At 69.8% G+C, this 57,671-nt stretch carries 46 protein-coding genes and 1 riboswitch (1 of these 47 only partly in view); of the genes, 17 read left to right on the top strand and 29 right to left on the bottom strand.

All coding sequences use genetic code 11. From position 1 onward, the window contains the following. A protein-coding gene (locus ACFM35_RS09115; RefSeq protein WP_378841198.1) for a phosphoenolpyruvate carboxykinase (GTP) crosses the window boundary here: on the top strand, positions 1-772 show its final stretch. The gene continues 1,133 nt to the left of window position 1, outside the view; 772 of the gene's 1,905 nt are visible here — the last part of the coding sequence; its start codon lies beyond the left edge, outside the window; the stop codon is at positions 770-772. Positions 773-952: 180 nt separating this feature from the next. On the opposite strand, the gene ACFM35_RS09110 is transcribed toward ACFM35_RS09115, so the two are convergent. Continuing rightward, positions 953-2,875 carry an ABC transporter ATP-binding protein gene (locus tag ACFM35_RS09110; RefSeq protein ID WP_378841196.1) on the bottom strand — a complete coding sequence of 641 codons (1,923 nt, stop codon included), beginning with the start codon at positions 2,873-2,875 and terminating at the stop codon, positions 953-955. A 65-nt stretch (positions 2,876-2,940) separates the two neighbouring features. Next, on the bottom strand, positions 2,941-3,156 hold the full coding sequence (locus ACFM35_RS09105) for an AsnC family protein (RefSeq protein ID WP_378841194.1): 216 nt from the start codon (positions 3,154-3,156) through the stop codon (positions 2,941-2,943). 247 nt (positions 3,157-3,403) lie between these two features. Here ACFM35_RS09105 and ACFM35_RS09100 point away from each other — a divergent pair, with 247 nt between their 5' ends. The 4 genes from ACFM35_RS09100 to ACFM35_RS09085 are packed head-to-tail and all read left to right on the top strand — an operon-like array spanning position 3,404 to position 13,574. Beyond that, the gene (locus ACFM35_RS09100) at positions 3,404-3,862 is read left to right on the top strand and encodes a hypothetical protein (protein ID WP_378841191.1); all 459 of its coding nucleotides are present in this window, start codon (positions 3,404-3,406) and stop codon (positions 3,860-3,862) included. Then, complete coding sequence (locus ACFM35_RS09095; protein ID WP_378841189.1) at positions 3,859-6,666, top strand: vWA domain-containing protein; 2,808 nt, start codon at positions 3,859-3,861, stop codon at positions 6,664-6,666. Before ACFM35_RS09100 ends, ACFM35_RS09095 begins: the two co-directional genes overlap by 4 nt. Positions 6,667-6,703: 37 nt before the next feature. After that, a complete protein-coding gene (locus ACFM35_RS09090) occupies positions 6,704-10,114 on the top strand; it encodes a tubulin-like doman-containing protein (protein ID WP_378841186.1) in 3,411 nt (1,136 codons plus the stop codon). Between the two features lies 1 nt (position 10,115). Further along, the gene (locus ACFM35_RS09085; protein WP_378841184.1) at positions 10,116-13,574 is read left to right on the top strand and encodes a hypothetical protein; all 3,459 of its coding nucleotides are present in this window, start codon (positions 10,116-10,118) and stop codon (positions 13,572-13,574) included. Positions 13,575-13,592: 18 nt separating this feature from the next. Here ACFM35_RS09085 and ACFM35_RS09080 read toward each other — a convergent pair whose 3' ends face one another. Genes ACFM35_RS09080 through ribD form a run of 5 tightly spaced genes read right to left on the bottom strand, consistent with a single transcriptional unit; the run spans position 13,593 to position 18,529 of the window. Beyond that, the gene (locus ACFM35_RS09080; RefSeq protein WP_378841181.1) at positions 13,593-15,071 is read right to left on the bottom strand and encodes an MFS transporter; all 1,479 of its coding nucleotides are present in this window, start codon (positions 15,069-15,071) and stop codon (positions 13,593-13,595) included. Between the two features lie 44 nt (positions 15,072-15,115). Then, on the bottom strand, positions 15,116-15,589 hold the full coding sequence (gene ribH / locus ACFM35_RS09075; RefSeq protein WP_378841178.1) for a 6,7-dimethyl-8-ribityllumazine synthase: 474 nt from the start codon (positions 15,587-15,589) through the stop codon (positions 15,116-15,118). After that, positions 15,586-16,863 carry a GTP cyclohydrolase II gene (gene ribA / locus ACFM35_RS09070; protein ID WP_378841175.1) on the bottom strand — a complete coding sequence of 426 codons (1,278 nt, stop codon included), beginning with the start codon at positions 16,861-16,863 and terminating at the stop codon, positions 15,586-15,588. The genes ribH and ribA overlap by 4 nt, the downstream gene beginning before the upstream one ends. Continuing rightward, positions 16,860-17,504 carry a riboflavin synthase gene (locus ACFM35_RS09065; RefSeq protein WP_378841172.1) on the bottom strand — a complete coding sequence of 215 codons (645 nt, stop codon included), beginning with the start codon at positions 17,502-17,504 and terminating at the stop codon, positions 16,860-16,862. Before ACFM35_RS09065 ends, ribA begins: the two co-directional genes overlap by 4 nt. Then, positions 17,504-18,529, bottom strand: a complete 1,026-nt coding sequence (ribD, locus tag ACFM35_RS09060) for a bifunctional diaminohydroxyphosphoribosylaminopyrimidine deaminase/5-amino-6-(5-phosphoribosylamino)uracil reductase RibD (protein WP_378841170.1) — start codon at positions 18,527-18,529, stop codon at positions 17,504-17,506. The genes ACFM35_RS09065 and ribD overlap by 1 nt, the downstream gene beginning before the upstream one ends. Positions 18,530-18,588: 59 nt before the next feature. Further along, a riboswitch (FMN riboswitch) is annotated at positions 18,589-18,748 on the bottom strand. A 135-nt stretch (positions 18,749-18,883) separates the two neighbouring features. Here ribD and ACFM35_RS09055 point away from each other — a divergent pair. Together ACFM35_RS09055 and glpK are read left to right on the top strand one after the other, a co-directional pair. Continuing rightward, positions 18,884-20,662: a glycerol-3-phosphate dehydrogenase/oxidase gene (locus ACFM35_RS09055; RefSeq protein WP_378841167.1), complete on the top strand. Its 1,779-nt coding sequence runs from the start codon at positions 18,884-18,886 to the stop codon at positions 20,660-20,662. A 49-nt stretch (positions 20,663-20,711) separates the two neighbouring features. Next, on the top strand, positions 20,712-22,250 hold the full coding sequence (gene glpK / locus ACFM35_RS09050; RefSeq protein WP_378841164.1) for a glycerol kinase GlpK: 1,539 nt from the start codon (positions 20,712-20,714) through the stop codon (positions 22,248-22,250). Positions 22,251-22,300: 50 nt separating this feature from the next. Here the strand turns inward: glpK and ACFM35_RS09045 are convergent, their stop codons facing one another. From ACFM35_RS09045 to sdhC, 10 genes are all read right to left on the bottom strand, one after another. Further along, positions 22,301-23,179: an Fpg/Nei family DNA glycosylase gene (locus ACFM35_RS09045; protein WP_378841161.1), complete on the bottom strand. Its 879-nt coding sequence runs from the start codon at positions 23,177-23,179 to the stop codon at positions 22,301-22,303. Between the two features lie 100 nt (positions 23,180-23,279). Continuing rightward, on the bottom strand, positions 23,280-23,846 hold the full coding sequence (locus ACFM35_RS09040; RefSeq protein ID WP_378841158.1) for a GNAT family N-acetyltransferase: 567 nt from the start codon (positions 23,844-23,846) through the stop codon (positions 23,280-23,282). 74 nt (positions 23,847-23,920) lie between these two features. Continuing rightward, a complete protein-coding gene (trpS, locus tag ACFM35_RS09035) occupies positions 23,921-24,925 on the bottom strand; it encodes a tryptophan--tRNA ligase (RefSeq protein WP_378841156.1) in 1,005 nt (334 codons plus the stop codon). Between the two features lie 93 nt (positions 24,926-25,018). Beyond that, on the bottom strand, positions 25,019-25,870 hold the full coding sequence (locus tag ACFM35_RS09030) for an exodeoxyribonuclease III (protein WP_378841154.1): 852 nt from the start codon (positions 25,868-25,870) through the stop codon (positions 25,019-25,021). Positions 25,871-25,913: 43 nt separating this feature from the next. Then, a complete protein-coding gene (locus ACFM35_RS09025) occupies positions 25,914-27,176 on the bottom strand; it encodes a YihY/virulence factor BrkB family protein (RefSeq protein ID WP_378841151.1) in 1,263 nt (420 codons plus the stop codon). Positions 27,177-27,185: 9 nt separating this feature from the next. Then, positions 27,186-28,388, bottom strand: a complete 1,203-nt coding sequence (locus ACFM35_RS09020) for an MFS transporter (protein WP_378841149.1) — start codon at positions 28,386-28,388, stop codon at positions 27,186-27,188. A 72-nt stretch (positions 28,389-28,460) separates the two neighbouring features. Beyond that, the gene (locus ACFM35_RS09015; protein ID WP_378841146.1) at positions 28,461-29,246 is read right to left on the bottom strand and encodes a succinate dehydrogenase iron-sulfur subunit; all 786 of its coding nucleotides are present in this window, start codon (positions 29,244-29,246) and stop codon (positions 28,461-28,463) included. 2 nt (positions 29,247-29,248) lie between these two features. Continuing rightward, on the bottom strand, positions 29,249-31,054 hold the full coding sequence (sdhA, locus tag ACFM35_RS09010; RefSeq protein ID WP_378841144.1) for a succinate dehydrogenase flavoprotein subunit: 1,806 nt from the start codon (positions 31,052-31,054) through the stop codon (positions 29,249-29,251). Between the two features lie 37 nt (positions 31,055-31,091). Continuing rightward, positions 31,092-31,538 (bottom strand): succinate dehydrogenase hydrophobic membrane anchor subunit, encoded by a 447-nt coding sequence (locus tag ACFM35_RS09005; protein WP_378841142.1) that lies wholly within the window; start codon positions 31,536-31,538, stop codon positions 31,092-31,094. Continuing rightward, complete coding sequence (gene sdhC / locus ACFM35_RS09000) at positions 31,538-31,972, bottom strand: succinate dehydrogenase, cytochrome b556 subunit (RefSeq protein ID WP_378841139.1); 435 nt, start codon at positions 31,970-31,972, stop codon at positions 31,538-31,540. The genes ACFM35_RS09005 and sdhC overlap by 1 nt, the downstream gene beginning before the upstream one ends. A 231-nt stretch (positions 31,973-32,203) precedes the next feature. Between sdhC and ACFM35_RS08995 the strand changes: the two genes are divergently transcribed. The 8 genes from ACFM35_RS08995 to ACFM35_RS08960 all read left to right on the top strand — a co-directional run bounded on the left by ACFM35_RS08995 (position 32,204) and on the right by ACFM35_RS08960 (position 41,768). Continuing rightward, a complete protein-coding gene (locus ACFM35_RS08995) occupies positions 32,204-33,319 on the top strand; it encodes a mannose-1-phosphate guanylyltransferase (protein WP_378841137.1) in 1,116 nt (371 codons plus the stop codon). Between the two features lie 149 nt (positions 33,320-33,468). Next, the gene (locus ACFM35_RS08990; RefSeq protein WP_378841134.1) at positions 33,469-34,581 is read left to right on the top strand and encodes a BMP family lipoprotein; all 1,113 of its coding nucleotides are present in this window, start codon (positions 33,469-33,471) and stop codon (positions 34,579-34,581) included. Positions 34,582-34,694: 113 nt separating this feature from the next. Continuing rightward, on the top strand, positions 34,695-36,215 hold the full coding sequence (locus ACFM35_RS08985; RefSeq protein WP_378841131.1) for an ABC transporter ATP-binding protein: 1,521 nt from the start codon (positions 34,695-34,697) through the stop codon (positions 36,213-36,215). After that, positions 36,212-37,537: an ABC transporter permease gene (locus ACFM35_RS08980; RefSeq protein WP_378841129.1), complete on the top strand. Its 1,326-nt coding sequence runs from the start codon at positions 36,212-36,214 to the stop codon at positions 37,535-37,537. The genes ACFM35_RS08985 and ACFM35_RS08980 overlap by 4 nt, the downstream gene beginning before the upstream one ends. Beyond that, entirely contained in the window at positions 37,534-38,814 is a 1,281-nt protein-coding gene (locus ACFM35_RS08975) for an ABC transporter permease (protein ID WP_378841127.1), read from the top strand. The genes ACFM35_RS08980 and ACFM35_RS08975 overlap by 4 nt, the downstream gene beginning before the upstream one ends. Positions 38,815-38,884: 70 nt before the next feature. Continuing rightward, the gene (locus tag ACFM35_RS08970; RefSeq protein ID WP_378841124.1) at positions 38,885-39,286 is read left to right on the top strand and encodes a cytidine deaminase; all 402 of its coding nucleotides are present in this window, start codon (positions 38,885-38,887) and stop codon (positions 39,284-39,286) included. Then, positions 39,283-40,596, top strand: coding sequence for a thymidine phosphorylase (locus ACFM35_RS08965; RefSeq protein ID WP_378841122.1), 1,314 nt, complete (start codon positions 39,283-39,285; stop codon positions 40,594-40,596). Before ACFM35_RS08970 ends, ACFM35_RS08965 begins: the two co-directional genes overlap by 4 nt. 56 nt (positions 40,597-40,652) lie before the next feature. Continuing rightward, on the top strand, positions 40,653-41,768 hold the full coding sequence (locus ACFM35_RS08960; RefSeq protein WP_378841120.1) for an adenosine deaminase: 1,116 nt from the start codon (positions 40,653-40,655) through the stop codon (positions 41,766-41,768). 115 nt (positions 41,769-41,883) lie between these two features. On the opposite strand, the gene ACFM35_RS08955 is transcribed toward ACFM35_RS08960, so the two are convergent. The 7 genes from ACFM35_RS08955 to ACFM35_RS08925 form a co-directional block, all read right to left on the bottom strand. Next, positions 41,884-42,663: an alpha/beta hydrolase gene (locus ACFM35_RS08955; protein WP_378841117.1), complete on the bottom strand. Its 780-nt coding sequence runs from the start codon at positions 42,661-42,663 to the stop codon at positions 41,884-41,886. A 1-nt stretch (position 42,664) separates the two neighbouring features. Next, a complete protein-coding gene (locus ACFM35_RS08950; protein ID WP_378841115.1) occupies positions 42,665-43,819 on the bottom strand; it encodes a mannitol-1-phosphate 5-dehydrogenase in 1,155 nt (384 codons plus the stop codon). Next, positions 43,819-44,256 carry a PTS mannitol transporter subunit IIA gene (locus ACFM35_RS08945; protein ID WP_378841113.1) on the bottom strand — a complete coding sequence of 146 codons (438 nt, stop codon included), beginning with the start codon at positions 44,254-44,256 and terminating at the stop codon, positions 43,819-43,821. Before ACFM35_RS08945 ends, ACFM35_RS08950 begins: the two co-directional genes overlap by 1 nt. Before the next feature lie 98 nt (positions 44,257-44,354). After that, positions 44,355-45,911, bottom strand: coding sequence for a PTS mannitol transporter subunit IIBC (locus ACFM35_RS08940; RefSeq protein ID WP_378841110.1), 1,557 nt, complete (start codon positions 45,909-45,911; stop codon positions 44,355-44,357). Positions 45,912-45,930: 19 nt separating this feature from the next. Further along, positions 45,931-47,613 (bottom strand): phosphoenolpyruvate--protein phosphotransferase, encoded by a 1,683-nt coding sequence (gene ptsP, locus ACFM35_RS08935; protein WP_378841107.1) that lies wholly within the window; start codon positions 47,611-47,613, stop codon positions 45,931-45,933. Between the two features lie 25 nt (positions 47,614-47,638). Then, positions 47,639-47,914 carry an HPr family phosphocarrier protein gene (locus tag ACFM35_RS08930; RefSeq protein WP_378841104.1) on the bottom strand — a complete coding sequence of 92 codons (276 nt, stop codon included), beginning with the start codon at positions 47,912-47,914 and terminating at the stop codon, positions 47,639-47,641. Between the two features lie 9 nt (positions 47,915-47,923). Then, positions 47,924-48,256 (bottom strand): PTS sugar transporter subunit IIB, encoded by a 333-nt coding sequence (locus ACFM35_RS08925; RefSeq protein ID WP_378841479.1) that lies wholly within the window; start codon positions 48,254-48,256, stop codon positions 47,924-47,926. Between the two features lie 169 nt (positions 48,257-48,425). On the opposite strand from ACFM35_RS08925, the gene ACFM35_RS08920 reads away from it, so the two are divergent. Next, positions 48,426-50,348, top strand: a complete 1,923-nt coding sequence (locus tag ACFM35_RS08920) for a BglG family transcription antiterminator (protein WP_378841102.1) — start codon at positions 48,426-48,428, stop codon at positions 50,346-50,348. 21 nt (positions 50,349-50,369) lie between these two features. Here the strand turns inward: ACFM35_RS08920 and ACFM35_RS08915 are convergent, their stop codons facing one another. The 3 genes from ACFM35_RS08915 to ACFM35_RS08905 are packed head-to-tail and all read right to left on the bottom strand — an operon-like array spanning position 50,370 to position 53,513. Continuing rightward, complete coding sequence (locus tag ACFM35_RS08915) at positions 50,370-50,954, bottom strand: GNAT family N-acetyltransferase (RefSeq protein ID WP_378841099.1); 585 nt, start codon at positions 50,952-50,954, stop codon at positions 50,370-50,372. Positions 50,955-50,982: 28 nt separating this feature from the next. After that, a complete protein-coding gene (locus tag ACFM35_RS08910; protein WP_378841097.1) occupies positions 50,983-52,683 on the bottom strand; it encodes a phospho-sugar mutase in 1,701 nt (566 codons plus the stop codon). Further along, a complete protein-coding gene (locus ACFM35_RS08905) occupies positions 52,680-53,513 on the bottom strand; it encodes a purine-nucleoside phosphorylase (protein ID WP_378841094.1) in 834 nt (277 codons plus the stop codon). The genes ACFM35_RS08910 and ACFM35_RS08905 overlap by 4 nt, the downstream gene beginning before the upstream one ends. Positions 53,514-53,633: 120 nt before the next feature. On the opposite strand from ACFM35_RS08905, the gene ACFM35_RS08900 reads away from it, so the two are divergent. Further along, positions 53,634-55,082 (top strand): NAD(P)H-quinone dehydrogenase, encoded by a 1,449-nt coding sequence (locus ACFM35_RS08900; RefSeq protein ID WP_378841092.1) that lies wholly within the window; start codon positions 53,634-53,636, stop codon positions 55,080-55,082. A 49-nt stretch (positions 55,083-55,131) separates the two neighbouring features. On the opposite strand, the gene ACFM35_RS08895 is transcribed toward ACFM35_RS08900, so the two are convergent. Together ACFM35_RS08895 and ACFM35_RS08890 are read right to left on the bottom strand one after the other, a co-directional pair. Next, positions 55,132-56,898, bottom strand: coding sequence for an acetyl/propionyl/methylcrotonyl-CoA carboxylase subunit alpha (locus tag ACFM35_RS08895; RefSeq protein ID WP_378841089.1), 1,767 nt, complete (start codon positions 56,896-56,898; stop codon positions 55,132-55,134). A 97-nt stretch (positions 56,899-56,995) separates the two neighbouring features. Further along, positions 56,996-57,634 (bottom strand): Maf family protein, encoded by a 639-nt coding sequence (locus tag ACFM35_RS08890; RefSeq protein WP_378841087.1) that lies wholly within the window; start codon positions 57,632-57,634, stop codon positions 56,996-56,998. Positions 57,635-57,671 lie beyond the last annotated feature (37 nt).

Genomic DNA, 57,671 nt, shown 5'->3' with positions numbered 1-57,671 from the left:
CTGGTGGGAGGGCCTCACCGACGAGGCTCCGCCGCGGCTCGTCGACTGGGAGGGCAACGACTGGACGCCGGACTCCGGTCGCCCGGCCGCCCACCCCAACTCCCGCTTCACCGTCGCCGCCGCGCAGTGCCCGCAGATCGCCTCCGACTGGGACACCCCCGAGGGCGTTCCCCTCGATGTCATCCTGTTCGGCGGTCGCCGAGCGACGAACGTCCCGCTCGTGGTCGAGGCCACCGACTGGGCGCACGGCGTCTTCATGGGCTCGAACATCTCGTCGGAGCGCACCGCGGCCGCCGAGGGCACGGTCGGGGAGCTCCGCCGCGACCCGTTCGCGATGCTTCCCTTCTGCGGCTACAACATGGCCGACTACTTCGGTCACTGGCTCAAGGTCGGCCAGAGCCTGCGCTTCGACCGCGCACCGCGCATCTTCCAGGTCAACTGGTTCCGGAAGGGTGCCGACGGGCGCTTCCTCTGGCCCGGCTTCGGTGACAACTCGCGCGTCATCGACTGGATCATCCGGCGCGTCGAGGGCCGGGTCGGCACGCAGGACAGCCCGATCGGCCGCCTGCCCCTGACCGGAGACCTCAACCTCGACGGCATCGACGTGCCGCAGGCCGACCTCGACGAGCTCTTCTCCGTCGACGCCGGCTCGTGGATGCGCGAAGCCGACCTCACCGAGGAGTTCTACGGCACGTTCGACGGCCGCATCCCTGCGGCCCTCCAGTCCGAGCTCGCCGCTCTGCGCTACCGGCTCAAGGTCGCCCGGGCCTGACGCTGGCGAACGACGGATGCCGCGACCTCTCGGTCGCGGCATCCGTCGTTCCACCGGCCGGAGCGTGCCCGGGCGCGTTCATGTGCAGGAAAGGTGGGACGGTTGCCGCCTCGGGTGGCCGCCGGGGCGACTCCAGCCCGACGGTTCCTGCGAACGGCAAGGCGCCGCGGCGGATCGCGGCTACACCAGCAGCTGGTGGCGTGCGAGATCGCGGTACAGCGGGGTCGACGCGACCAGCTCGCTGTGCGTGCCCTGGCCCACGACCCGGCCGTGATCGAGCACCACGATGAGGTCGCTGTCGACGACCGTCGAGAGTCGGTGGGCGATGACGATGAGCGTGCGCCCCGAGGCGACGGCATCGAGCGCGTCGCGCATCCGCTGCTCGTTCAGGCCGTCGAGCGACGACGTCGACTCGTCGAGGAGCAGGATCGGCGGGGCGGCCAGCAGCGCGCGGGCGATGGCGAGCCGCTGGCGCTCACCGCCGGAGAGCATCACGCCGCTCTCGCCGACGGGCGCGTCGATACCGAGCGGGTCGCGCTCGAGCACGTCGCCCAGGTTGACCGCGCGCAGCACCGCCTCGCATTCCGCATCGGATGCCCCGGGAGACGCCAGCCGCAGATTGTCGGCGATCGACCCCGCAAGGGTCGGCGCATCCTGCTCGACGTAGCCGAGCTGAGCGCGGAGCGCGGTGCGGTCGAGCGTGCGCACGTCTTCGCCGCCGACGAGGATCGCGCCGCCCGTCGGATCGTAGAACCGCTCGATCAGCGCGAGCGTCGTGCTCTTGCCGGCGCCGGAGGGTCCGACGAGGGCGACGCGCGCGCCACGCGGGACGCGGAACGACACTCCGTGCAGGACGCCGGCCGCGGCATCCGGCGCTGCCGCTGCGGCTCCCGCGGGCACGGCGTCCTCGACGACGGGGATCGAGGTCGTGGCGGGGTCGACGTGCGCGTTCTCGAGCACCTTGGCGGCCTCGGCCTCGGCGGCCGAGCGCGCCGCGATCACGTGGGCGGGGTAGGCGAAGTGGACGTCGACGAACTCGATGGCGGCGCCGGGATCGGCCCCGACGCGCGGCGCGGCGGCGGCCAGCCGCGAGTCCTCCTGCTCCTCGGTGGGGAGGTCGAGCACCTCCTGGATGCGACCGAGCGCTCCCAGTGCCTGGTTGACGGAGGTGATCGCACCGAACGTCGATCCGAGGGGTGCGATCAGCATGAAGAGGAACATGATGAACGTCACCAGGCTGGCGATCGTGATGGCTCCGGAGGCGACGCGGAAGCCGCCCACGCCGAGCACGACGAGCAGGGAGACCTGCAGGGCGATGCTCGCGACCGGAACCACGAGTGCCGACACCTTCGCGATGCGGACGCCCACGCCGTAGGCGTCGGTGGCGAGGCCCGTGACGCTGTCGATCTCGCGCTGCGTCGCCCCCGATGCGCGCACGGTGCGGATCGAGCCCACGGCGCGCTCGACGCCCGAGGCGAGCTCGCCGACCTTGACCTGCTGTTCGGCCGATGCCGTGCGGATCCGGCCGCTCAGAAGCACGACGCCGAGCAGGGAGATGCCGATCACGAGCACGATGAGTGCAAGCAGGATCGGGTCGATGATGGCCATCGCGATGAGCGCTCCGAGGAAGATCAGCACATTGCCGACGGCATCGGCGAGCCCCTGCGTGAGCACGGCGTAGAGCAGGGTGGTGTCGGTGCCCACGCGCGAGACGAGGTCGCCGGTGCGGCGTGCGTCGAACTCGCTGATCGGCAGACGGAGGATGCGGGCGATGAGCTTCCGGCGGCTCGAGTAGACCACGGCCGTGCCGGTGCGCTGCAGCAGGAAGTGCTGGTATCCCGAGATCACCGAGGCGACCACCACGAAACCGACGAGCAGCCAGACGAGTGAGCCGAGGGCTTCGCCGTTCTGCACGCGGGCGATCAGCTGTCCGACCAGCAAGGGCTGCGCCAGCGTCGCCCCCGCGCCCACGACGCTGAGGACGGCGATCACGACCAGCACGGGCTTGTGCTCGAAGATGAACGGCAGCAGCTGTCGGAAGGTCGCGCGGGGGCCCTCGGGCTGGGAGCGACGGCCGCGGCGGGCGGGGGCGGTGTTCGACATGCGGGTTACCTTTTCGTGCGTCGGGGGAACTTCGAACGTACGCCTTCTCCTCAGGGTCAGGCCGTCTAGCGTCGACCGTACTTCTTGTGTGCGGCCTGCCTGCTCACACCGAGGGCAGCGGCGATCGCCTGCCAGGAGTAGCCGAGGTTGCGGGCGCGACGCACCTGCACCTCCTCGGCGCGAGAGAGCTCGACGCGCACGCCCGCGAGGCGATGCAGCTCGGCGATCGGCTCTCCCTCGGCGGCCGCGCCGACGAGGGTGCGGATGTCATCACTGCTCACGGGTGTCCTTTCGCAGACCGGATGCCTCGTGCCGGGCCATCCGCTCGTCAACTGTAGTTGACACGACGCTTGAATGTCAACCGACGTTGACGTGATGCGGATCCGTGACCCTGTTCACACCGCCCACACAGGCTTATCGTGAGAGCGTCGAGGAAGTGTCGACGGCTGTGTCTGCACTCCCGGTGTGGCCCTCTGGGGAACCACGGCATTCTCAGCCCGGGCCGCAATCATCAAGGGGACGCGCCGCATGTCTGCACCGCCGTTGCCCTCGAGAGCCGGCGGTTCCGGCCCGTCGTCCGCCGCGTCCGCCGTTGCCCGGCCGGCCGCCGGCGCTTCTCCGCGCGCGAGCGTCCTCCCGCTGGTCGTCGGAGGTGCCGCCGTCGTGGCCAGCATCGTGCTCGCGATCATCGTCGCGACGTGTGCCAGCGCGACCGTCGTGATGCTGGGGCTGCCGCTTCCCCTCGTCGCCGCCGACCACTGGTCGCTGAGCCTCCTGGGGTACCTGCTCACTCCTGTGGCCGTGATCGCCTGCTACGGCTGGGACGCCGTCGGGCAGCGCCGGGGGCGCGCGCGCAACCGCAACTTCGTCCTCCGCCCCGGATACTCGCGCGCGCTCACGGGGGCGGCCGGACTCGGGGTCCTCCTCGGCGCGTGGCACGTGCTCAACCTGAGCGTGCCGCTGTCCGAGCTGCTGGGTTGGTCGTGAGGCGGCGTCTGGGAGCGGCCCTCGCGGCCGCGGTCGCGACAGTCCTCCTCCTCGGTACCGGGGCGCCGGCCGCATTCGCGGCGACGACCGCCGACCCCGCCGCGGTCGCGCGCGTGACGACGACGGCCGCGGCATCCGATTCGTCCCTGTCGGAATCCGGTGATGCGGCGATCGCCGACATCCGCACCTGCCTCGCCTCCCAGGACGTGTTGAACGTCTATTACCTGATCGACAACTCGCAGTCGCTACGCGTGCAGGACGACGGTGTGACGCCGGGCTCCGACCCCGACGTCCTGCGCGCGGCGATCCTCGCCAACAGCCTCGAGCAGCTCGGCTCCCTGGGTGAGGACACCGCCGTGAACTGGGCGGCGGGCTTCTTCAGCACCGACTTCTCGGCCGACATCGGCTGGCAGCAGTGGCAGGAGGGCAGTCCGGATCAGCTCGGCCAGGCGATCTCCTCGCGCACGCCGAACGGGTACACCAACTGGATCGAGGCGCTGGACGGCGCGCAGTCGCAGCTCGCAGTGCAGCAGCGGAGCGCTCCCGGCTGCCAGGTCGTGGTCTGGCTGACCGACGGTGCGTACGACGTGGGAGACGCCCAGGCGAACGCCGACGGACTGAATGCCCTGTGCGGAGCGCGGATCGACGCCGACGGCGACGCGCCCGAAGGCTTCGGCATCTTCAACACCTTCCGGCAGTCCGGCGTCGTCGTGCTCGGCGTGCTGCTCGCCGCCGACGAGGCGGCCTCCGACAAGGGTCAGGTGATGCGCCCCCTCGTGGAGGGCGCGGGCGAGGTCGACGGGTCGGCGGTCGGCTGCGGGCAGCAGCCGATGCCCAGCAGCTACGTGCACGGCGCATTCCTCGAGGCGGACAGCCCCTCGTCTCTCGCGCAGGTCTTCCTGCAGCTGAGCGCGCAGGTCGGCGGCGGCTACCCCGCCCCGTTCGACGCCGACGGACGCTTCTGGGTCGATGCGGGCGTCAGCCGGTTCCGGGTCGTCCTCGGCGAGGGCGCCTGGACACTCACCCCGCCGGCGGACTCCGGCCTGGATCCGGCATCCGACACGGCCCCGCAGTCGTGGGCGTCCATCGACGCGCGCGACGGCTCGAGCGTGATCGATGTGTCGACGACGGATGCCGCGGCCCGCGGCCAGTGGCAGCTCACCTCGGGTGACACCCGCTCGTTGTTCCTGTTCAGCGATCTCTCCATCCGCTTCGACGAGACCGGCTCCATCGAGCTCGACGCGAACGGACAGGCCGCCGCGGTCGTCACCGGCCGGGTGGTCTCGACCTCGGGTGATCCCGCCGACCTGACGGCATTCGGTCGGGCGGAGTTCCGCGCGTCGCTGCCGGGGGAGAGCGCGGAGGCGGTCACGCTCGACGGTGCGGAGCTCGACCTCGCGACGGGGTCCTTCACGATCCCGCTGCCGTCCGACATCAGCGCCTCGCAGCTGACGGTGACCGCGGCGATCGACCCCCTCGTGACGGCCGCGCATCAGCTGACCCTCGCGCCGGTGTCGGCTCAGCAGACGGTCACGACCGTCTTGCCGTCGAACTTCCCGCGCGTGGCGACCGTGCCGGTGCAGCTGGACCCGCTCGAAGGAGCCGACGGGCAGGCGCGAGGTGCGATCACGGTGCTCGGCCCCGCCGACGGCGGCGACGGCAGGGTGTGTGTGCGGGAGGACCCGTCGATCGTCAGCGATGCCGCGGACCGCGCCGGCAGCTGGGAATGGGACCTCGCCGCCGATCTGGACGGCGACGGTTGCATCGCAGTCCCGCAGGGGTCGGAGGGCGTGCGCATCTCGATCGCCGCCGCGAACCCCACCGCCGCCGACAGCACAGTGCAAGCCAGCATCCCCGTGACTTTCGTCTCGGGTGCCGGGGCCGAGCTCACCCAGGACGTCCCCGTCGTCTTCCCCTCGACCCGGCCGGTGAACGCCGCCGCGGTCGGACTGCTCGCGCTGGGGCTCTTGGTGCTCGGCATCCTCGTCCCGCTCGTGCTGCTCTGGCTGGTCAACTGGTACACGACGCGCCTGGAGCTCGAGCCCAACACGCAGCGGGCCGCGCTCGCCCTGCGGATCGGTGCGCGCGAGACGGTGTTCCCGACAGCGCCCGGGGACGCGACGGCGCTCGGCCAGCAGTTCGGCTACCAGCCCCCGAGGAGGAACGTCCGCACGATCGACGACCCCGCGTTGGGAACACTCCGCGCGCGGGTGCCGTGGTTCCCTCTGCGCGAGACCTGGTACGAGATCGTGCCGCCCGCGGGCGCAGCGGTGCTCTCCGCACGGACCGGGCGCCGGGCGGGCTCCGAGGGCGTGCGTCGCGCCGACGGCACCGTGCGCTTCCGGCAGCTGCCGCTCGACGCGTTCTCGGCGGTCGTCGTCCGCCACGACGAGCTCAGCCGCACCCGCCGAGGTGACGACGTCGACGGCACGGCGGTGTTCTTCCACCGCCCCGATCCGAGCGATCCATCCCAGTACCGCAGCCGGCTGGCCGAGATCGAGGTCGACGGGCAGGCCCTCCATGAGCGCGCCGATCGACAGCGCGGACAGATCCAGGATGCCGCGGCTCCGCGTCGGGCGGATGCACCCGCGTCGACGTCGAGCGCGCCGGGAACTACTGTTCCCGCGCCGTCGTCTCCCGCGCCGTCGCCGTCCGCGTCCGTGCCGGCGCCGAGCGCACCGACCCGGCCGGGTTCGTCCACGACGCCGCCGCGGCCCGCCCCGGTCCAGGGGACCGGCAGCGTCCCGCCCCCTCCGCCGCGCTCGGGCACGGTACCCCCACCACCCCCGCGCCCCGGGCGCTGAACAGACTCCTCCCCCTCCTGAACGAAAGCGAGATCCCATGCTCAGACCGTTTCTACTCATCGGTGTCGGCGGCTCCGGCGGCAAGACCCTCCGCGGCATCAAGTACCAGCTCGAGCTGAAGCTGCAGCAGGCCAACTGGCAGGGGGGTATCCCGGCCGCCTGGCAGTTCCTGCACTTCGACACCCCGACCGCCCAGGACGGCGTGGACTACGCGATCCCCTTCCTGCCGCCGCAGGAGTACCGCGGACTGGTGAGCTCGGGAGCGACGTACGACACCGTCTACCGCTCGATCGAGAGTGCGCACCACACGAACGCCAGCGTGTACGGCGACATCAAACGGCAGCTGCCCGATCCCCGCCTCGTCAAGGTCGACGTGACGAAGGGTGCCGGTCAGTACCGGGCGGTCGGACGTGCTGTCGCCCTGTCGGCGACGAAGGACATCGCCGCGGCAGCGCGTTCCGCGATCGGCCGCATGAACGATGCCGCTGCGCTCGCCGAGCTGCAGACCCTCGGTCGTCAGCTGCGCGCCCGTGACGAGGGCGGCGCGTCCAGCCCCACCGTCATCGTCATCTCGTCGGTCGCAGGGGGCTCGGGGGCGGGGCAGTTCCTGGACGTCATCGAGGTCGTCAAGTCGACCGCCAAGCAGCATCCGTGGTCGAACCAGTTCTTCAGCATCCTCTACGCACCCGACGTCTTCGACCAGTTGAACGTCACCGCCGGTATGCCCGGCAACGCGCTCGCCTCCATCGCCGAGACGATGAACGGATTCTGGACCGAGGCCCCGTCGGATTCGACCCTCGAACTGCTCAAGCATCAGGGCATCGCACCCTCGTACGGCGGCGCCATGGACCGGGTCGGTCCCGCGTACCCGTTCATCGTCGGACGCAGCAACTCGAAGGTCACCTTCGCCGACCAGAGCGAGGTCTACAACGCCGTCGCGACGAGCCTCACGGCGTGGATCACCGACGACCGGGTCCAGGACGACATCACCGCCTACGCGTCCGGCAACTGGCAGGCCCGCGTGGGGGCGAACGTCCTGCGCGACGAGTCCGGCCTGATGAGCGCCGTGCACCATTCGCCGCCCTTCTCGTCGCTCGGCTTCGGACGTGTCACGCTCGGGCGCGAGAAGTTCCTCGAGTACTCCGCGGAGCGCCTGGCGCGCTCCTCGCTGGACCGCATGCTGTACGCCCACACCGAGGACGACAAGCTCTTCACCAAGCGCACCGAGCAGGAGTGGATCGCCGTCAAGGCCGACGAGGCGTTCCAGCGGTTCATCCGCGATCTGCGCCTCAACGAAGACACCGACGACCACAACGACGTCACGACCGAGCTTCGCGCGAAGGAGAACCTGGAGCAGCTCACTCTCGAGCTCGCCCACGCCGTGCAGCAGCGCCTCAGCGACCCGAACCTGCTCGACAAGAACGGCGGGCTGGATGTCTCGACCTGGAGCACGCGACTGCTGAACGAGTACTCGATCCGCAACGGCGAGCTGCTGCGGCGCGACGAGCGTGCGCGTCAGCTGATCCTCGACGACTGGATCGACGCCGCGCCCTCCCGCATCCTGCACACGGTCGCCCGGTATGTCGCCGCGAGCGGATTGCCGGTCGTGGTCGAACTCCTCGCACGCGTCGAGCGCGTTCTGAAGGGCGTCGCCGATCAGCTCGAGGCGGAGGCCCACAATCACGACCAGTGGGTCATGCAGCTGCCCTCGCTCGTGAGTCAGGAACTGCAGCTCGCCGCGAACCAGAACTCGATCCGTCCGGATCAGGATGCTGTCGCCGGAGCCGTCGAGCGCCTCACGCAGGCCCTCGAATGGGCGTCCGAAGCGCGTCTGCGTGCGAGCGCGAGCACGCTGCTCAAGGAGCTGCGCGGAGAGTTCCTCGCGCCCCTGCGCGAGCACCTCGAAGGGTCGTTCGCCGAACTCACCCAGCGGGTCAACAGCCGCCGCACGCCCGACGATCGCGAGAACGATTTCCCGTTCTGGCCGACCCGCAACGACGACACCGTGCCGCGCAAGTACACCCCCGCGCCCAACGAGCGCCTGCTCGTCGAGCACACGCAGTACCCGCGCGAGTTCGAGAAGCTCGTGCGCAGCAGTCGCAGCGAGGCCGCGCGCTTCGACGACGCGATGATCGCCGTGATCGGCGACCTGATCGTCGGCGCCGAGCCGGGACGCGCGGGGGACGAGGCATCCGTCCCGTGGTCTCTGATCGACATCCGACGCGGCTGGAAGCCCGCCGTCACGGCCGACGCGGAAACGCGCCACCAGACGCAGTCGCCCCGGTTCACCGTCGCTGCGCAGCCGGAGGCCTACGTGGAGCGCGCGCGACTGTGGATGCGACGCGAGGGAACACCCTTCCACGCCTATGTCACCGAAGACCTGCTGAGCTTCTTCGACGAGCACGAACTCACGCCCGAGGTCTTCGGCCGCCGCCGCGACAAGTATCGCGAGCAGCTGCAGGCGGCGCTCGGCGCGAGCGAGCCGCTCGTCAAGCTCAACCCGACTCTGCTGCGTCTGGTGCACGACAAGGCCGTCAACGAGTCGACGAGTCTCGTCTTCAGCTCGATCCCCTTCAAGGAGGGCACCGAGATGTACGCGATCACGAAGAACCTCCTCGGATCGATGGGCTTCTGGGACGACGCGACCTCGCCCGCCTGGTTCCAGGACGCGCGGGTCGACGGCATCGAGGTATTCGCGATGTCGGGCTTCCCCTATCAGCCGATCGTGATGGATTCGGTGATGGAGCCGATCGCCCGCGGCTGGCTCGCGCAGTCGGGCACGCAGGACAGCCGTGAGGCGTTCTGGAAGTTCAAGAAGGCGCGGCTGCTCGGCGAGGCCATACCGGCCGATCCCGCGGTCGTCGCGACGATGCTGCGGGGTTGGTACGTCGCCAAGGCGCTCGGGCAGCTGAAGGTCGAGAGCGGCCACGGCGAGAAGGGTCCCAAGCTCGGGGTGTGGAACACCCTGCGGCGCGCGTATGCCTGGTTCCCGCATCCGCTCCTGCACCCGCGCAACGCGCAACCGCATGACTTCCCCGGCGTCGTGATGCAGTCGCTGACCATCGCGCTCGCGCTGTGCAACTCCGAGGAGAGCCTCGAGCCGCTCGCGGCCTATCGGGCGCTCAGTGCGCTCGGCGGCGATCGGGGGTCGATGTCCGACATCCTCACGGACTGGGTGCAGTCCGGAACGCTGCCGGAGGGCTCGCCCGAGCCCGACCCCGCGCGCGCCGGAAGTGCGGGAGACGAACTGGCCGACCGCCAGACCGCCCTGCGCGACTGGTTCACGAGCGAGCGCGCCGCGTTCGTCGAGAAGGTCGTCGAGCACGACCACTCCGAGTCGGTCTACGCCTACCCGGTGAGCTGGGAGATCCGCGAGCAGCTGCTGCGCGCACTCGACGACCTGACCTCGGCGGTGCTGGGCACGAGGGCTGCGGACACGGGGATCTGACGTGTCGGACAGGTTCTGGCCCGACTCGAAGGCGAGCATCATCCTGCTGCCCAGCGGCGAGCAAGGGGAGGCGCTGCTGGCGCTCGCCGGCGAGTGGACCAAGATGGGCCTGCTCAGCCACGCGCTCTGGGTGAAGCCCGAACGCGTCGGCTCGGCCGATGCCGGCCCTCCGCGCATCGAGGCGGTGGTCCTCGGAGTCGGTCGCGACCTCGAGATCAGCCGGGTCGACGTCGACCTGTTCGAAGCCCTCGCCCGCGAGCCGCTGACGGTCGTCCGCTTGGTCAAACTGCGTTCGGCGGTGCCCTCGCACGAGCAGGACCTCGCGCAGGACCTCGTCGCGGAACGTGTCCGCGACGCGGTGCGCAAGTCCATGCCGATGCCCAGCCCGCACGCGACACTCCGCGAGCAGCCCGTGCAGCTGAAGCATGCCGTGCTCATCTGCGCACCCACGGAGTTCGCTCTCGGCGAGCGGGTGGACTGGGCGTCCGGGGAGTACGGTGCGGTCATCGTCGCGGCCCCGGAAGATCGTTCGAGCCCCTGGTCGGGCGATGCCTTCGTCCGCGAGAACGAGCGGTTCGTCGGGTTCACCCTGATGCATCTGGCCAGCGTCGCGGGCCTTTGGAACGGCGTGAGTCAGGGCAGCTTCGAGCTGTTCGACCGCGAGGAGTCGGGACACCAGGCGATCTGGATCTCCCGCGTCTTCGTCAACGCGGTCCTCACCGAGTCCCTCGGGCGACTCACCGCCGCCCATGTGCTCGACGAGGCCATCCGTCCGGAGTCGCTGCTCGTCGATCCCAGCATCAGTCCGCCGCCCGAGGGCACGACGTTCATCCAGGACGCGCTCGTCAGCGGCTACGTCGACGAGATGGTGCGCGGCGCGATGACAGTCGATGACGGTGCCCTGGCCTTCCGCGAGCCGCCGATGTCGCCCGAGCCACCCAAGCGGCGCACCGGCATCTGGCGGCAGGTCGGGCGGTTCTTCGTGTTCTCGGGCGACAAGCTCGTGCGCATGCCCTACTGGAGCTGGCGCTGGTTGACCTCCCGCACGGCTCGTCAGCTCACGCGCGCGCTGCACACCGATGAAGGCGCTGAGGTGGTCGGCACGGACCTCGACGAGATCTTCGACGCACGCGACCTCGGTGTGCTTTCGGACGCCGGACGCCTGAAGGAGGACGAACGCAACGCACGAGCCTTGGCGCACGCCCCTGCCAGCCTCGCGCACGTGCGGACGACGCCGCGGCTGTGGGCACGCCTGCGCGAACTCGTTTTCGGAACGCTCGACGGCAGCGCGGATCTGTCCGACCTCGGATTCGCGCCCATCGAAGACAAGACCCCGATCTTCGGCCGGGTGTCCGACGTGCTCGCCCTGCCCGGCGAGCCGTGGGCTCCGCCGCGGGAGCTGCTGCCCGAGGTGTTCCCCGACAGCGTGGACTGGTACGCCCTCGCGCTCGCCGACCCCCGCGAGAAGCTCGAGGAGTGGGTGACGGATGCTGCGACCCGGCGGGATGCCACGCAGCGGGCGGTAGCCGGCCTGTCCGATCAGATCGCGCTGCTGCAGCGGCGCGTGTCGGTGACGTCACCGGTTCCGTGGGGGAGTCAGGCACCGGACCAGGACGGGATCGCCGAGCCGCCCCCGGCGCCCCCCACCCAGCCGCTTCCCCCGCCGTCGCCGCAGGCACAGGCGGATCCGCCGCAGCGGCCGGTCGATCCCACGCCCGCCACGGCGGCATGGGCGGCGTCGTCGAACGGGTCGATCACGCAGCCGGCGACCATGACCGCGGATCCGGCATCCGTCCCCCTTCCCCCGCCGTCGGCTGACACCCTGTCGCCGGGCGACCAGGCCCCACCGGCAGCAGTCGTCGCCGAGGCGGTCGACCGGGCCGGCCCGCCGGAGCAGGCGGCCGAGGAGCCCGCGCTGCGTTCGCGGGAGCGGCCGCGCACGCCGCCGCCGCCGATGCCGGCCGGCCGCCGGTCGTTCACCGAACTCATCTCGGAGGACGCCGCCCATCTCGCCGCCGCGCACGCGGAGCGCGAAGAGGCGCGCGCGGCGTTCGTGCGGGCCGACACCGAACAGGTCACGCGCGGTCAGCTCCTCGAAGACTTCGACCGATGGGCGGCCTCTCAGGACCGATCCTTCGTCTGGCGACTCCTCACCCGCCTGGCGGAGGAGAGGCGCTCGGCCGAGCGCCTGTCGAAGCGTCTCTCGGACGAGATCGATGCCATGCAGATCCCCGTACCGGGCGATCTCTTGCGGCTCCGCCGGCGCTTCCACCGGATGATGCTCGTGGGGTGGCTGATCGTCCTCGGCATCGGAGCGCTGCTGTGGCTGGGTTTCGCCGCCGTGGGACGCCAGGCCGAACGTGTGGCAGCCTTCGATCCCACCGGCTGGTACACCGCGCTGCGGATCGTCCTGCTGCTCCTCGTCCTGGCCGCGGTGCTGCTCACCTTCATCGCCCTCATCCGCTACCACGCGGGCTGGTCGCGTTTCCAGCGCAGGGTCGACGTGCAGCGGGCGAGGCTCGCCGAGCTGGGCGTGACCTCCCGACAGGCGAGGCAGGAGGCCACCCGCCTCGCCTCGCTGCATCGGCAGGCGGTCGACTGGATGGTGCTGCTGTCGCGCGCGATCCATCGGCCCTGGCACGTGCCCGCCTCGTGGCTCGAGCGTCAGCCGTACGACATGGAGCGGCGGACCATGCCGTTCGCCCTGCAGATCGCCACGGTGCGCGACGACGACCATGCCGCGACAGCGCGGCTGCGTGGCGTGATGACCGACCAGCTGGTCGTCAAGGGCTGGCGGCACGCCGCGTTCGCGTCGCTCGTGCGCGAGGTCGGTCTGGAACGCGGAGCCCAGGCCGGCGCCTTCGGTCTAGAGGCGCTCGACGAGGATCTGCCGCACTCCTCCAACCACACGCGCAAGATGCTGTTGGCGGCTCTCGACGACACCGCGGTGCTCACCCGTGTGGCGGGCCCGCGGCTCGAGGCGCTCGTGGGCACCGCGCAGCGCAGCGACCTGCACGGCGGTCGCCCGCGCGTCGTGCCCGTCGGCGACAACCCGCTGCGCTCGCTCCTCCGGGCGAGCGATCCGTTCGACCGGAGCGGCGACGACATCGGCTGGGACGAGTACCTCCTGGGCACGCTCGGCCGGCGGCGCGACCCCGTCACGCCGCTGAGCGCGACGGTCTTGGCTGACGTCGACCTCGCCGAGCGGCACCACGAGCGGGTGCGCAGCTATCTCGTGCTGCCGCAGCGCTTGGCCTCGACCCTCGAGTTCCGCCCGGGCGCGGAGGTCGACGTCGTCACCTTCCCCGAAAGCGGCACATCGCCGATCGACCTCTCGTGGCGCGTCGACATCGCGGGACCCGTCCCGCAGTCGGCGCTGCGCCTGATGAGCGTGCGCGGCGACGCCGGGACGGCGCCGGCAGCCGACGGCGGGTCCCCGGAGGCGGATACCGGGGTGTGACTCGTCGAGGGCTCCGGACTAGAGCGAGCCGGTGACTCCCACGCCGAGATCGGCCTCGTAGTCGACGTCCTTCGTCTCGGGGGCGAGGAAGACGGCGATCAGCGTGAGGACGCCCGAGCCGGCGAGGTACAGGCCGACCAGCCAGGGGTCGCCGCCGGCCGCAGCCCAGAGGGCGAGCGCGATCAGCGGAGCGAGAGCAGCACCGAGGATCGACGAGACGTTGTACGACACCGCCGAGCCGGTGTAGCGCACGTTCGTCGGGAACAGCTCGGGCAGCACCGCGCCCATGGGCCCGAAGGTCGTGCCCATCAGGGCGAAGCCGAAGATCAGGAACGCCTGGACGAGCGCGCCGGTGAATTTCGGGTCCGCCTGGGGGAGCAGGAACAGGTCGAACGCGAGACCGAACACGATGATGCCAATCGTCACGCCGATGAGCAGCTTCTTGCGGCCGATCGCGTCGGCGATGGGGCCGGACAGGAGGGTGAAGATGCCGAAGAAGACGACGCCGATGATCTGCATGAGCACGAAGTCGGTGTAGGCGAAACCGAGTCCGGGGTAGAACTGCGCCGCGAAGGCCGTGGCGTCGAACGGCTTGCCGGCGGCTTCGGCAGCAGCCTGGGCGGCCGCCGAGGCGGTGCCGAGGTCTGCCGCCTTCGTGCCGTACGACAGGGTGAAGCTCGTCATCAGGTAGAAGAGCACATACGTCGCGAGCATGATGAACGTGCCGAGGATGAGGTGCCACCAGTGGTGGCGGAAGACCGTGCCGACCGGGAACTTGCGGATGGCGCCGGTCTTCTCGGCCTTCGTGAAGGTCTCGGACTCGACGAGCTTCAGCCGGACCCAGAGCCCGATGATCACCATGACCGCCGAGAACAGGAACGGCACGCGCCAGCCCCACGCCAGGAACGCCTCGGACCGCTGGCCGGTGCCATCGGGGTGGGGCAGGGCGAAGTTGATCGTGAGGAACACCGCGTTGGCGATGATGAACCCGATCGGTGCTCCGAGCTGCGGGAACGTGCCGTACCACGCGCGCTTCCCCGCCGGCGCGTTCTCGGTGGCCACGAGCGCCGCACCCGACCATTCGCCGCCCAGCGCGAAGCCCTGCGCGAGACGCAGGACGAGCAGGAGGAACGCCGCCACCCAGCCGATCTGCTGGAAGGTGGGCAGGCAGCCGATCAGCACCGTCGCGATGCCCATCGTCAGCAGCGAGGCCACGAGCGTCGCCTTGCGGCCGAACTTGTCGCCGAAATGCCCGAAGACGAGCGCACCGATCGGACGGGCGACCATCGCCGCGCCGAACACGGCGAACGACGCGAGGAGCGAGGTGGTCTCGTTGCCGGTCGGGAAGAACAGGATCGGGAACACGAGCACCGCGGCGGTCGCGTACGCGTAGAAGTCGTAGAACTCGATCGTGGTGCCCACGAGACTCGCGGTGATCACGCGTGAGCGCGGATTCAGCGGTGCCGAGGCGGTGGACGGGGAAACAGGGGAAGACATAAGCGACGAGTCTACCCAGGGTTCTCCCAGGTTGGCGCGCGGCGTCAGTCGCGCAGCTGACGCAGGACGAGAGCAGTCCGGATCGCGGCGTCCGCGGCCTCGGCACCCTTGTCCTCCTTCGAGCCGGCGAGACCGGCGCGATCGAGGCCCTGCTGCTCGTCATCGAGGGTGAGCAGTCCGAAGCCCACCGGCTTGCCCGTGTCGAGCGCCACGCGCGTGAGACCGTCGGTCGCGGCCGACGAGACGTACTCGAAGTGCGGAGTGCCGCCGCGGATGATCACGCCCAGGGCGACGACGGCGTCGGCGCCGGCATCCAGGGCCGCCTTCGCCACCACCGGCAGCTCGAACGACCCGGGAACGCGCACCAGCTGCCACGTCGCGCCGGAGGCATCGAGCGTGCGCTCGGCGCCCGCGATGAGACCCTCGCTGATCGCGTCGTGCCACGTCCCCGCGACGACGACGATCCGAAGTCCCGTGGCGTCCGTTCCCCCGGTCAGGGGCGCTCCTCTGCCGCTCATGCGCCTGCTCCTTCGTGCATCTGCGAGAGCGCGTCGGCGAGATCGGCATCGGCGATGATGTGCCCCATGCGGTCGCGCTTCGTCTCGAGATACTGGTGGTTGTTGGGACCGACGCCGACCAGCAGCGGCACCTGCTCGACGACGTCGAGGCCGAGCTCACGCAGCTGGTTCACCTTGTCGGTGTTGTTCGTCAGCAGCCGGACGCGCTCGATACCCAGATCCGCGAGGATTCCGGCTGCCGCGGCGTAGTCGCGGGCGTCGGCGGGAAGGCCCAGGGCGAGGTTCGCGTCGACGGTGTCGAGTCCGCGCTCCTGCAGACTGTAGGCCCGCAGCTTGTTGATGAGGCCGATGCCGCGGCCCTCGTGGCCGCGCATGTAGATCACGACGCCCCCCTGTTCGTCGATGGCGTCGAGCGCGGCGTTGAGCTGCGGACCGCACTCGCACTTGAGCGAGCCGAAGGCCTCACCGGTGAGGCACTCCGAGTGAACGCGGACGAGCGGCGCGTCGTCGGTCAGCTCGCCCGAGACGACGGCCATGTGGTCGGTGCCCGTGACGCGGTCCTTGTAGGCGAGGAAGCGGAAGTCGCCGTGGGAGGTCGGCACATGCGCCTCGGCGCGCAGGCTCACGCGCCGGCGGTGCGGACCGGGCACGGCGCTGTCGCGCGGGTCGACCTCGTCGAGGTGGGCGATCAACTGTTCGATCGTGATGACGTGCACGCCGTCGCGCGCGCCGAGGTCGATCAGGCCGGGCAGGCGCATCATGCTGCCGTCCTCGGCGACGATCTCGGCGATGGCGCCCACCGGCTTGAGACCCGCGAGCTTCATGAGGTCGACGGCCGCTTCGGTGTGGCCCCCTCGTTCGCGCACGCCGCCGTCGACGGCGCGGAGCGGAAGGACGTGGCCGGGGCGGATGAGGCTCGACGGCGTGGACTCGGGGTCGGCGAGCACGTTCAGCGTGTGCGCGCGATCCGACGCGCTGATGCCCGTCGTCACCCGCGTGGCGGCGTCGACGCTCACGGTGTAGGCGGTGCCGCGCGCGTCCTCGTTCACCGCGACCATCGGCGGTAGGTCGAGACGGTCCGCCCAGTCGGCGGGCATGGGGGCGCAGATGAAGCCGCTCGACCAGCGGACGGTCCAGGCGATCCACTCGGGGGTGGCGAGCTCGGCCGAGATGATGACGTCGCCCTCGTTCTCGCGGTTCTCGTCGTCGGCGACGATGATCGGCCTGCCGGCGCGCAGCGCGTCCAGCGCCTGGGGGATGGTGGAAAGGCTCATCGAGAGCCTCCTTCTGTCGGGGCGCCGAGCGCCGAGGGGGTGAATGCGAGGAGGCGCCGCACGTGGCGGGCCAGGATGTCGGTCTCGAGGTTGACGCGGTCACCGGGGCGCCGCGCGCCGAGCGTCGTGGCGGCGAGCGTCTCGGGGATGAGGGACACCTCGAGCCATTGGGGTTCTGCGGATGGGTCGCTGACCGCGCTCACGGTGAGCGAGACCCCGTCGATCGCGATCGAGCCCTTGTCGACGACGAGGGGGGCGAGATCGGCGGGCACCGAGAAGCGCAGGACGCGCCACTGGTCGCCCGGGCGCACCTCGAGCACCTCCCCGGTGCCGTCGATGTGGCCCTGCACGATGTGTCCGCCGAGTCGTCCGTGGGCCGCCGTCGCGCGCTCGAGGTTGACGGGACGACCGACGTCGACGCCCGTGAGGGTCGACATGTCGAGCGTCTGACGCATCACGTCGGCGGTGAACCAGTCGTCCCCGCGGTCGACGACCGTCAGGCACACGCCGCTCACCGAGATCGAGTCGCCGTGCGCGGCATCCGCCACGGCGATCGGCGCGTGCACGGTGACACGCACCCCGTCGCCGGACTCCTCCACAGCGGTGACGGCGCCGACCTCTTCGACGATTCCGGTGAACATCAGCTTTCTCCTTCAGAAGGGCGTGCCACGACCAGCAGGTCGTCGCCGAGTCGGTCGATGGATGCCACACTCAGTCGCCGCGCGTCGGTGATCGTGTCGACGCCGATGTCGGCGAGCGCGAGATTGCGTCCGCCGATCAGGGCAGGCGCGATGTAGACGACCACCTCGTCCACGAGTCCCGCCCGGAGGAACGCGCTCGCCAGCGTGGGGCCGCCCTCGACGAACACGGTCTGGATCCCGCGATCGCGCAGATCCGACAGCACGTTCGGAAGGCTGTGCGTGTCGTAGAACAGGGGTGCTCTGGGGTGACGGCGCACCGCGGCATCCGCCGGTGTGGGCGTCCGCCCGATCACCACCGGCTGCGGCTGCGACGCCACGAGCGTGCCGTCGTCCGCGCGCGCGGTGAGAGAGGCGTCGTCCGCGAGGATCGTGCCGATCCCGGCGACGATCGCGTCGGCGGCCGCCCGACGCCGGTGCACATCGGCCCGTGCGGCGGGTCCGGTGATCCACTGGCTGGTCCCGTCGTCCGCCGCGGCACGACCGTCGAGGCTCTGCGCCCATTTCACGGTCACGTGCGGCCGGCGCAGTTCCGCCGTCCGCAGCCACGATGCGAGCAGCTGCTCGCCCTCGGCGCGGCGGAATCCCTGCTCGACGTCGACACCCGCGGCGGCGAGACGCTCCGCGCCTCCGCCCGCCTCGGGGCTGGGGTCGTCCACGGCGAAGATCACGCGGCTGATCCCGGCGGCGAGGAGGGCTTCCGAGCAGGGCCCCGTGCGTCCCTGGTGGTTGCAGGGCTCGAGGGTGACGACCGCGGTGAGACCTTCGCCGCCCTCCGGGCCGAGGTGGGACAGGGCATCGACCTCCGCGTGGGCGGTGCCGGCTCCGCGGTGCCAGCCCTCGGCCACGACCGTGCCGTCGGGGGCGAGGAGGACGGCTCCCACCTGGGGGTTCACGCCGCGCGGGCCGTTGAGCGCCAGCGCGAACGCACGCGTCATCGCGGAGTCCTCCGCGGCGCTGATGCCCATGCCATTCCCCGTTCCGGATCGGATCTCCGGGGATGGCTCACGCCGACGGCTCGTCACCGTCCGTGCGCCTCTCATCCGGACTGACGAGGGAGACCCTCGCATCACCGTCGGTTCCGGAATTCCACCGGATCGGCCGAGACCGCACCCTTCCGGATGCTTCTGCCTCGGTTCGCGGACTGTCACCGCCGGTTCGGATTCTCACCGACCCCGGAGCACTCTGTACTGCTCTGGAGTCTACTCAACGCCCCGCGCGGGATTTCATTCCATGACGGCTGGCAACTCCCCGCGAAGGCCCTCGCAGGCGCCCTTTCCCCCCTCCCCGCCGTTTAGCCTGGAGGGGGGAAAGGGGCGCGCATGTCACCGTCACCACGCCACACCACGTTCGACGATCTGGTCGCGCGACCGTGGGCCGATGTGCTCATCGTCGGCGGCGGCATCAACGGGCTCGCTGCGTTCCGAGACCTCGCTCTGCAGGGGGTCGACGTCATGCTCGTCGAGCGGTCGGACTTCGTCAGCGGCGCATCCGCGGCGTCGTCGCACATGATCCACGGCGGCGTGCGGTACCTCGAGAACGGCGAGTTCCGGCTGGTTCACGAGGCCGTCACCGAACGCAACGGGCTACTCCGGGTCGCGCCGCACTACGTCCGCCCCCTGCAGACGACGATTCCGATCTTCTCGACCTTCTCCGGGGTGCTGAGCGCGCCCCTGCGATTCCTCCGTCACGGCTCGAAGGGTCACCGCGAGCGCGGTGCGGCGCTCATCAAGATCGGGCTCGTGATCTACGACTCCTTCTCGCGCGGCGGCGGCCGCGTCCCCCGGCACGCGTTCCACGGACGCCGGCGATCGCTGGCCGCCCTCCCGCAGCTGAATCCCGCCATCAAGTACACGGCGACCTACTGGGATGCCTCGCTGCACGATCCGGAGCGGCTCGCGCTCGACGTCCTCCGCGACGGCCGGGCTGCGGGAGGCGACCGCGCGCGCGCGGCGAACTACACCGGGGCGGTGGATGTCAGGGACGGCCGGGTCGTGGTGCAGAGCACCGTGACGGGGGAAGAAGTGGCGGTCGCGGCATCCGTCGTCATCAACGCGTCCGGACCGTGGACCGACCTGACGAACGATGCGCTCGAAGATCCCACCGCGCTCATGGGGGGCACGAAGGGCTCGCACATCGTCCTCGATCACCCCGAACTGCTGGCTGCGACCGGCGGGCGCGAGCTCTTCTTCGAGCACAAGGACGGCCGTATCGTGCTCATCTACCCGCTCAAGGGTCGGGTGCTGGTGGGCACGACCGACCTCGAGCACGACATGTCCGATCCGATCGTCTGCACCGAGGCCGAGGTCGACTACTTCCTCGAACTCGTCGCGCACGTGCTGCCGTCGATCGAGGTCGATCGTTCGCAGATCGTCTACCGCTTCTCGGGGGTGCGCCCACTGCCCGGCCACGGCGACATCGCGGCCGGGTTCGTGTCGCGCGACTATCGCATCGAGACGGCGAAGCTGCGAGGCGGGGGAGTGACGGATGCCACGGTCCTCAGTCTCGTCGGCGGGAAATGGACCACGTTCCGCGCCTCCGCCGAACACCTGGCCGACCGCGCGCTCGAGCTCCTCGCCCGACCCCGGCTGCGCTCGACGAAGGGTCTCGCGATCGGCGGCGGCAAGGGATTCCCCGCCACCGAGCGCACCCGCCGGCAGTGGCTGGAGTCTCACCGGGGCACGCTGCCGCTCGATCGCGCCGCGATGCTCCTCGACCGCTACGGCACGGTCGCCGCCGAGGTCATCACGGCGATCCTGGAAGACCCCGACGACCGATTGCTCGCGGCCGCACCTGCCTACAGCTCGGGCGAGCTGCGGCACCTCGCGCGGACGGAGAGCGTCGTGCACCTCGACGACGTCCTGATGCGACGGACGAGCCTCGCGTTCCTCGGCGAGGCGACGGAATCGGCCGCGCGCGAGATCGCCGGAGTGCTGGCACCGGTTCTCGGCTGGGATGCCTCCGGCATCGACGGAGAGGTGCAGCGCGGCCTCGATCGCGTCCATGCCGCGGATCCGGCGTGGATCTCGGGGGCTCGGTCCGCGTCATCGTCGGACGTGCGGCCGGTGTCGTCGTACGGAGAGTCGAGCAGCGGCCGTTAGCCTGGAGCCGCGCCCGCCCCGTGCACGGGTGCGCGCAGAAGGAGGCATCGTGGCCGACCATGTTCTGGCGCTCGACCAGGGGACGACATCGACGAGGGCGATCGTCTTCGACTCCTCCGGATCCATCGTCAGCGTCGCGCAGCGTGAGCACGAGCAGATCTTCCCGCGTGCCGGCTGGGTCGAGCACGACCCCATCGAGATCTGGACGAACACGCAGTGGGTCATCTCGACCGCTCTGAAGGACGCCGCGCTGCGCGCCGGGGACATCGCCGGCCTCGGTATCACCAACCAGCGCGAGACGGTCATCGTGTGGGATCGCCGCACCGGCAAACCGGTCGGCAACGCCATCGTGTGGCAGGACACCCGCACGCAGCCGATGATCGACCGGCTGGCCGCAGACGGCGGCACCGACCGCTTCGCCGCGCAGACGGGGCTGCCGCTCGCAACCTACTTCTCCGCGTCGAAGATCGCGTGGATCCTCGATCACGTCCCCGGCGCGCGCGCCGACGCGGAGGCCGGACACCTTCTCTTCGGCACCCCCGACAGCTGGGTCATCTGGAATCTGACAGGCGACACGCGGCAGGGCATCCATGTCACGGACGTGACCAACGCCAGCCGCACCCTGCTGATGGACCTCGCCACCCTCGACTGGAACAACGAGCTCCTCGAGACCTTCGGCGTCCCCCGCTCGATGATGCCCGAGATCGTCTCGTCCTCGGGAGTGGTCACCGAGGTGCGCGAGCCCGCCGCAGCGCGGGGCATCCCGATCGCGGGCATCCTCGGAGACCAGCAGGCGGCCATGTTCGGTCAGGCCGCGTTCGACGTGGGCGAATCGAAGAACACCTACGGCACCGGCAATTTCCTCCTCGTGAACACGGGCACCGAGATCGTGCGCTCGACGAACGGACTCGTGACGACGGTCGCGTACCGGTGCGAGGACGAGCCGGCACGGTACGCGCTGGAGGGGTCGATCGCCGTGACCGGGTCGTTGGTGCAGTGGCTGCGCGACAACCTGGGCATCATCTCGTCCTCGCCCGAGGTGGAGCGCCTCGCCTCGACCGTGGCCGACAGCGGCGGCGCCTACTTCGTCCCCGCCTTCTCCGGCCTGTTCGCCCCGTACTGGCGCCCCGACGCGCGCGGAGCCCTGGTCGGTCTGACCCGCTACGTGAACAAGGCCCATATCGCCCGCGCGGCGCTGGAGGCTGCGGCGTTCCAATCGCGAGATGTGATCGATGCCGCCCTCATGGACACGGAGAAGGATCTGTTCGAGCTGCGGGTCGACGGCGGCGGGTCGCGCGATGCGCTCATGATGCAGTTCCAGGCGGACATCCTCGGCATCCCGGTCGTCCGCCCCGAGGTGATCGAGACCACCGCGCTCGGCGCCGCGTACGCGGCCGGGCTCGCGACCGGTGTCTGGAACGACCGGGACCACCTGCGGGCGCAATGGCGGGAGGGCGCGCGTTTCGAACCCTCGATGGACCCGGCCGAGCGGGAGCGCCGCGTGCGCATGTGGCGCAAGGCCGTGACGAAGTCGCTCGACTGGGTCGACGAAGACGCTCACATCCTGGCGGGCACGAACGACGTCTGATCCGCCGCCCGGTCGTCACGCGGGGAGCGCAGCGACGAGACGAGACGCGTCTACTTCAGAAGCCTGCTCAACCGGCGATCGGCGAGGGGCTTGCCACCCGTCTGGCACGTCGCGCAGTACTCCAGGCTGTTGTCGGCGAAGAAGACGCTGCGTACGGTGTCGCCGCAGACGGGGCAGATCTCCCCTCGACGTCCGTGCACCTGCATGCCGCGGCGTTTCGCGTCTTTCAGGTCGGCGGGAGGCTTGCCGGATGCCTCGGCCACAGCATCCGTCAGCGTCGCCGTCATCGCGGCGAAGAGCCGGTCGATCTCGGGGTCCGTGAGCTTGGCCGCCAGAGCGTACGGCGATGTCTTGGCGGCGTGCAGGATCTCGTCCGAGTACGCGTTCCCGACCCCGGCGATGATGGACTGGTCGCGGAGCACGCCTTTGATCTGCGTCCGCCGCCCCTCCAGGAGCGCCGCCAGCGTGTCACGGGTGAAGGTGGGATCGAGCGGGTCGGGGCCGAGCCGGGCGATGCCGGGAACGTCGGCGGGGTCACGGACGACGTAGACCGCGAGCGACTTCTTGGTCCCGGCCTCGGTGAGGTCGAAGCCCGAGCCGTCGCTGAGGGCCACCCGCAGGGCGATCGCCGTCTTGCCGGGGCGGATGACCGTGGCGGGGAGGGTGTCGTACCAGCGCAGCCATCCGGCCTTCGCCAGGTGGAACACGAGGTGGGGTGCCGCGTCGTCGCCGTCGTGGGTCGTGGCCAGGTCGATGAATTTGCCGTGCCGCTCGGCACCCGCGACGGCGGTGCCGACCAGGGCGGTGACCGGCGGGTCGTAGGTCTTCAGTGCGGCGATGTTCGCGACCGAGACGCGCGTGATCTCGAGGCCGGTCACGCGTCCGCGGAGGAAGTCGACGAGTCCCTGCACCTCGGGCATCTCGGGCATGCGCCCATCCTGCCACGCGGGTGGGTTGCCCGGGCGGCCCTCCGGACTCAGCACACGCCGCGCGTACCGGCAACCCCCCGCCCCGCCGCCGGCCGAAGCCTCAGTCCGGCAGCACCGGCCACGGCTGCGGCCTCCGATCGTCGCTCGAGAGCAGAGCAGCGGCCCAGCCGTCGTCGCGACCGTGGGAGTTCTTCAGCGCCTGCCGTCGCATTCCCTCGTAGCGGAAGCCCAGAGCGCGGGCGGCCCGGGCCGAGGCGATGTTGCCGACCGAGGCGTGCCACTCGATGCGGGTGAGCGCGAGACCGTCCTCGGAGAAGCCCCAGTCGAGCACGGTGCGCGACGCCTCGGTGAGATAGCCCTGACCGCGAGCCTGCCGCGCGACCCAATAGCCGAGCTCGCCGTCGCCTTTGGCGCTGAGACGGTACAGACCCACCATGCCGATCAGTTCGTCGTCACGCCGCATCGCCCATGTGAGGTGGTCGCCGGCCGCCCACTGCGCCGCCACGTCGACCACGAACTGCTCGGCGTGGACTCGCGTGTAGGGCGAGGGAACGGTGGTGTAGCGCTGGATGCCGGGGTCCTGGCAGGCGGCGAAGATCGCGTCGACGTCGCCTTTGGTGGGGATCGAGAGCTCGAGCCGGGCGCTGTGCAGGGTCACGGCATCCATCTCGCCACCCTATCGACGTGCGAACCGACCACGAGCGACCCGGTTGTGCACCCACTACGCCCCCGGTGGCCCACTCAGGCGCGGCGCAGCAGGCCGATCCTGTCGTAGACGTCGTTCAGGGTGGCGTTGGCGACGGATGCCGCGCGGTCGGCGTTCGCCGCCAGCACGCGGTCGAGCTCGGCCGGATCATCGAGCATCTCGAGCGTGCGGGCGCGCACGGGTTCAAACTCGGAGACCACGACCTCCGCGAGGCCTTTCTTGAAGTCGCCGTAGCCTCGCCCCGCGTACTCGTCCTCGATGGAGGGGATCTGACGCCCGCTGAGTGCGGCGTAGATCACCAGCATGTTCGACACACCGGGCTTGTTCTCGCGGTCGAACCGGACGGCACCCTCGCTGTCGGTGACGGCGCGCATGATCTTCTTGGCGTTGACGGCGGGCTCGTCGAGCATCCACAGCACACCCGCATCGGACTCGGCGGACTTCGACATCTTCGACGTCGGGTTCTGGAGGTCGTAGATGCGCGCGGTGTCGCGCTGGATCACGGGCACCGGCACCGTGAAGGTCTGACCGTACCGGGAGTTGAAGCGCTCCGCGAGGTCGCGCGTGAGTTCCACGTGCTGCTTCTGGTCGTCACCGACGGGCACCACGTCGGTCTGGTACAGCAGGATGTCGGCCGCCATCAGCACCGGATAGGTGAAGAGGCCCACCGAGGTCGCGTCGACGCCGTAGCGCTGCGACTTGTCCTTGAACTGCGTCATGCGGTTCGCCTCGCCGAAGCCGGTGAGGGTGGAGAGGATCCACGCGAGCTCGCTGTGCGCGGGCACGTGCGACTGCACGTACAGGGTGGAACGCGAAGGCTCGATGCCGGCGGCGATGTACTGCGCGGCCGTGCGCCGCGTCTTCGCCCGCAGCTCGGAGGGATCGTTCGGTTGCGTGAGGGCGTGCAGGTCGACGACCGAGAAGAACGCATCGTACGAGTCCTGCAGGTCTCGCCATTGCATGAGCGCCCCGATGTAGTTGCCGATCTGGAGCGAGTCGGCGGAGGGCTGCATGCCGGAGTACAAGCGGGGTTTGTTCACCCGTCGAGTCTAGTTCGCGGTCCCGCCGGCCCCCTCGACGGTCCTGTCCGGCCCGATCGAAGACCCGGGGGCGGATGCCGCGCCGAGCCCGGCTCAGAGACCGACCGTGTAGTCGACAACGACGGGGGCGTGGTCGCTCCACCGGGTGTCCCACGACGGGGCGCGCACGATCCGGTAGTCCGTGACGCGCTCGGCGAGCGTCGACGTGGCGAGGTGGTAGTCGATGCGCCACCCGGTGTCGGTGTCGAACGCCTTGCCGCGGCTCGACCACCACGAGTACGGACCGTCGACGTCGCCGTGGAAGCGTCGACCGACATCGACCCACCCGAGACCCGGGCCGACGGAGCCGTCGACGCCGGTGACCGAGGAGCCCGCCGGTCCGAGGAAGCGGTCGAAATAGGCGCGCTCGCGGGGGAGGAAGCCGGCCTTCTTCACGTTGCCCTTCCAGTTGCGGATGTCGAGCTCACGATGGCCGACGTTGAGGTCGCCGGTGATGAGGGCCAGCCGTCCGTCGGCCGCGAGCTGCGGCATCCGCTCCTCCATCGCATCGAGGAACGCGTACTTCTCCGCCTGCTTCGGGGTGCCGTCCTGCCCGGTGGGGACGTACGCGCTCACCACGGTGACGGTCTCACCCTCGGTCACGACGTCGGCTTCGATCCAGCGGCCCTTCGGCTGCAGATCGGGGCCCCCGACGAGGTCGGTGCGGAAGGCGTCCACCGGCTCGCGGGTCGCGATGGCGACACCCGAGCGACCCTTCGCCAGTGCTTCGTCGTTGACGAAGAACCAGCCCGGCAGGACGGCCGCCACGTCGGCGGCCGTGGCCCGCACCTCCTGCAGCGTCAGCACATCGACCCCCGCGGTCTCGAGCCATGCGTGCATGCCGTTGCGGGCTGCCGCGCGGATGCCGTTGACGTTGACGGAGGCGATGCGAAGGGGGCGTGGCACGAGGATCAGCCTAGACGCGGCCTCCGACACCCCGCGGCGCCGGTCACTCCATCAGCAGGCCCGGTCTGCGGGCCGGGGGAGGAGGGGCGGATGCCACGACGTGGGCGAGCTCGGCCTCTGCTGCGGCGACCGCTCGATCGGCGGACCACACGCGGTACCAGGGCGCGTTCTCGCGGGCTTCGCGTGCGGTGCGCAATCGCACGTTCGCGGCCACGAGGAGGGCGCGGTGCTCGGCCCGCCTGCGCTCGTCCTCCGTCTGGGGGAGCAGCGGCACGTTCATGTCGCTGGCGGCGACGGCGATCCAGGCGCTCGCCGTGAGGATGATCACCCCGATCACCCGGAACCACAGCAGCAGCCCGACGAAGATCGCGAAGGTCGCGAGCAGGGAGTTCGACGGGGTGTAGAGGAGCAGCCATCCCGCGCCGATCTGCAGCACCGTGACCGCGCCGCCCCCGATCATGGCGCCGGGAAGGATCCGACGCCAACCGAGGTGCGTTCCGGTGAGGAAGCGCACGAGCGAGGCGAGCGCCGCGGAGTACAGCGCGAACGAGACGACGATCGACGCCACGCGCGCTCCGAGCAGGTAGCCGAACGAGTCCGTCGGCCACGAGAAGAGGTCGAACACGAGGCTCAGTGCCCACGTGCCCGCCGAGCTGACGGCGGCTCCGACGACGAGCGCGACGCCGAACACGGCTGCGGCGAAGAGGTCGCGCGCCTTGAGGAGGAGGTAGGAGCGCCGATCCGGATCGATTCCGAAGATGTCGCGCACCGCGCGGCGCGCGAAGGTGATGAAGCCGATCGCCGTCCAGATCAGGGTCGCGAGGGCGATCAAGCCGGTCACGCCGAGCACGTTGGCGCTCTGCGTCGCGATCTCGGCCACCTGCTCCTCGGTGAACAGGCCGGTCGCGCTGATCAGGTCGGGGATGTACCCGTTGATGACGTCGATCATCGCGTTGATCGCCGCTTGGCTGGCGCCGAGCCAGAGCCCGGCCACCGCGAAGGCCACGTAGATCGCCGCGAACAGGGCGAACAGCGCCTGGTAGCTCACGCCGGCCGCGAGCAGGAACCCGTTGTGCTGCAGGAAGTGACGCCACACGCGGATGGGGAACCACGCGAGGGTCGCCTGGGTGACGCGGGTGGCGCGCGCGATCGGCTCGTCGAACCGTTCGCGGAGCGAGTCCTGCGTCATCTCCCACCGCTCGCGCAGAGTCTCTTCTTCGCGGGCCGCCTCGAGCGCCACGGAAACAGGATCGACGGCGGGGTCGGACTCTCCAGGCTCGCTCTGCCTCGGACCCCTCTGGTTCATGGATCCAGGTTATCGATCGGCGGATGCGCCCGCCGTCGTCGCCGCGACCGCGTCCTGCCGGCCCGCGGCGGCCCGGAATCTGCGTGCGAGCAAGAGCACCGGCAGGAGCAGCACGGCCGGGATCAGGAACGCGAGCGGGAGTCCCGGCACGTCGGCCAGCAGCCCGATCACCACGGCGCCGAGGACGGCGCCCGCGTAGTTGAAGAGGTTGACCCGCGCGATGATCTGGTCGCTGCGCAGCGGCGCGAGCTGGCCCGCCGATGTGAACGCGAGCGGAACCAGGGCGCCCACGGCGACCCCTGCGAGCGCGAAGCCGAGCACCGCAGCGGCCACGAACGGCAGCGCCGCGACCACGATCAGCCCCGCCAGCGAGATCACGGTCGAGCCCATCACGACCGGTCCCGCGCCCCACCGCCCCACGATCCTGTCGGTCGCGAGCCGCGTGAGGAGGATCGCCACCTGATAGGCGGCGTAGCCGAGCGGGGCGATGACGGCCGCGGCCACGAGGTCATCCTGCAGGTAGACCGTGCTCCATGTGCTCACCCCCGAGTCCAGCGTGAATGCGGCGAGGATGACGAAGCCGAACAGCCAGATGCCGCGGCGGGGGAGGGGCGTGCGGGCCGCGACGTGACGCTCCTCGCCGGCGCGGGAGCGGTCGAACCAGACGAGACCGCAGCCCGCGACGAACGCGGCCACGACGGTGACGACCACGAGGGCCGCCGACACGCCCCACCCGACGGTGGCGGCACCCGCCACGGCCAGCGCCCCGAAAATCGCGGCGGCGGTGTAGGCGGCGAAGAACCCGCCCATGAGGTCTCGGCCGTAGGCACGCTGCACCAGCACGCCCTGCATGGCCCCTGCGGCGTCGACGGCGCCCAGCCCGGATCCGTAGACGGCGAAGCCGGCGATGAACAGCCAGAGCGGAGCATCTGCGGCCACGATGGCGATGCCGCCGACCTCGAGGGCCAGTCCGGTCACGAGGGCGGCACGACTGCCGGCCCGGGTGGCGATGAGGTCGGCGAGCACCGAACCGGCGGCCGCTGTGACGCACACCAGCAGGACGATGAGTGCGATGGCGGTGTCGTCGATGCCCTGCCGGTCCTTGAAACCCGGCAGGGAGGTCACCACGACGGCGTAGCCGAACCCCTGCGCCGCATACGCCGCGGACACCGTCGCTCGGGAGCGACGCTTCAGCGACCCTGCGGTGTCCACGGTCGAACCATACCGGCCGAGGCCGGCGCCCACGAGCACATCTCGCTCGGGGGCAGGTTCAGGATGCTGCGCTCAGCGCCTCCCGCGGAGCACCGCCTGCTTGACCTCGGCGATGGCCTTCGTCACCTCGATGCCACGGGGGCACGCCTCCGTGCAGTTGAAGGTGGTGCGGCAGCGCCACACGCCTTCTTTGTCGTTGAGGATGTCGAGACGCACATCGGCGGCATCGTCGCGGGAATCGAAGATGAAGCGGTGCGCGTTGACGATGGCGGCAGGACCGAAGTACTGCCCATCGGTCCAGAACACGGGGCAGGACGACGTGCACGCGGCGCACAGGATGCACTTGGTGGTGTCATCGAAGATCTCGCGGTCCACGACCGACTGCACGCGCTCTTTGCCCTTCTCGGGCACCGAGTTCGCGATCAGGAACGGCTGCACGTCGCGGTAGGAGGCGAAGAATGGCTCCATGTCGACGATGAGGTCCTTTTCGAGCGGCAGGCCCTTGATGGCCTCGACGTAGATCGGCTTCGAGATGTCGAGGTCCTTGATCAGCGTCTTGCAGGCGAGTCGGTTGCGGCCGTTGATGCGCATGGCGTCGGAGCCGCAGATCCCGTGCGCGCACGAGCGACGGAACGACAGCGAGCCGTCGACCTCCCACTTGATCTTGTGCAGCCCGTCCAGGACGCGGTCGGTCGAGTACAGCTCCACGTCGTAATCGACCCAGCGCGGCTCAGCGTCCACCTCGGGGTCGAAGCGACGGATGATGAAGGTGACGAGGAACGCCTGAACGCCCGTGTCTTCCGGGGCGGCGGTGTCCGCGACATCCGCGTCGGTGGTCTCTACGAGAGTCGACACCATCTCTAGTACTTCCTCTCCATCGGCTGGTAGCGCGTGATGACCACGGGCTTCCAGTCCAAGTGAATGTGATCCTCGGGGTGCGAGGAGTGGGCGTCACCCGACAGGTACGCCATCGAGTGCTGCATGTAGTTCTCGTCGTCCCGCTTCGGGTAGTCGTCACGCATGTGACCGCCGCGGCTCTCCTTGCGGTTGCGGGCGGTGACGACGACGACCTCGGCGAGGTCGAGGAGGAATCCCAGTTCGACGGCTTCGAGCAGGTCGGTGTTGTACCGCTTGCCCTTGTCGTCGACGTGGATGTTCTGGAAGCGGTCGCGCAGATCCTGGATCACCGTCATGACCTCGCCGAGCGACTCGTCGGTGCGGAAGACCTGGGCCTTGCGGTCCATCTCGTCCTGCAGGGTCTTGCGCAGCACGGCGATCCGCTCCGTGCCGGGATTGTTGCGCAGGCTCTCCATGAGCTCGCGCACCTCTTTCGAGGGGTCTTCCGGCAGCGGCACGAACTCGGCGTCCTGCACGTAGGCGACCGCATTGCGGCCCGCGCGCTTGCCGAAGACGTTGATGTCGAGCAGCGAGTTGGTGCCGAGGCGGTTGGAGCCGTGCACCGACACGCAGGCGCACTCCCCGGCGGCGTAGAGACCCGGCACGACCGTGGTGTTGTCGCTCAGGACCTCGGCCTTGACGTTGGTGGGGATGCCGCCCATCGCGTAGTGCGCGGTGGGCATCACGGGCACGGGTTCGACGACCGGGTCGACGCCGAGATACGTGCGGGCGAACTCGGTGATGTCGGGGAGCTTCGTCTCCAGCACTTCCGCCCCGAGGTGGGTGCAGTCCAGCAGCACGTAGTCGCGGTGCGGGCCGGCGCCGCGACCTTCGGCCACCTCTTGGACCATGCAGCGGCTCACGATGTCACGGGGTGCGAGGTCCTTGATCGTCGGTGCGTACCGCTCCATGAACCGCTCGCCGCTGGCGTTGCGCAGGATCGCGCCTTCACCTCGGGCACCCTCGGTGAGGAGGATGCCGAGCCCTGCGAGGCCGGTCGGGTGGAACTGGAAGAACTCCATGTCCTCGAGCGGCAGGCCCTTGCGCCAGACGATGCCGACGCCGTCGCCGGTGAGCGTGTGCGCGTTCGAGGTGGTCTTGAAGATCTTGCCGAAGCCGCCGGTCGCGAAGATGACGGCCTTGGACTGGAAGACGTGCAGGTCGCCGGTGGACAGCTCGTAGGCGACGACGCCCGCCACCTGCGTCGTGCCGTCGTCCGCAACGACGGTGATGAGGTCGAGCACGTAGAACTCGTTGAAGAAGTTGATGCCCAGACGCACGCAGTTCTGGAACAGCGTCTGCAGGATCATGTGACCGGTGCGGTCAGCGGCGTAGCAGGCCCGGCGCACCGGGGTCTTGCCGTGGTCGGCGGTGTGGCCGCCGAACCGGCGCTGGTCGATCTTGCCCTCGGGCGTGCGGTTGAACGGCAGGCCCATGTTCTCGAGGTCGATGACCGCGTCGATAGCCTCCTTCGCCAGGATCTCGGCGGCATCCTGATCCACCAGGTAGTCGCCGCCCTTCACCGTGTCGAAGGTGTGCCATTCCCAGGAGTCCTCTTCGACGTTCGCCAGCGCGGCCGCCATACCGCCCTGCGCCGCCCCGGTGTGCGAGCGGGTCGGGTAGAGCTTGCTGATGACGGCGGTCTTGGCACCCGGTCCGGCTTCGATCGCCGCGCGCATACCGGCACCGCCGGCGCCCACGATGACGATGTCGAACTGGTGGTAGTGCACGCCGTCCTTGACGAAGGAGTCTGCGGTCTCTGTGCTCACGGGGATGCTTTCGTTTCTCTCTCGGTGCGCCGGGGGATCAGCCCTGGCACATGTCCCAGAGGCTGCTGTCGGGGGTGACGCCAATGCACGGGTCGAAGGTGAAGACGACGAGCGTGCCCAGCAGGATGAGGAAGGCGGCGGACAGCCCGACCGCCCAGACGAGCACGCGGCGCGTGCGCTCGGTCGTGACGTAGTCGTTGATGACCGTGCGCATGCCGTTCGCGCCGTGGATGAGCGCGAGCCAGAGCATGAGGACGTCCCACCACTGCCAGAACGGTGAGGCGTACTTTCCGACGACGAACGCGAAGTCGATCTGGTGGATGCCTTCGCCGACCATGAGGTTGACGAAGAGGTGACCGAAGATGAGCACCACGAGCACGACGCCCGAGACGCGCATGTAGATCCAGCCCCACTTCTCGAGATTGGTGCCCTTCTTGCGCGGGGCGGCGCTGCGGGGTGCGGCGATGGTGTCGGCGGAAGTCATCACTGGCCCCCTCCCATCGTCGAGAACACATTGATCAGGTGGCGCGGGGTGAATCCGATCATCGTCACTGCCCAGAGGCCGAGAACGACCCACCAGAGCTGGCGCTGGTAGCGCGCACCCTTCGACCAGAAGTCGACGACGATGATGCGCAGCCCGTTGTAGGCGTGATAGGCGATGGCCGCCACGAGCACGACCTCGCCCATCCCCATGATGGGGTTCTTGTACGTGCCGATGACCGCGTCGTACGCCTCGGGGGAGACCCGGATCAGAGCGGTGTCCAGCACGTGCACGAGGAGGAAGAAGAAGATGGCCACACCGGTGATGCGATGCAACACCCACGACCACATTCCTTCTCGGCCCCGGTAGAGCGTTCCGCGGGGGACCTTCGAAGTGGTCTCCGACACCGACGGTGTCACGCGTGTGTCTGCAGACACATCGTCCTCCCTGCTTTCGTCACCAGCCTGAGTGCGGCACGACCCTCGTGGAAGCGGCAACGCTGCGCCTTCATCCTATGGCGGCCCCTGTCGCCGAGCCCGGGGGGGAAGCCTAACTATCTTGATGTCAAGACATTAATGAGGGTTGCCTCACCTGCCCCCGGATGGCCGTGGGCGCCGGCACGGAGTCGCCGACAGGGGTGGCGCGCGCCGTCCCGGTATCCTCTGCTCATGGCCGAACCGATCGACGACTTCTACGCAGTGATCCCCGCGGGCGGTATCGGCAGCAGGCTCTGGCCACTCTCCCGTGCTGACGCGCCGAAGTTCCTTCACGACCTGACCGGCTCCGGCCAGACCCTTCTACGCGACACCTGGGATCGGCTCGAGCCGCTCGCCGGCGCCGACCGCATCGCTGTGGTCACCGGGCGGGCGCACCGCGCGGCCGTCGAGCGCGAGCTGCCCGGCATCCCCGACAAGAACGTGTTTCTGGAGTCCGAGCCGCGCGACTCCGCGGCCGCGATCGGGCTCGCCGCCGCGATCCTGTCGCGTCGGGAGCCCGACGTCGTGATCGGCTCGTTCGCCGCCGACCACGTGATCCGCGGCTCGCGTCTGTTCGACCACGCCGTGCGCCAGGCGGTGGCGGTCGCCCGCGACGGGTACATCTGCACGATCGGCATTCCTCCCGTCGAACCCTCCGTGGGGTTCGGCTACATCCAGAAGGGCGACGAGCTGATCGTCGAGGGCGCCCCCGAGGCCGCCTACGTGCGCCGCTTCGTCGAGAAGCCCGACCTCGAGACCGCGCGCGAGTACTACGCCGACCGGTCGTTCCTCTGGAACGCAGGGATGTTCATCGCCCGTGCCGACGTCCTTCTCGGCGAGATCGCCGAGAACCAGCCGCACCTCTATGCCGGGCTGATGGATCTCGCCGAGGCCTGGGACGACCGCGAGGCCCGCGGTCCGGTCGTCGATCGCGTCTGGCCGAGCATCACGAAGATCGCCATCGACTACGCCGTCGCGGAGCCCGCCGCCGAGAAGGGGCGCCTCGCCGTGATCCCCGGACACTTCGAATGGGATGACGTGGGCGACTTCGCCAGCCTCGCGAAGCTCAACTCCCACGGTCGCAAGAACGACCTGGCCATCCTCGGCGAGAACGCGCGCGTGCTCGTCGACGCCGCGAGCGGCATCGTCGTCAGTCAGACCGGTCGCGTGATCAGCGTCATCGGAGTGAAGGACATCGTGATCGTCGACACCGAGGACGCGCTGCTGGTGACCACGAGCGAACACGCGCAGCGTGTGAAAGGCGTCGTCGACGCCCTCAAGCTGACGGGCCGCGGCGACGTCCTCTGAGAGGTGAGGGCCGCATGCGACGGCTCTGTTGCGTCTTTGTAACCATTGGCCCACCGGGGGCGATCCGGTATGCAAGCGCGCCGTCATAGTGGGTAACTTCAAAATGTCGCCCGCGAAGTGCGCGGGCCACCTTTTTATGGAGGCCTGAGTTGACACTCTCTACCACCAAGAAGTTCGGCGGGGTCATCGCCACCGCCGGACTGCTCGTTGCGCTGGCCGGTTGCGGATCGGCGCCCGCGCCGGCGGCATCCTCGTCCGGTGACGCCGCGGGCGGCGCCGTCGACGGCTTCATCCCCTGCATGGTCTCGGACGCGGGCGGGTTCGACGACAAGTCGTTCAACCAGCTCGGCTTCGAAGGCATGACGTCGGCGGCAGAGACCCTCGGCGTCGAGCCCATCTCGGTGCAGTCCGACTCCGAAGCGGACTTCGCCCCGAACATCACGAGCCTCATCGACCAGAACTGCAAGCTGATCATCACCGTCGGCTTCGCCCTGGCGTCGGCGGCGGGCGAGGCGGCCACCGCCAACCCCGACCTCGAGTTCGTCTCGATCGATGACGTGGTCGACAACGACTTCGACGGCGAGACCGACGCGCCCAACATCAAGCCGATCGTGTTCGACACGTCGCAGGCCGCGTTCCTCGCGGGCTACGCCTCCGCGTCGTACTCGACCGACAAGTCGAAGAAGGTCGGCACGTTCGGCGGGCAGAACTTCCCGACGGTCTCGATCTTCATGGACGGCTTCAAGCAGGGCGTCGAGTACTGGAACGCGCAGAAGAGCGACACGGTCCAGGTTCTGGGCTGGGACGGCACGGACGGCGTCTTCACCGGGGCGTTCACGGCCAACCAGGACGCCATCAACGCCGCGCAGGGTCTCGTCGACCAGGGCGTCGACGTGCTGCTGCCGGTCGGTGGCCCGATCTACCAGAGCGCCGCGTCGGTCATCCGCGACTCCGGTCGTGACATCGCCCTCATCGGCGTCGACGCGGACGTGTTCGAGACCGACCCGAGTGTCGCGGACCTGCTGCTGACCTCGATTCGCAAGGGCATCGATGTGGGCGTCAGCGACGCCGTGCTCGCCGCCGGCCAGGGCGACTTCGACACCACCCCGTTCGTCGGCACGCTCGAGAACGAAGGCGTCGGCCTCGCACCGTTCCACGACTTCGAGTCGAAGGTCTCCCCTGACCTGCAGGGCGAGCTCGACACGATCACGGCGGGCATCATCGACGGATCGATCCCCGTCACGTCGTACCTCAACCAGTAGCACCGACCGATGGGGAGGCTGGGTGACCAGCCTCCCCATCGTCATGCATGCGGACGGCACTTCCGCCGGCTCGCACCCACCACCGGGCGTTCCGCTCACTAGGATCGAGGATCATGAAGCTCGAACTCCGCGGCATCACGAAGCGGTTCGGCAGCCTCGTCGCCAATGATCACATCGACCTCCTCGTCGAGCCGGGGGAGATCCACTGCCTCCTGGGCGAGAACGGCGCCGGCAAGTCGACGCTCATGAACGTCCTCTACGGGTTGTACCGCGCCGACGAAGGCGTGATCCTCCTCGACGACGTCGTCCAGAACTTCCAGGGCCCCGGTGACGCCATGCGCTCCGGCATCGGCATGGTGCACCAGCACTTCATGCTCATCCCCGTCTTCACCGTGGCCGAGAACGTCATGCTCGGCCACGAGTCGACCAAGGCGGGAGGCATCCTCGACCTGGATGCCGCGCGCACCCGTGTGCGCGAGATCTCGGCACGATTCGGATTCGACGTCGACCCGGACGCGCTGGTCGAAGACCTGCCCGTCGGAGTGCAGCAGCGCGTGGAGATCATCAAGGCGCTCTCGCGCGACGCCCGGGTGCTCGTCTTCGACGAGCCGACCGCCGTGCTCACGCCGCAGGAGACCGACGAGCTCATGGTCATCATGAGGCAGCTCAAGGACACCGGCACGTCGATCGTGTTCATCACGCACAAGCTGCGCGAAGTGCGTGAGGTCGCCGATCGCATCACCGTCATCCGGCTCGGCAAGGTCGTCGGCGAGGCGTCGCCCGGCGCCACCAACGCCGAGCTCGCCGAGCTCATGGTCGGTCGCTCGGTCGAACTGACCGTGCAGAAGGACGCCCCGAAGCTCGGGGATCGTGCCCTCGTCGTCGAGGGACTCACGGTGATCGACGCCAAGGACCAGGTCGTCGTCAACGACGTCAGCTTCGACGTGCGCGCGGGCGAAGTCGTCGCGATCGCGGGGGTGCAGGGAAACGGTCAGACCGAACTGACCGAGGCCCTCGTCGGTCTCGAGCAGCGCGTCAAGGGTTCCGTGCAGCTGAACGGCGAGGAGCTCGTCGGGGCGAGTGTGCGCCGCATCCTCGACGAGGGCGTCGGTTTCGTCCCGGAGGACCGCAACGAAGACGGACTGGTCGGGCCGATGTCGATCGCCGAGAACCTCGTGCTCGATCGCACGAACGGCGCGCCCTTCGTGCGCGGCGGCAGCCTGCGTCTCGGCTACATCGCCGAGTTCGCCCGTGAGAAGTTCACGGAGTTCGACGTGCGCGCGCCGGGTATCGATGCCCCCGTGGGCACGCTCTCCGGCGGCAACCAGCAGAAAGTCGTGCTGGCGCGCGAACTCAGCCGCGACCTGTCGCTGCTCGTCGCCGCCCAGCCGACCCGCGGTGTGGACGTGGGGTCGATCGAATTCATCCACAAGCGCATCATCCAGACGCGGGACGCCGGCATCCCGGTGATCGTGGTCTCCACGGAACTCGATGAGGTGACCGCTCTCGCCGACCGCATCATCGTCATGTACCGCGGGCGCATCATCGGCATCGTCCCGGGAGACACGCCTCGCGGTGTGCTCGGTCTGATGATGGCCGGCGAAACGCCGACAGACGAAGGGGTCGCCGCGTGAGTGAGAACCTGACCGGTGGGGCGGCGATCACGCCGATCGCCGGGCCGCCCGCCGCCGCCTCGGTGCCGGCGGCACCCGTGCCGGGCGCGCCCGAGAACTCGAAGTGGCACGACACCTTCCTGCGGATCACCCAGGGCAGCGCGCTGATCTCGGTGCTCGCGGTCGTGCTGGCCCTCCTGGTGGGCGGCATCATGATCGCCTTCACCGACGAGAACGTCCAGGCGTCGGCGGGATACTTCTTCGCCCGCCCCGGCGACACGATCGTCGCGATCTGGAACGCCGTCTCGGGGGCATACATCGCCCTCTTCCAGGGGTCGGTCTACAACTTCCGTGCGCCGAGCTTCGAGCGCGGCATCCGTCCCCTCACCGAGACGCTGACGTTCGCCACGCCGCTGATCGCTGCGGGCCTCGGCGTCTCGCTCGCGTTCCGCATCGGCATGTTCAACATCGGCGGCCGCGGACAGATGCTGATGGCATCGGCGGCGGCGGGCTGGGTGGCCTTCTCGCTCGACCTGCCGTGGGGCATCCACATGGTGGTCGCGCTCCTCGCGGGCCTGGCGGCGGGAGCGGTGTGGGCCGGGATCGCCGGCGCGCTCAAGGCGTGGACCGGTGCGCACGAGGTGATCGTCACGATCATGCTCAACTACATCGCCTTCTACCTGATCTCCTTCATGCTCCGCACCCCGGGGCTCCTGCAGGCACCCGGTTCGAGCAACCCGAAGACGCCGCCGATGAAGGACACCGCGGTGTTCCCCGAACTGCTCGGGCCCCAGTACAACCTGCACTTCGGATTCATCCTCGTGATCATCGCGACGGTCGTGGTGTGGTGGATCCTCAGCCGCTCCAGCCTGGGCTTCAAATTCCGCGCGGTCGGGGAGAACCCGAAGGCCGCGCGGGTGGCGGGCATCAACGTCAAGAGCATGTACATCGTCGGGATGCTGATCGCCGGCGCGCTGGTCGGCTTGGCGGGCGTGAATCAGGTGCTGGGCACGATCACGACGGGGTTCTCCGCCGACATCGACGCCGGTATCGGATTCGACGCGATCACGGTGGCGCTGCTCGGGCGATCGACGCCGTGGGGCACCTTCGCCGCCGGAATCCTCTTCGGGGCGTTCAAGGCGGGCGGCTTCTCGATGCAGGCGGCCGAGGGCATCCCGATCGAAATCGTCACCGTGGTCCAGGCGCTCATCGTGCTGTTCATCGCCGCGCCGCCCCTCGTGCGCACCATCTTCGGCCTGCCGTCGCCCGAGCGAGACCAGCGCCGGCGCAGCAAGGCTCGGGAGAAGCAGCTCAAGGCAGAAGCAGGGGCGGTGGTGAAATGACACTGACGGCGGATGGTGCAGTCGCTGCGCAGGCAACGGTCACGGCGGGGGTGCGCAGCTGGAAGGCTCCGATCGCGCTCGCCGTCTTCACGGTGCTGTACGCCCTGCTCATGCTGGCCGCGCCCCGCGGCGGCGAGACCTCCTTCCGCATCTCCACGGAGGCGGATGCACTGCAGCTGCCCGTGGCGACCGCGCCCGTCGGTGCGACGGTGTGGGTGGTCTTCGCACTGCTGGCCGCGCTCACTCTCGGTGCCGCGATCCTGGTGCGGCAGTACCGGCAGACGCCGCTCTGGCTGATCGCGGCCTACATCCTCCTGGCCATCGTCGGATTTCTCACCTGGGCGGGTGCGGGGGCGACGATCCCCGTCGCCGGACTGCTCGCCGGCGCGGTGGCCCTCGCCATCCCGCTGATCTACGGCGCGCTCGCCGGTGTGATCGGCGAACGCGTCGGTGTCGTGAACATCGCCATCGAGGGCCAGCTCCTCGCGGGGGCCTTCAGTGCAGCCGTCGTCGCCACCCTGACCGGCCAGCCGCTCCTCGGCCTCGTGGCCGCAATGGTCGCGGGCATGCTGGTCGCCTTCGTCCTGGCCGCCTTCGCCATCAAGTACGTCGTCGACCAGGTGATCGTCGGGGTCGTGCTCAACGTGCTCGTCGCCGGCTTCACGAGCTTCCTCTTCTCGCAGGTGCTGCAGCCCAACCAGGCGACGCTGAACAATCCGCCGCGCTTCGACCGCATCCCGATCCCGATCCTGAGCGAGATCCCCGTCCTCGGACCGGTGCTATTCCGGCAGACGATCATCGTCTACCTCATGTACATCGCGGTCGCCCTCGTGTGGTTCGCCATGTTCCGCACGCGCTGGGGATTGCGTCTGCGCGCCGTCGGCGAGCACCCGCAGGCCGCCGACACCGTCGGCATCAACGTCAACGCCACCCGATTCTGGAACGTTCTGCTCGCCGGCGCGATCGCGGGTCTGGGCGGCACGGTGTTCACGATCGGCAACGGCATCGCCTTCAACAAGGAGATGACGGCGGGCGCCGGCTTCATCGCGCTCGCGGCCGTGATCTTCGGCCAGTGGGACCCGATCAAAGCGACGCTGGCCGCGCTGCTGTTCGGGTTCGCGTCGAGCCTGCAGAACACGTTGAGCGTCATCGGATCGCCGGTGCCCAGCGAGTTCATGCTCATGCTCCCGTACGTCGTGACGATCTTCGTCGTGGCCGGTGTCGTCGGACGCTCCCGGGCGCCCGCGGCCGACGGTCAGCCCTACATCAAGGGATGACCGTGGACTGCGACGGCGGCCCGGCCGCGGCATCCGCTGTTCTCGTTCCGCTCTGCAAGGAAGGCCCACTGTGACCGATATCGACTGGGACGAGCTGCGTGCCGTCGCCACCGACGCCATGGAGCGCGCGTACGCCCCGTACTCCCGCTACAAGGTCGGAGCGGCCGCTCTCGTCAGCGACGGGCGCGTGGTCTCGGGCTGCAACGTCGAGAACGCGTCGTACGGTGTCGGGCTGTGCGCGGAGTGCGCGCTCGTGGGCGACCTGCACATGTCGGGCGGCGGCGAACTCGTCGCCTTCGTCTGCGTGAACGGCAACGGCGAGACGATCATGCCGTGCGGTCGATGCCGACAGCTGCTGTACGAATTCGCACTGCCCGGGATGCTGCTCGAGACGGTGTCGGGTATCCGCACGATCGATGAGGTGCTGCCCGACGCGTTCGGTCCGCGCGACCTCGAGGACGCGGCCCGGTGACCTCCGCGCAGGAACAGGGCCCGGCGGTGGAGGCGTTCGACGCGGTCGACGTCATCCGCGCCAAGCGCGACGGCGGCGTGGTCGCCGAACCGGAACTCCGCTGGATGGTCGACGCCTACACGCGCGGCTACGTCGCCGACGCGCAGATGGCGTCGTTCGCGATGGCGGTGCTCCTGAACGGCATGGGCCGCGACGAGATCCGCGTGCTGACCGACGCGATGATCGCCTCGGGTGAGCGCATGAGCTTCGCGGACCTCGGCAAGCGGACCGTCGACAAGCACTCGACCGGCGGCGTGGGCGACAAGATCACCCTGCCGCTCGCGCCGCTCGTCGCTTCGTTCGGAGTCGCCGTACCCCAGCTCTCGGGGCGGGGGCTCGGTCACACCGGCGGCACCCTCGACAAGCTCGAGTCGATCCCCGGCTGGCGTGCGGCCCTGTCGAACGACGAGCTCTTCGCCCAGCTCCGGGACGTGGGCGCGGTCATCTGCGCTGCGGGGAGCGGACTCGCCCCCGCCGACAAGAAGCTCTACGCGCTGCGCGATGTCACCGGTACGGTCGAGGCGATCCCGCTGATCGCATCGAGCATCATGTCGAAGAAGATCGCCGAGGGAACGGATGCGCTCGTTCTGGACGTCAAATTCGGTTCGGGCGCCTTCATGCGCGACATCGACCACGCGCGGGAGCTCGCGCGCACCATGGTCGCGCTCGGCACTGATTCCGGCGTGGCCACCACCGCGTTGCTCACCGACATGAACACGCCTCTCGGCCTCGCCATCGGCAACGCCAACGAAGTGCAGGAGTCGGTCGACGTGCTCGCCGGCGGCGGCCCGGCCGACATCATCGAGCTCACCGTGGCCCTGGCGCGCGAGATGCTCGCGCTCGCCGGTCAACCCGACGCCGACGTCGAGGCGGCGCTCCGCGACGGTCGCGCCATGGACTCCTGGCGTGCCATGATCCGCGCGCAGGGCGGCGATCCGGATGCCGCGCTCCCGGTCGCCCGCGAGACCCAGACGGTCTCCGCGACCCGGGCGGGTGTCGTCACGCGTATCGACGCGCTGCCGTTCGGTATCGCCGCGTGGCGTCTCGGCGCGGGCCGTGCACGCGCGCAGGACCCCGTCGTCCACGCCGCGGGGATCGACCTCCACGTGAAGCCGGGCGATGCGGTCGCGGTCGGCCAGCCGTTGTTCACCCTGCGCGCAGATGATTCCGCGCGCTTCGAGCGCGCGCTGGACGCCGTCGAGGGCGCCTGGGATGTCGGGACGGATGCTCCCCCGGCGGCCCCCCTCGTGCGGGAACGCATCACCGCCTGAAGCGCCTCGGCGCAGCATCCGTCGTTCTTGTCCCACCCACTTCTCGAGGAGAGACCATGCCCATCGAACAGAACGGCGACGCTCTCATCCAGGGCGCGTCCATCCGACGACTGCCGAAAGTGTCGCTGCACGATCACCTCGACGGCGCCGTGCGCCCCGAGACGATCATCGAGCTCGCGGACGCCGCCGGCGTCGAGCTGCCCGAGTCCGATCCGGAGGAGCTCGCGGACTGGTTCGCCGACAGGTGCGACTCGGGCTCGCTCGTGGACTACCTGAAGACATTCGACCTCACGACCGCGGTGATGCAGACCCGCGAGGGGCTGACACGCGTGGCGCGCGAGTTCGTCGAGGACCTCGCCGACGACGGCGTCATCTACGGAGAAGTGCGATGGGCGCCGGAGCAGCATCTCACCGGCGGGCTGAGCCTCGAGGAGGTCGTCGAGGCGGTGCAGGAGGGCATCGAGCAGGGTGAGGATGCCGCGGAGAGCGACGGTCACGACATCCGCGTGGGGCAGCTGATCACCGCGATGCGCCATGCCGACCGCTCGCTCGAGATCGCCCGGCTCGCGGTCGCGTTCCGCGGGCGCGGGGCGGTCGGCTTCGACATCGCCGGCGCCGAGGACGGCTTCCCGGCCTCCCGGCACCGGCCCGCATTCGACTACCTGGCGTCGGAGTTCTTCCCGACGACCGTGCACGCCGGCGAGGCGGCCGGTCTCGATTCGATCCGGTCGGCGCTCATCGACGGTCGTGCCCTGCGCCTCGGACACGGCGTCCGCATCGCGGAAGACCTCGACGTCATCTCCCGTGCCGGTGAGGACGTCCTGGTGCAGTTCGGCGACCTCGCCCGCTGGGTGCGCGACCGCGAGATCCCGTTGGAGCTCTCACCGTCCTCGAACCTGCAGACCGGAGCGATCGCGGCGTGGGGGACGGCCATCGAGGATCACCCGTTCGACCTGCTGTATCAGCTCGGGTTCGCCGTGACCGTGAACGTCGACAACCGCACGATGAGCCGTACATCGCTCACCCGCGAGCTGGCTCTCCTGGTGGAGACCTTCGAGTACGACCTCGCCGACCTGGAGACGTTCCAGCTCAACGCGGCGGCGGCCGCCTTCTTGGCGATCGAGGAACGCGAGGAGCTCATCGAGCTGATCGCGGAGGGCTTCGAGGTCTGACGGGCGGTGGGTCGAGGGGCGGTGGGTCGAGGGGCGGTGTCGGCGGTCGAACTCCACGGATGGAGGAGTTAGGTCCGGGCCGCGGGGTTGCCCCGCGGGCGCAGCGCGCACGCGGTCACAGGCCGGCGGCGAACGCCCCCACCAGCTCGGTGAGCCGAGCGGTCATGTCGGCGTCGCTGATCGAAGGCGTGCCGTCGCCGTCCTGCAGGCCGTAGTCGCCGAAGGACGAGTGCGACGCGCCCTCGATCTGCACGAGCTCGGCGTCCGCGGGCAGCTGGGATCGGGCTTCCGCGATCTTCTGCGGGGTGGAGAGGCCGTCCTCGCTGCCGCCGATGCTCAGGACGGGCAGACCGGACCCGGAGAGGTCATTCGCGCAGTAGCTGCCGAACAGGGCCAGGGCGTCGGCGTCCACCGCCAGCTGGCAGGCGCGCACGCCTCCGAGCGAATGTCCTCCGACGATCCACGTGTCGACTCCGGGGACGAGATCGGTGAACGCCGACAGCGGCCGCAGGTCGAAGAACGCGAGATTCAGCCACGGCTTCGTGATGACGACGGTGACACCGTCCTGCGCGACCGTGCCCGACATCTTCGCGGCATACGCCCACGCGTCCACCTTCGCGCCCGGGATGTAGACCAGCCCGACATCCGATCCCCCCGACGTGGGGGCGAGGACGATCGCCGCGCTGTCATCGGTGATCGTGATGTCCGGGTTCGATCGCACCGCGGCGAGGGGCTCGGGCTCGGCACCCATGACCCCGACCTGGCTCCAGACGACGATGCCGACCACGGCGGCGATCACCAGGGCACCGATCGATCCGAGGATCCACCACAGCACCCGCAGGCGACGGCGCGGTCTCCGCTCGTGTCCTGCGGGCGGACTGCCGGTGGTGCTCACCTCACGAGCGTAGTTCGGCCTGGCGCTCCGCGACGACGGACTGGATGGAGGCGAAGAGCGGATGCTCGGGCTCGAGGCCCGTCACCGCCGCGGTGAAATCGGAGGAGTCCAGCTCGCGGATCATCCGCTGCATGTCGACCGACTGCGCGTCCTCCTCGTCCTCGAAGCGGAGGCACGCGCCCATGGCCCCGACGAGTGCCGTCGTGGACAGGCCCGCTTCGGCCGCTTCCGCGGCGGGACTCACGAACCGCTCGTGCCGCGACAGCTTGCGCAGAGGCTGCCGTCCGACGCGCCATACCGTGTCGGGGAGGGCGGGGTTGCGGAATCGCCGGAGGATCGTGGCGCGGTAGTCGGCGAGCTCGACGGGGTCGAGTCCGTGCTTGACGACCAGCAGCGCCGAGGTCTCCTCCAGGGTGGCCGCCACCCGGGAGGCGATCGCATCGTCGGCGAGGGCGTCGGAGATCTTCTCGATCCCCGCCTGCGCACCCAGGTAGGCGGTCGTGGCGTGCCCGGTGTTCACCGTGAAGAGCTTGCGCTCGATGTACGGCGCGAGGTCGCCGACGAAATGCGCGCCCGGGATGTTCGGCGGGTTGTCACCGAACGGCGGACGTTCGATGGCCCACTCGAAGAAGGGCTCGACGGTCACGTCGATCCCCGCACCCGCGGGCTGGCCGGGGACGATGCGGTCCACGGCGGTGTTCGCGAAGACCGCGCGACTCGCCAGCCCGTCCCAGGCATCGCCGGCCAGGTCGCGGATCTCGTCACGGAGCAGGTCGGTCGCGTTGATCGCGTTCTCGCACGCCATGATCTGCAGCGGGGGAGAGGACGGGTCGCGCAGCGCCAGTGCCGCCACCAGATGCGGCGCGACGAATCGGAGGATCGTGGGGCCCACCGCGGTCGTGACCACGTTGGCACCGGCGATCTCGTCGATCAGCTCGGCCGTCTGGGTCGCGCTGTTGATCGCCCGGAAACCGGTGACCACCTGGTCCTGGCCGTCCTCGCCGACCTCGTGGACCGTGTAGGAGGACGCACCGTTGATGGCGTCGACCAGGGGGGCCGCGACATCCGAGAACACCAGCTCGTAGCCGCCTTCGTGCAGCAGCAGCCCGACGAAGCCGCGACCGATGTTGCCCGCACCGAAATGGACGGCCTTCATCAGACGCCGGTGGCCGAGACGAGCTCGTAGAGCTCCTCGGGTGTCGTGGCGGCCTTCAGCTTGTCGACCTCGTCGTCATCCGAGAACAGGATGGCGATCTGCGACAGGATGTCGAGGTGCTCGTCGCCCTTGCCGGCGATGCCGATCACGAACGTCACGGGCTCTCCGCCCCAGTCCACACCGCCGTCGTACCGCACCACCGAGAGGCCCGACTCCAGGATCGCCGCCTTCGTCTCGTTCGTGCCGTGCGGGATCGCGAGCTCGTTGCCCATGTACGTCGACACGGTCATCTCCCGCTGCTGCATCGCGTCGAAGTACGAGCTCGTCACCGAGCCCACGGACTCGAGGATGTCGGCCGCCTCCTTCATCGCCTCCTCCCGCGTCGCACCACCGGAGTGGATGCGGACCTGACCCAGGCTCAGAACGTCACGTGCCATGATGCTTCTTCTTTCTTTCGGATGCCTCGGCATCGCGGGAGGGGAAAGCCACGGGGTCGGGGGCATCTCGCCGCCCGACCCCGCAGCGGTCTCAGCGCTTACGCTCCATCATGGTGCTGGTCGCGCACCATCTCGACGACTTCTTCGTACTGCGGCGCATTCATGAAGTTGTCGACCGACACGTGGATGGCGCCGGGCGTCTTCTGCCGGGCTCGATCCGTGAGCTGGTTCTGCGTGATGATGAGGTCGGCGGATCCGTCGAGGTTCGCGATCGCCTTGTTGACGACCGTGACGCCTTCGACGCCCGCCTTCTTCATCTTGTTGCGCAGCACGCTCGCACCCATCGCGGACGACCCCATTCCGGCGTCGCACGCGAACACGATGTTCTTGATCTCGCGCTCGGTCATCACGGCGGGTTCGACGCCCCCGTCGGGGGAGGTCGCCGCCGCGCCACGGAGGCCGCTCAGCGCGCTGGAGGACTTGCCCTTCGACGCCTCGGTCTGCGTGATGGCGGCACCGAACGCGTCGTCGGTGGCGCCCAGGGCGGCGAGGTCGCGCTTGCGCGACGCCCGCAGGATGACGGCGGCGATGAGGAACGTGACGGCGGCCGAGAGCACCACCGACAGGATCACGGCGAGGTAGGCGCCGCTGGCCGTCTGCGCGAGCACGGCCAGGATGCTGCCGGGCGCCGCGGGAGCGCGCAGGGCGCCGCCGAGGAGCATGTTCGTCGTGACACCAGTCATGCCACCGCCGATCAGGGCGATGATCAGGGTCGGCTTCATGAGCGCGTACGGGAAGTACACCTCATGGATACCGCCGACGAACTGGATGAGGGCGGCGCCGGGAGCCGACGCACGGGCCGCGCCGAGACCGAAGAAGGCGAAGGCGAGCAGGAGTCCGAGACCGGGGCCGGGGTTGGCCTCGAGCAGGAACAGGATGGAGGACCCGTCCGTGGCCGCCTGCTGGATGCCCAGCGGGGTCAGCACACCGTGGTTGATGGCGTTGTTGAGGAACAGCACCTTGGCCGGTTCGATCAGGATGCTGGTGAGCGGAAGCAGGTTCGCAGCGACGAGCGCGTTCACGCCCGCGCTCAGCAACGACATCAGTCCGTTGACGAGCCAGGCGATCGGGTAGAACGCGACGACCGCCATGACGAAGCCCCAGATGCCGGCCGAGAACATGTTCACGAGCATCTCGAAGCCCGCGCGCACCTTGCCGTCCCAGAGGCTGTCGAGCCACTTCATCGTGTACGCCGCCAGCGGGGCCATGATCATCGCGCCGATGAACATGTGGACCTGGCCGAGCTGGTTGTCGGCCGGGAGGTCGGCGTTGACCTGCGCGATCAGCAGGTCGGAGCCCGCAATGGCGCCCATGGTCGCGATCGAGGCGACCACGCCGCCGCGGATGCCGTAGACGATGTTTCCGCCCGTGTAGGCGATGATGATCGGCAGCAGGTAGTGGATGAACGGACCGACGATCGTCGACAGGTCCGCATTGGGTGTGAACCCCTTCTCGATGAAGAAGGCGGTGAAGATGCCCCAGGCGATGAGGGCGGGGATGTTGGGCATGATCATGCCCGACAGGAAGGTGCCGAAGCGCTGCACCCCGACCCGTACGCGGCTTCCGCCGGCGGTGGGCGTGGACGTCGTTGTCATGTCGATGTCTCTCTTTCGATCAGTTCGCGGCCGCGTGAGCGGCCTCGGGTGTGCGGGACGCGACTCGTGCCGCGTCTCGTGCGGATGTGGCGTCGTTCGCGCCGAGTGCGGCCTCGGCGATCCTCCGCGCATCCTGAGTGGTGTGTTCGAGCAGGCTCGCGCGGACGTCCGCGATCGCCGTGGGCGCCATCGACAGCGACGTGGCGCCCAGACCCACGAGCACGACGGCCAGCAGCGGGTCGGCTGCCGCTTCGCCGCAGATGCCGACGGGTCGGCCGTGCAGGGCACCGGCGTCGCCGACCTCGCGGATGAGCCGCAGCACGGCGGGGTGCCACGGATCCTGGAAGGCCGCCACCGAACCGAGGAGCCGGTCGGCGGCCATCGTGTACTGCGTGAGGTCGTTCGTGCCGATCGACGCGAAGTCGGCGTGGGCGAGCACGCGGTCGGCCAGCAGGGCGCTGGAGGGGACCTCGACCATCACCCCGGCGGTCTTGATGCCGTAGTCCTTCGCGAGGGCGACGAAGTACTCCGTCTCCTCGACCGTGGCCACCATCGGCGCCATGACCCACAGGTCGGCCGAGGTCGCGGCATCCGCCTGGGCCAGCGCCGTCAGCTGCTCACGGAGGATGTCTTCGCTCGCCCGCAGGGCGCGGATGCCCCGCAGGCCGAGCGCCGGATTCTCTTCGTGCGCGTCGTTGAGGAACGGGAGCGGCTTGTCGGCGCCCGCGTCGAGCACCCGGACGACGACCTTCTTCCCCGGGAAGGCGGCCAGCAGCGCGGTGTAGGACTCCCGCTGCTGCTCCACCGTCGGAGCGCTGCTGGAGGAGAGGAAGAGGAACTCCGTGCGGAACAGGCCGACGCCCTCCGCGCCGAGCTCGACCGCCTCAGCGGCTCCCTTGGGGCTGCCGAGGTTCGCCAGCAGCGGCACCGCGGTGCCGTCGGCGAGGGCGCCGGGGGTGATGGGCGCCGACGCCGCTGAGGCGCGCGCGTCCGCGCGGTTCTGCGCCCGCGCCAGGTCGGCGTCGCTCGGCTCCGTCGTGACGACGCCGCCCGCGGCATCCACGATCACCGTCTCGCCCTCGACGAGGTCTTTCGCTCCCTGGACGCCGACGACGGCGACGATCGACTTCTCACGCGCGAGGATCGCGGTGTGCGACGTCGGACCGCCCTCGGTGGTGATCAGCGCGAGCACTTTGTCGAGGTCCAGGAGCGCGGTGTCCGCCGGGGCGAGGTCCTTGGCGACGAGGATGAACGGATGCCCGGGGTCGGGCACACCCGGAGCGGGGACGCCGCGCAGATGGGCGATGACCCGCTGAGCGACGTCGTCGAGGTCGGCCGCGCGCTCGCCGAGATACCCGCCCATCGCGCTGAGCATGTCGCGGAACGAGGCGAAAGCGTCGAACACCGCCCATTCCGCGGTCTTGCCGCTGCTCAGACGCGTCGCGACCTCCGCCTCGAGGCTGGGGTCCTCGGCCATCATCGCCTGCGCTTCGAGCACGTCTTTGGCAGCACCGCCGGCCAGTGCTCCGCGCTTCTCGAGCTCGCGCGCGACGGCGGCGACGGCCTCGGTCACCCGGGCGGTCTCCTCATCGGCGCCGAGTGCGCTCGGTGCGTCGCTCGGCGCGGGCGACGGCTCGGCCATGCGTGCCACCGGGCCCTGGGCGACGCCCAATCCGATGCCGACTCCGCGAAGTTCCGTCATGATCTGTTCTCCTCACTGGACGCGGTCATGCCGCGTCGTGGTCGGTCGTCAGCAGTTCGCTGAGAAGGTCGAGGGTCTCTTCGGCGCCCGGGCCGTCCGCGGTCACCGTCACGTAGTCCCCGTACTCGACGCCGAGCCCGATCACCCCGAGGATGCTGGCCGCGTTCACCGGCGCCCCGGAGCCCTTGGAGATGGTCACCGGTATGCCGGACTGCTTCGCCGCCTGCGCGAACAGCTTCGCCGGGCGCGCGTGCAGCCCGTGCGATGAACCGATGTGCACGGTGCGGGTGAGTGTCGCCATGTCGTGCTCCTATTCCTCTGTCGCCAGCGTGGGCTCGGCGGCCTCGACCGCTCCGCGCACGAGCGCGAGCGTGCGGGTGCCGTCGAGGTCGGTGAAGATGTCGGGCGGAAGAAGAACGACAGTGGTTCCCCGATAGGCCGCATCGCGCTCGATGCGGGGCATCGCGTGGGTCAGGTGCGGGCCGACGAGCACCACGTCCGCCGAGTCCAGATCGATGGGCAGAGACGCTTCCGTGCCGGCGAACGCCGAATACGCGAGCCCCGCGGCCTGTGCCGCGTGCCGCACGCGCTGCGCCACGAACGTGCTGGACGCCCCAGCGCCGCACACCACCAGGATCTGCATCGATCCACCTTCCTTCTCGGCCATTCTTGTGAAAACGCTGGGAGCAGACAACCCACGTCTGTTTCCGCCCCCGCGGAACCCGGGCGCGGGTCCGCCCTGGGGGTGGGGGTACGCGTGGTTGACTGGTGGATGCGCAGGCCGGCAGCAGCGCACGATCCGGAGGGGCGACGTGACGAGAGCGCGACAGGATCGCCTGCTCGCGCTGCTCAGCCGAGACGCGCAATGGGCCACGGCAGCGACACTCGCCGACCTCCTCGGAGTGACTCCGCGCAGCATCCGCTCGTATGTGACAGCCATCAACGCGCGGGTGCCGTCCGGCACAGCCGTGGAATCGGGGCCCCTCGGATACCGCGCCGGTCCCGAGGCGGGCACGGCTTCGCGGGCGACGTCGACGGACGCGGCGACCCCGCGCGATCGTCTGCACACGGTCGTGCGTTCGCTGCTGGATGCGCCCGACGGCATCGACGTGTACGAAACGGCCGAGATGCTGCATGTCAGCACCGCAACCCTCGACGGCGATCTCTCGCGGGTCCGCGCGCTCCTGGGCGGCACGGAGCTCACCCTGGAGCGCTCAGCCGAACGGGCCCGCCTGCGTGGCACCGAGATGGCGCAGCGGCGGCTGCTCAGCAAGCTGGCCCACGATGAGATGGATGCCGGATCCTTCGATCTCGAGGGCCTGCGCCGAACGCTCGGCGAGGACTCCGTCGGCGCGGCGGCCTTCGGTCCCTTCAAGACCGATCTCGTGGCGGAGCTGGGCGCACTCGGCTATTTCGTGAACGAGTTCGGCGTCGGTGATGTCGTGATGCACATCGCGATCGCGGCGGATCGGAGTTCCCGTGCGCGGTCGCTCGACGAAGCGGGCGAGGGCAGGCCCGCGCAGCGCGAGGTCGGCGCCGTGATCGACAGGCTGGCGCTGCGTCACCTGGGTGTGCAGCTCGGCGCTGGCGACCGCGCGCACCTCGCCACCCTGGTGCTGACCCGGGTCATCGCTCCGGATGCCTCCGACCCGGCGGGGGAGGCGCGCGAGCGCCTCGAGCCGAGAGTGCTGTCAGCCGTGCGCGAGGTGGTCGAGGGGGCGACGGCGGAGTTCCTGGTCGACATCTCGCACGAGGACTTCATCCTCCGGCTCGCACTGCACGTGCAGAATCTGCTGTTGCGATCGCGGGCCCAGGCGTGGTCGCGCAATCCGCTGACGAAGTCGCTCAAGTCGACCTATCCGATGATCTTCGAAGTCGCCGTCTACATCGCCGACGGCCTGCACGAGCGGCTCGACATCCCGCTGCTCGACGATGAGATCGCCTACATCGCGATGCATGTCGGAGGCCGGCTCGAGCGCAACGGTCGCGCCGACCAGCTCCTGACGGCGACGATCGTGTGCCCCGGGTACTACGAACTGCACGAACTGCTGCGCTCGAGTGTCGACCGATCGCTCGGGCAGGCGATCGAAGTGGTCGGCGTCGAGACCCGCGTCGACCCGGACTGGGCGTCGCTCGAGACCGACCTGGTGCTGACGACGATCGCCCCACCGGTCTCGAGCGAGCGCTTCGTGCAGATACAGCCCTTCCTGACCGATGCCGACATCGATCACGTGCAGGCCGCCGCGGCCCGCATCCGACGCGGACGGCGTCTGGCGCGTCTTCGCACCGAGCTCGAGCGGTACTTCTCGCCGGACGCGTTCGTGCGCGGCCTCACCGCCGACGACGACGCCGAGGGCGTGATCCGGCGCCTCGGCGGCCTGCTCGTGGATCGCGGCGTCATCGACGGGGATTACATCGAGCGGGCCATCCAGCGCGAGCAGCTCTCGTCGACCGCCTTCACCGACGCGCTCGCCGTGCCGCACGCGCTGGGCATGACCGCGACCCGCACGGCCATCGCGATCGGCATCGCCGAGCCGTCGATGCCGTGGGGCGACGGTCGGGTGCAGGTCGTCGCGCTCGTCGCGTTCTCCGAGACCGACCGCGAGGCCTTCCAGACGGTCTTCGAGCAGTTCGTCGAGGTGTTCAACGAGCGCGACAGCGTCCAGCGGATCGTCCGCCGCGGCACGGACTTCGCCCGGTTCCTCGACGAGCTCGTCGCGGTGATCGACGGCTGAACAGGCTCGTCCGAACGACGGTCAGGCGCGCGCGAGGCGCTCCTGCAGACCGCGCCGCACGCCCGGCCATTCCGTCGGCAGGATCGAATACACGACGGTGTCTCGCAGGATGCCGTCGGGTCCGATGCGGTGGTTGCGCAGCACGCCGTCGCGCTTGGCTCCCAGCCGCTCGATCGCCGCGCGGGACTGTCGGTTGTGCCAATGCGTGCGGAACTCGACGGCGATCGCGTCGCACGCGTCGAAGGCGTGGCCGAGCAGCAGGAGCTTCGCAGACGAATTGACCGCCGTCCGCTGCGCGTCCACCCCCAGCCAGGTGTAGCCGATCTCGACGTGTCGCACGGGCTGATCGATGTTGCAGAACGTCGTCATCCCGACCACCCGGTCGGTGTCGAGCCTGCGGACCGCCCAGGGGTTCATCGATCCGGCATCCCGCCACGCCGATCGTCGGGCGATCTCGTCGTCGATCGTCTCGGGCGTGGGTACGGAGGTGTACCAGGCGTGTTCCAGCCCGATCGTCGCCGCCGAAAGATCCGGCGCGTGCGCCTCTTGGAGCGGCTCGAGGCGGACGACCTCGTTCTCGAGCGTGACGGGATCGGTCAGCAGCATGCCCGCACCCCCGGCCCGGATTCCCGGCTCACTGCAGATCCTCGAGCAGTGCCCGGATCGACGCGGCATGCGTCTCGCGGCGTCTGCGCGCCTTCTTCGCCGACGGCCCCTGCACATCGAGGTAGACCTTGAGCTTCGGCTCGGTGCCGCTCGGTCGCACGATCACGCGCGAGCCGTCATCAAGCCACAACCGCAGGACGTCGCCGCTCGGCGCGTCGCCCTCGGCCTCGAGCAGGTCCTCGAACCGCGACACCGCGGTGTCACCGAGATGCTCGGGTCGACGGTCGCGGAGCGCCGCCATGATCGTGCCGATGAGCGCGACGTCGTCGACGCGGAGAGAGATCTGATCGCTCTCGACGTAGCCGAACGTCCGATCGAACTCATCCAGCAGATCCGCCAGGGTGCGACCGGCGCCGCGCGCTTCGCAGACCATCCCCAGCAGGGCGATCGCTGCGGAGATCCCGTCCTTGTCGCGGACGATCCCCGGGTTGACGAGGTAGCCGAGCGCCTCTTCGAACCCGTAGATCAGACCGGGAGCCCGCGAGATCCACTTGAAACCCGTCAGTGTGGCGTGGAACTGCAGCCCGTAGTGCTCGGCCACCGTCTGCAGCGCCGGGGACGACACCAGAGAGCAGGCGAGGGATGCCGCGGGCGCGGCATCCGCTTCTCCCGCCCGCGTCTCGTTCCACAGTCGCGCCGCGCGCCACCCCAGCAGGAGGCCGACCTGGTTGCCGGTGAGGCGTCGCCACCCGCCGGGGGCGTCGTCGTCGGGGATCGCGACGGCCAGACGGTCCGCGTCGGGGTCGTTGGCGACGATGAGCTCCGCGCCCCGGGCCCGCGCGGTCTCGTACGCGAGGTCCATGGCGCCGGGTTCTTCCGGGTTGGGGAACGCCACGGTCGGGAACGCGCCGTCCGGCTCGGTCTGAGCCTCGACCGTCGTCGGCGCAGGGTAGCCCGCCGTGTCCACGATGCGGGAGAGGGTCTCCCACCCCACGCCGTGCATCGCGGTGTAGACCCAGTTCAGGTCTCGGGCGCCGTCAGGGGCGGGGGCCACGGCGGCCGTCGCCGAGACGTAGGCGTCGATGACGGCCTCGGCCGCGGTCTCGTACGCGAACGAGCGGGGGAGCTCTCCGACGGTCGACGTCTCAGCCACCCGCCGGATGTGCGCGGCGATCTCCGTGTCGGCCGGTGTGACGATCTGCGAGCCGTCGTCGACGCCGCCGAGATACACCTTGTAGCCGTTGTCGTTCGGGGGGTTGTGCGATGCGGTCACCATGACGCCCGCGTCCGCCGACAGATGGCGTACCGCGAAGGCCAGCACGGGCGTCGGCAGCATACGGGGGAGGAGGATCGGGCGGAGCCCGGCGCCGGCGAACAGCTCGGCCGAATCCCGCGCGAACACGTCGGAGTTGCGCCGGCCGTCGTAGCCGATGACCACGACGGGATCGCGACCCTCGGACGCCTTCTCCCGCAGATAGGCGGCGAGACCCGCCGCGGCCTGGGCGACGAGCACCCGGTTCATCCGATTGCTGCCGGCGCCGAGTTCTCCCCGCAGGCCCGCCGTGCCGAAGGCGAGCCTCCCGTCGAATCGGTCTTCGAGGTCGGCCCGGGCATCCGCGTCACCGTCGTCCGCGCGTTCCAGCAGCGCGCGGAGCTCGGCGCGGGTGTCGCCGTCCGGATCCTGCGCGAGCCAGGCGCGGGCTCGATCGAGGGTCGGTTCGCCGCTCACATCGCGCCGATCACGCGGGCGAGGAGTGACGAGATCACCGGCTCGGCCTCGCGGCCGGCCTCGATGACCTCCTGATGACTGAGCGGCGTGGTCTGGATGCCGGCGGCCATGTTCGTGATGAGGGAGAAGCCCAGTACCTCCATCCCCGCCTGCCGGGCGGCGATCGCCTCGAGGGCGGTGGACATGCCGACGATGTGGCCGCCGATGATCCTGGCCATCTGCACCTCGGCCGGGGTCTCGTACTGCGGTCCGCGGAACTGGCAGTAGACGCCTTCGTCGAGAGACGGGTCAATCGTGCGTGCGAGGTCGCGGAGGCGCTGCGAGTACAGATCGGTGAGGTCGATGAAGGTCGCGCCTTCGAGGGGCGACGCGCCGGTGAGGTTGAGATGGTCGCTGATGAGCACGGGCTGTCCGGGCGTCCAGGAGGTGCGGATGCCCCCCGCGCCGTTCGTCAGCACCATCGTGCGGGCGCCGGTCGCCGCGGCGGTGCGGACGCTGTGCACCACCCGACGGGGGCCATGGCCCTCGTAGAAGTGCGTGCGCGCGCCGATGACCAGCACACGCAGGCCGCTCGGCGTCACCACGCTGCGAAGGGTTCCGACGTGGCCCTCGAGGGCCGGCTTGCTGAACCCGGTGACCTCCGTCGCGGCGATCTCGGCGGTCGTCTCGCCGAGCAGCTCGGCGGAACGACCCCAGCCGCTCCCGAGGGTGAGGGCGATGTCATGGTGGTCGACCCCGGTGAGGCGGGCGATGTCCGCGGCCGCGGCCGCCGCGACCTCGAACGGATCGGTGGCGGGGTCGTCGAGGGGGTGCGGGGTGGTCTCTGACATCCCCCCACTCTAGGAACGGCGACGTCCGTGTGCCACACCGCGCACCCGCGAGGCACCGGATGCCGCGGCATCCGGTGCCTCGATTGCTCCGGTGAGCCCCGGGCAGGGAAGAATGGAGATATGTCCCTGAGCTTCGAGAGCACCCAGAGCGTCGCGATCATCGGCGGCGGGCCCGGAGGGTACGAGGCGGCGATCGCCGGAGCCCAGCTGGGCGCCGAGGTCACGTTGATCGAGCGGGTCGGCGTGGGCGGCTCCGCGGTCATCACCGATGTCGTGCCGTCCAAGTCCCTCGTCGCGACCGCCGACGCTGCCGTGGCGATCTCGGAGGCCACCGACCTCGGCGTGCAGTTCTTCGCGAAGGGCGGCGACGGCAAGCCGCTCCGCCCGCAGATCGCGATCAACCTCGCGGCCGTCAACAAGCGGCTCCTCTCGCTCGCCCGCCAGCAGTCCGACGACATGCGGGCCACGCTCGTCGACGCCGGCGTCCGCATCATCTCGGGCCACGGACGTCTCGACAGCGACAATTCCGTGATCGTGTCCACCGGCCCGGGCGGCACCGATTTCGACCGCGTCGAGGCAGACACGCTCGTCATCTCGACGGGGGCGTCACCGCGCGAACTGCCTTCCGCCCAGCCCGACGGGCAGCGCATCCTCACGTGGACGCAGCTCTACAACATGCAGGCGCTGCCGACGCACCTGATCGTCGTCGGCTCGGGCGTCACCGGCGCCGAGTTCGCGTCGGCGTACATGAACCTCGGCGCGAAGGTCACCCTGATCTCGAGCCGCGACCAGGTGCTCCCGGGCGAGGACAAGGATGCCGCCGCCGTCCTCGAGAAGGTCTTCACGCGCGGCGGCATGACGGTGATGAGCAAGACCCGGGCGGAGTCGGTGGTCAACACCGGCGACGGAGTGATCGCGACGCTCTCGGACGGACGCACGGTCGAAGGCAGCCACTGCCTGCTCGCGGTGGGCTCGATCCCCAACACCGCGGGCCTCGGGCTCGAGGAGGCCGGCATCCAGATGACGTCGTCGGGACACATCCAGGTGAATCGCGTGGCCCGCACGTCCGTGCCCAACATCTACGCGGCCGGTGACTGCACCACCTTCGTGCCGCTCGCCTCCGTCGCGTCGATGCAGGGCCGCACCGCCGTGTTCCACGCGATGGGCGACGTCGTGATCCCGCTCGAGCGCCGCCGGATCGCCTCCAACATCTTCACCGCTCCCGAGATCGCGACCGTCGGGTGGCAGGAGTCCGATGTCGCCAGCGGCCTCATCGACGGCGTCGTGAAGAAGCTGCCGCTGGCGGCCAACCCCCGCGCGAAGATGATGGGCATCCGCGACGGCTTCGTCAAGGTGATCGCACGGCAGGGGAGCGGCACCGTGATCGGCGGCGTGATCGTGGCTCCGAAGGCGTCGGAGCTCATCTACCCGCTCGCGATCGCGGTCGACCGGCGATTGACGGTCGACCAAGTGTCGCGTGTCTTCGCGGTCTACCCCTCGCTCACCGGCAGCATCACCGACGCGATGCGATCGATGCACATCGTCGATCACACCAACGACGCGCCCTGAGACCCGGCGCGAGGGGCCGCAACGGCCCGGCCGGGGTCGAGCGGCCTCGCTAGGAGATGGTCAGCAGCTGGTGGCCGGCGGAGACCGTCATCCCCGGTGCGGCGCTGATGCCGCCGATGACGCCGTCCTTGTGGGCCTGGATCGGCTGCTCCATCTTCATGGCCTCGAGCACGACGACCAGATCGCCCTTGACGACCTGCTGGCCGTCCTCGACGGCGAGCTTCACGACCGTCGCCTGCATGGGCGATTTCACCGCGTCTCCGGATGCCCCGGCCGCGGCCGTCGCGCCGTGCGAGCGCCGAGAAGGCGGCACGGCCGCGGGACGCCCGATGGCGCTCGGAGCGACGACGACGCGGTCGGGCAGGCTCACTTCGAGACGCTTGCCGTTCACCTCGACGACGACCGAGTGCCGTGACTCTCCGGCGCTGGGGCTCTCGAGCTCGCCGTCCCACGGCGGGATGTCGTTGACGAACTCCGTCTCGATCCAGCGCGTGAAGATGCCGAAATGGCCGTCCTCGGCGGTGAAGGCCGGATCGCGGACGACCTTGCGGTGGAACGGCAGCACCGTCGGCAGTCCCGCGACCTCGAACTCGTCGAGCGCGCGCCGCGCCCGCTCCAGCGCCTCCGCGCGGTCGCGGCCGCTGATGATGATCTTGCCCAGCAGTGAGTCGAAGGCTCCGCTGACCGAGTCGCCCGCCGTGACGCCCGAATCGAGCCGCAGACCGGGGCCGCCGAACGTCTTGAAGACGTGGATCGGCCCGGGCTGGGGGAGGAAGCCGCGGCCGGGGTCCTCGCCGTTGATGCGGAACTCGATGGAGTGACCGACCGGGGCCGGGTCGCCGTAGTCGAGGGTGCCGCCTTCGGCGATGCGGAACTGCTCCCGCACGAGGTCCACTCCGGTGACCTCTTCCGAGACCGGGTGTTCCACCTGCAGTCGGGTGTTGACCTCCAGGAACGAGATCGTGCCGTCGGCTCCGATCAGGAACTCGCACGTCCCCGCCCCGATGTAGCCGACCTCGCGGAGGATCGCCTTGGAAGACTCGTAGAGGATGCGGTTCTGCTCGTCGGTGAGGAACGGCGCGGGCGCCTCTTCCACGAGCTTCTGGTGACGGCGCTGGAGCGAGCAGTCACGCGTCGAGACGACCACGACGTTGCCCGCGGCATCCGCGAGGCACTGGGTCTCGACGTGGCGCGGCTTGTCGAGGTACTTCTCCACGAAGCATTCCCCGCGGCCGAAGGCAGAAATGGCCTCGCGCGTCGCTGATTCGAACAGTTCGGGGATCTCGTCCATTTCGCGAGCGACTTTGAGACCGCGACCACCGCCGCCGTAGGCGGCCTTGATGGCGATCGGCAGGCCGAACTCCTCCGCGAACGCCACGACCTCGTCGGCGCCTGCGACCGGTCCGGGCGTGCCCGGCGCGAGTGGCGCTCCGACCTTCTCGGCCACGTGTCGCGCCGTGACCTTGTCGCCGAGCGACTCGATCGCGTCGGGGGTCGGACCGATCCAGATCATGCCCGCACCGATGACCGCGCGGGCGAAGTCGGCGTTCTCGGCGAGGAAGCCGTACCCGGGGTGCACCGCGTCCGCGCCGGAGCGCCGTGCAATGGAGAGGATCTTCTCGATGGAGAGGTAGGTGTCGGCGCTCGTGGATCCTTCGAGCGCGTACGCTTCGTCGGCCAGACGCGCGTGCATGGCATCACGGTCCTGATCGGCGTAGACGGCGACGGAGAGCTTTCCAGAGTCCCGTGCGGCTCGGATGACGCGGACGGCGATCTCGCCGCGGTTCGCGATCAGGACCTTGGCGATCTGAGGCATGAACGCCAGCCTATCCACCGCCAGGGGGCGATCTTTGACCGACTCCTCCAAGAACCACGCGGATACGTGGTTCTTCTCGTACAAACCCGCGGTCGGTTCAGCCGCGGTTCCACAGCGTCGGCCACGGCACGCCGAGCTCTCCGGCGAGCCGACGCACCGTCGACAGCGACATGCCCACCACGGTCGACGGGTCGCCCTCGACGCGTTCGATGAACGCCCCACCCAGGCTGTCGACGGTGAACGCGCCCGCCACCAGGAGCGGTTCGCCCGTGGCGACGTAGGCCGCGATCTCGGCATCGCTCACGTCGGCGGCGAAGGTGACGGATGCTTCGGCCACCGCGAAGGCCTTCATCGGAGGGATCCCCGGAGCCACCCGCCACACGCTGTGCCCGGAGTGGAGCACCCCCGTGCGGCCGCGCATGCTCCGCCAGCGGGCGGTCGCCGCGTCCGCGGTGTAGGGCTTGCCGAGGATCTCGCCGTCGATCTCGAACATCGAGTCCCCGCCGACGACGATGCCGTCGAAATCCGTCGGCGCGAGGCGTGCGGCGACGTCGGCGGCCTTCGCGCGGGCCAGCAGGAGCACGTGCGCGTCTGCCGGCAGCCGCCCCTCGGCGGCCTCGACCGCCTCGATGACGGCCTCTTCGTCCACGTCCGGCGCCATCGTGTCGGGCTCGATCCCCGCCTGCCGCAGGAGCATCAGTCGGGCAGGGGAGGTCGAAGCCAGGCACACGCGCATGCCCCCACGGTAGACGGAGCGGGGCCGAGGAGGCTCG

Source organism: Microbacterium songi, from assembly GCF_042747925.1.
Lineage (GTDB): Bacteria > Actinomycetota > Actinomycetes > Actinomycetales > Microbacteriaceae > Microbacterium.
This window is presented reverse-complemented; position numbering and strand designations above follow the sequence as displayed.

Excerpts from the sequence above, each read along its gene's own strand:
- ACFM35_RS09110 (WP_378841196.1), bottom strand. The coding sequence starts at position 2,875 with ATGTCGAACACCGCCCCCGCCCGCCGCGGCCGTCGCTCCCAGCCCGAG.
- ACFM35_RS09100 (WP_378841191.1), top strand. The coding sequence starts at position 3,404 with ATGTCTGCACCGCCGTTGCCCTCGAGAGCCGGCGGTTCCGGCCCGTCG.
- ACFM35_RS09090 (WP_378841186.1), top strand. The coding sequence starts at position 6,704 with ATGCTCAGACCGTTTCTACTCATCGGTGTCGGCGGCTCCGGCGGCAAG.
- ACFM35_RS09080 (WP_378841181.1), bottom strand. The coding sequence starts at position 15,071 with ATGTCTTCCCCTGTTTCCCCGTCCACCGCCTCGGCACCGCTGAATCCG.
- ribH (WP_378841178.1), bottom strand. The coding sequence starts at position 15,589 with ATGAGCGGCAGAGGAGCGCCCCTGACCGGGGGAACGGACGCCACGGGA.
- ribA (WP_378841175.1), bottom strand. The coding sequence starts at position 16,863 with ATGAGCCTTTCCACCATCCCCCAGGCGCTGGACGCGCTGCGCGCCGGC.
- ACFM35_RS09065 (WP_378841172.1), bottom strand. The coding sequence starts at position 17,504 with ATGTTCACCGGAATCGTCGAAGAGGTCGGCGCCGTCACCGCTGTGGAG.
- ribD (WP_378841170.1), bottom strand. The coding sequence starts at position 18,529 with ATGGGCATCAGCGCCGCGGAGGACTCCGCGATGACGCGTGCGTTCGCG.
- ACFM35_RS09055 (WP_378841167.1), top strand. The coding sequence starts at position 18,884 with ATGTCACCGTCACCACGCCACACCACGTTCGACGATCTGGTCGCGCGA.
- ACFM35_RS09045 (WP_378841161.1), bottom strand. The coding sequence starts at position 23,179 with ATGCCCGAGATGCCCGAGGTGCAGGGACTCGTCGACTTCCTCCGCGGA.
- ACFM35_RS09040 (WP_378841158.1), bottom strand. The coding sequence starts at position 23,846 with ATGGATGCCGTGACCCTGCACAGCGCCCGGCTCGAGCTCTCGATCCCC.
- ACFM35_RS09025 (WP_378841151.1), bottom strand. The coding sequence starts at position 27,176 with ATGAACCAGAGGGGTCCGAGGCAGAGCGAGCCTGGAGAGTCCGACCCC.
- ACFM35_RS09015 (WP_378841146.1), bottom strand. The coding sequence starts at position 29,246 with ATGGTGTCGACTCTCGTAGAGACCACCGACGCGGATGTCGCGGACACC.
- ACFM35_RS09005 (WP_378841142.1), bottom strand. The coding sequence starts at position 31,538 with ATGACTTCCGCCGACACCATCGCCGCACCCCGCAGCGCCGCCCCGCGC.
- ACFM35_RS08995 (WP_378841137.1), top strand. The coding sequence starts at position 32,204 with ATGGCCGAACCGATCGACGACTTCTACGCAGTGATCCCCGCGGGCGGT.
- ACFM35_RS08985 (WP_378841131.1), top strand. The coding sequence starts at position 34,695 with ATGAAGCTCGAACTCCGCGGCATCACGAAGCGGTTCGGCAGCCTCGTC.
- ACFM35_RS08975 (WP_378841127.1), top strand. The coding sequence starts at position 37,534 with ATGACACTGACGGCGGATGGTGCAGTCGCTGCGCAGGCAACGGTCACG.
- ACFM35_RS08960 (WP_378841120.1), top strand. The coding sequence starts at position 40,653 with ATGCCCATCGAACAGAACGGCGACGCTCTCATCCAGGGCGCGTCCATC.
- ACFM35_RS08950 (WP_378841115.1), bottom strand. The coding sequence starts at position 43,819 with ATGAAGGCCGTCCATTTCGGTGCGGGCAACATCGGTCGCGGCTTCGTC.
- ACFM35_RS08945 (WP_378841113.1), bottom strand. The coding sequence starts at position 44,256 with ATGGCACGTGACGTTCTGAGCCTGGGTCAGGTCCGCATCCACTCCGGT.
- ACFM35_RS08940 (WP_378841110.1), bottom strand. The coding sequence starts at position 45,911 with ATGACAACGACGTCCACGCCCACCGCCGGCGGAAGCCGCGTACGGGTC.
- ptsP (WP_378841107.1), bottom strand. The coding sequence starts at position 47,613 with ATGACGGAACTTCGCGGAGTCGGCATCGGATTGGGCGTCGCCCAGGGC.
- ACFM35_RS08930 (WP_378841104.1), bottom strand. The coding sequence starts at position 47,914 with ATGGCGACACTCACCCGCACCGTGCACATCGGTTCATCGCACGGGCTG.
- ACFM35_RS08925 (WP_378841479.1), bottom strand. The coding sequence starts at position 48,256 with ATGCAGATCCTGGTGGTGTGCGGCGCTGGGGCGTCCAGCACGTTCGTG.
- ACFM35_RS08915 (WP_378841099.1), bottom strand. The coding sequence starts at position 50,954 with ATGCTGCTGACCGATCCCGTCACGCTCGAGAACGAGGTCGTCCGCCTC.
- ACFM35_RS08905 (WP_378841094.1), bottom strand. The coding sequence starts at position 53,513 with ATGTCAGAGACCACCCCGCACCCCCTCGACGACCCCGCCACCGATCCG.
- ACFM35_RS08900 (WP_378841092.1), top strand. The coding sequence starts at position 53,634 with ATGTCCCTGAGCTTCGAGAGCACCCAGAGCGTCGCGATCATCGGCGGC.
- ACFM35_RS08895 (WP_378841089.1), bottom strand. The coding sequence starts at position 56,898 with ATGCCTCAGATCGCCAAGGTCCTGATCGCGAACCGCGGCGAGATCGCC.
- ACFM35_RS08890 (WP_378841087.1), bottom strand. The coding sequence starts at position 57,634 with ATGCGCGTGTGCCTGGCTTCGACCTCCCCTGCCCGACTGATGCTCCTG.